General features: G+C 64.1%; 53 protein-coding genes and 2 tRNA genes (2 of these 55 cut by a window edge). 29 read left to right on the forward strand and 26 right to left on the reverse strand.

Going from position 1 to position 57363, the window contains the following annotated elements; translation table 11 throughout:
* The 6 genes from G566_RS0108785 to G566_RS14810 all read left to right on the forward strand — a co-directional run.
* Positions 1 to 531: the final stretch of a GMC family oxidoreductase gene (locus tag G566_RS0108785; RefSeq protein ID WP_022680302.1), read on the forward strand. It extends 1107 nt beyond the left edge of the window; 531 of the gene's 1638 nt are visible here — the last part of the coding sequence; its start codon lies off the left edge, out of view; its stop codon occupies positions 529 to 531.
* Positions 528 to 1670: an epoxide hydrolase family protein gene (locus G566_RS0108790; RefSeq protein WP_022680303.1), complete on the forward strand. Its 1143-nt coding sequence runs from the start codon at positions 528 to 530 to the stop codon at positions 1668 to 1670. Before G566_RS0108785 ends, G566_RS0108790 begins: the two co-directional genes overlap by 4 nt.
* A gap of 2 nt (positions 1671 to 1672) precedes the next feature.
* On the forward strand, positions 1673 to 2308 hold the full coding sequence (gene lipB, locus G566_RS0108795) for a lipoyl(octanoyl) transferase LipB (protein WP_169522817.1): 636 nt from the start codon (positions 1673 to 1675) through the stop codon (positions 2306 to 2308).
* Positions 2309 to 2439: 131 nt separating this feature from the next.
* Entirely contained in the window at positions 2440 to 2694 is a 255-nt protein-coding gene (locus G566_RS0108800; RefSeq protein ID WP_022680305.1) for a hypothetical protein, read from the forward strand.
* A gap of 82 nt (positions 2695 to 2776) precedes the next feature.
* Positions 2777 to 3076: an SCP2 sterol-binding domain-containing protein gene (locus G566_RS0108805; RefSeq protein WP_029131460.1), complete on the forward strand. Its 300-nt coding sequence runs from the start codon at positions 2777 to 2779 to the stop codon at positions 3074 to 3076.
* Positions 3077 to 3154: 78 nt separating this feature from the next.
* Positions 3155 to 3817 carry a hypothetical protein gene (locus G566_RS14810; RefSeq protein WP_022680307.1) on the forward strand — a complete coding sequence of 221 codons (663 nt, stop codon included), beginning with the start codon at positions 3155 to 3157 and terminating at the stop codon, positions 3815 to 3817.
* Between the two features lie 145 nt (positions 3818 to 3962).
* On the opposite strand, the gene G566_RS0108815 is transcribed toward G566_RS14810, so the two are convergent.
* The 10 genes from G566_RS0108815 to G566_RS0108860 form a co-directional block, all read right to left on the reverse strand.
* Positions 3963 to 5162: an OmpA family protein gene (locus tag G566_RS0108815; RefSeq protein ID WP_022680308.1), complete on the reverse strand. Its 1200-nt coding sequence runs from the start codon at positions 5160 to 5162 to the stop codon at positions 3963 to 3965.
* A 149-nt stretch (positions 5163 to 5311) separates the two neighbouring features.
* The gene (locus tag G566_RS0108820) at positions 5312 to 5527 is read right to left on the reverse strand and encodes a hypothetical protein (RefSeq protein ID WP_243442431.1); all 216 of its coding nucleotides are present in this window, start codon (positions 5525 to 5527) and stop codon (positions 5312 to 5314) included.
* Between the two features lie 53 nt (positions 5528 to 5580).
* A complete protein-coding gene (locus G566_RS15095; RefSeq protein WP_084706825.1) occupies positions 5581 to 5790 on the reverse strand; it encodes a phage major capsid protein in 210 nt (69 codons plus the stop codon).
* Positions 5787 to 6050 carry an HK97 family phage prohead protease gene (locus G566_RS13985; RefSeq protein WP_022680311.1) on the reverse strand — a complete coding sequence of 88 codons (264 nt, stop codon included), beginning with the start codon at positions 6048 to 6050 and terminating at the stop codon, positions 5787 to 5789. The genes G566_RS15095 and G566_RS13985 overlap by 4 nt, the downstream gene beginning before the upstream one ends.
* A 295-nt stretch (positions 6051 to 6345) precedes the next feature.
* Positions 6346 to 7755 (reverse strand): serine hydrolase domain-containing protein, encoded by a 1410-nt coding sequence (locus G566_RS0108835; RefSeq protein ID WP_022680312.1) that lies wholly within the window; start codon positions 7753 to 7755, stop codon positions 6346 to 6348.
* Complete coding sequence (locus tag G566_RS0108840) at positions 7752 to 8885, reverse strand: EstA family serine hydrolase (protein ID WP_022680313.1); 1134 nt, start codon at positions 8883 to 8885, stop codon at positions 7752 to 7754. Before G566_RS0108840 ends, G566_RS0108835 begins: the two co-directional genes overlap by 4 nt.
* Positions 8882 to 10048: a deoxyguanosinetriphosphate triphosphohydrolase gene (locus G566_RS0108845; RefSeq protein ID WP_022680314.1), complete on the reverse strand. Its 1167-nt coding sequence runs from the start codon at positions 10046 to 10048 to the stop codon at positions 8882 to 8884. Before G566_RS0108845 ends, G566_RS0108840 begins: the two co-directional genes overlap by 4 nt.
* A 10-nt stretch (positions 10049 to 10058) precedes the next feature.
* Positions 10059 to 11183 carry a CaiB/BaiF CoA transferase family protein gene (locus tag G566_RS0108850; RefSeq protein ID WP_022680315.1) on the reverse strand — a complete coding sequence of 375 codons (1125 nt, stop codon included), beginning with the start codon at positions 11181 to 11183 and terminating at the stop codon, positions 10059 to 10061.
* Between the two features lie 98 nt (positions 11184 to 11281).
* Entirely contained in the window at positions 11282 to 13261 is a 1980-nt protein-coding gene (locus G566_RS0108855) for an NAD(P)/FAD-dependent oxidoreductase (protein WP_022680316.1), read from the reverse strand.
* A 31-nt stretch (positions 13262 to 13292) separates the two neighbouring features.
* The gene (locus tag G566_RS0108860) at positions 13293 to 13835 is read right to left on the reverse strand and encodes a hypothetical protein (protein WP_022680317.1); all 543 of its coding nucleotides are present in this window, start codon (positions 13833 to 13835) and stop codon (positions 13293 to 13295) included.
* Between the two features lie 103 nt (positions 13836 to 13938).
* On the opposite strand from G566_RS0108860, the gene G566_RS0108865 reads away from it, so the two are divergent.
* From G566_RS0108865 to G566_RS0108875, 3 genes are all read left to right on the forward strand, one after another.
* Positions 13939 to 15801 (forward strand): NAD(P)-binding protein, encoded by a 1863-nt coding sequence (locus G566_RS0108865; RefSeq protein WP_022680318.1) that lies wholly within the window; start codon positions 13939 to 13941, stop codon positions 15799 to 15801.
* 114 nt (positions 15802 to 15915) lie between these two features.
* Positions 15916 to 16257, forward strand: a complete 342-nt coding sequence (locus G566_RS0108870; RefSeq protein WP_022680319.1) for an ArsC/Spx/MgsR family protein — start codon at positions 15916 to 15918, stop codon at positions 16255 to 16257.
* Positions 16254 to 16751, forward strand: coding sequence for a GNAT family N-acetyltransferase (locus tag G566_RS0108875; protein WP_022680320.1), 498 nt, complete (start codon positions 16254 to 16256; stop codon positions 16749 to 16751). The genes G566_RS0108870 and G566_RS0108875 overlap by 4 nt, the downstream gene beginning before the upstream one ends.
* Here the strand turns inward: G566_RS0108875 and G566_RS0108880 are convergent, their stop codons facing one another.
* The gene (locus G566_RS0108880; protein WP_169522820.1) at positions 16752 to 18047 is read right to left on the reverse strand and encodes a right-handed parallel beta-helix repeat-containing protein; all 1296 of its coding nucleotides are present in this window, start codon (positions 18045 to 18047) and stop codon (positions 16752 to 16754) included.
* Positions 18048 to 18145: 98 nt separating this feature from the next.
* Between G566_RS0108880 and G566_RS0108885 the strand changes: the two genes are divergently transcribed.
* Positions 18146 to 18748, forward strand: a complete 603-nt coding sequence (locus G566_RS0108885; RefSeq protein ID WP_029131462.1) for a TIGR02466 family protein — start codon at positions 18146 to 18148, stop codon at positions 18746 to 18748.
* Positions 18749 to 18969: 221 nt separating this feature from the next.
* On the opposite strand, the gene G566_RS0108890 is transcribed toward G566_RS0108885, so the two are convergent.
* A complete protein-coding gene (locus G566_RS0108890) occupies positions 18970 to 21603 on the reverse strand; it encodes a TonB-dependent receptor (protein ID WP_022680323.1) in 2634 nt (877 codons plus the stop codon).
* Between the two features lie 144 nt (positions 21604 to 21747).
* Between G566_RS0108890 and G566_RS0108895 the strand changes: the two genes are divergently transcribed.
* Entirely contained in the window at positions 21748 to 22425 is a 678-nt protein-coding gene (locus tag G566_RS0108895; RefSeq protein WP_022680324.1) for a GntR family transcriptional regulator, read from the forward strand.
* On the opposite strand, the gene G566_RS0108900 is transcribed toward G566_RS0108895, so the two are convergent.
* Entirely contained in the window at positions 22401 to 23036 is a 636-nt protein-coding gene (locus G566_RS0108900; protein ID WP_022680325.1) for an isochorismatase family protein, read from the reverse strand. The genes G566_RS0108895 and G566_RS0108900 overlap by 25 nt on opposite strands.
* A 58-nt stretch (positions 23037 to 23094) precedes the next feature.
* Between G566_RS0108900 and G566_RS0108905 the strand changes: the two genes are divergently transcribed.
* The 5 genes from G566_RS0108905 to G566_RS0108925 are packed head-to-tail and all read left to right on the forward strand — an operon-like array spanning position 23095 to position 29736.
* Positions 23095 to 24054: a hydroxymethylglutaryl-CoA lyase gene (locus tag G566_RS0108905; RefSeq protein WP_022680326.1), complete on the forward strand. Its 960-nt coding sequence runs from the start codon at positions 23095 to 23097 to the stop codon at positions 24052 to 24054.
* The gene (locus G566_RS0108910) at positions 24051 to 26090 is read left to right on the forward strand and encodes a hydantoinase/oxoprolinase family protein (RefSeq protein ID WP_022680327.1); all 2040 of its coding nucleotides are present in this window, start codon (positions 24051 to 24053) and stop codon (positions 26088 to 26090) included. Before G566_RS0108905 ends, G566_RS0108910 begins: the two co-directional genes overlap by 4 nt.
* Positions 26087 to 26626, forward strand: a complete 540-nt coding sequence (locus G566_RS13990) for an SRPBCC family protein (protein ID WP_156874473.1) — start codon at positions 26087 to 26089, stop codon at positions 26624 to 26626. The genes G566_RS0108910 and G566_RS13990 overlap by 4 nt, the downstream gene beginning before the upstream one ends.
* Before the next feature lie 11 nt (positions 26627 to 26637).
* On the forward strand, positions 26638 to 28530 hold the full coding sequence (locus G566_RS0108920; RefSeq protein ID WP_022680329.1) for a hydantoinase B/oxoprolinase family protein: 1893 nt from the start codon (positions 26638 to 26640) through the stop codon (positions 28528 to 28530).
* Between the two features lie 9 nt (positions 28531 to 28539).
* Entirely contained in the window at positions 28540 to 29736 is a 1197-nt protein-coding gene (locus tag G566_RS0108925; protein ID WP_022680330.1) for a CaiB/BaiF CoA transferase family protein, read from the forward strand.
* Here the strand turns inward: G566_RS0108925 and G566_RS0108930 are convergent.
* On the reverse strand, positions 29729 to 30316 hold the full coding sequence (locus tag G566_RS0108930; protein ID WP_029131464.1) for a TMEM165/GDT1 family protein: 588 nt from the start codon (positions 30314 to 30316) through the stop codon (positions 29729 to 29731). The genes G566_RS0108925 and G566_RS0108930 overlap by 8 nt on opposite strands.
* 77 nt (positions 30317 to 30393) lie before the next feature.
* Here G566_RS0108930 and G566_RS13995 point away from each other — a divergent pair, with 77 nt between their 5' ends.
* Positions 30394 to 31320: a retroviral-like aspartic protease family protein gene (locus G566_RS13995; RefSeq protein ID WP_022680332.1), complete on the forward strand. Its 927-nt coding sequence runs from the start codon at positions 30394 to 30396 to the stop codon at positions 31318 to 31320.
* 19 nt (positions 31321 to 31339) lie between these two features.
* Here the strand turns inward: G566_RS13995 and G566_RS0108940 are convergent, their stop codons facing one another.
* The 4 genes from G566_RS0108940 to G566_RS0108955 all read right to left on the reverse strand — a co-directional run bounded on the left by G566_RS0108940 (position 31340) and on the right by G566_RS0108955 (position 35449).
* Entirely contained in the window at positions 31340 to 31753 is a 414-nt protein-coding gene (locus G566_RS0108940; RefSeq protein WP_022680333.1) for a hypothetical protein, read from the reverse strand.
* 286 nt (positions 31754 to 32039) lie between these two features.
* On the reverse strand, positions 32040 to 33917 hold the full coding sequence (cobT, locus tag G566_RS0108945) for a cobaltochelatase subunit CobT (protein ID WP_022680334.1): 1878 nt from the start codon (positions 33915 to 33917) through the stop codon (positions 32040 to 32042).
* Positions 33918 to 33920: 3 nt separating this feature from the next.
* Positions 33921 to 34907, reverse strand: coding sequence for a cobaltochelatase subunit CobS (gene cobS, locus G566_RS0108950; protein WP_040605560.1), 987 nt, complete (start codon positions 34905 to 34907; stop codon positions 33921 to 33923).
* Between the two features lie 5 nt (positions 34908 to 34912).
* Entirely contained in the window at positions 34913 to 35449 is a 537-nt protein-coding gene (locus tag G566_RS0108955; protein WP_243442432.1) for a J domain-containing protein, read from the reverse strand.
* Positions 35450 to 35546: 97 nt separating this feature from the next.
* Here G566_RS0108955 and G566_RS0108960 point away from each other — a divergent pair, with 97 nt between their 5' ends.
* The 6 genes from G566_RS0108960 (at position 35547) to G566_RS0108990 (ending at position 42040) form a co-directional block, all read left to right on the forward strand.
* Positions 35547 to 35825, forward strand: a complete 279-nt coding sequence (locus G566_RS0108960) for a BolA family protein (RefSeq protein WP_022680337.1) — start codon at positions 35547 to 35549, stop codon at positions 35823 to 35825.
* Positions 35825 to 36898 carry a succinylglutamate desuccinylase/aspartoacylase family protein gene (locus G566_RS0108965; protein WP_022680338.1) on the forward strand — a complete coding sequence of 358 codons (1074 nt, stop codon included), beginning with the start codon at positions 35825 to 35827 and terminating at the stop codon, positions 36896 to 36898. Before G566_RS0108960 ends, G566_RS0108965 begins: the two co-directional genes overlap by 1 nt.
* Before the next feature lie 39 nt (positions 36899 to 36937).
* Positions 36938 to 37012 (forward strand) — tRNA-Thr (locus G566_RS0108970).
* Positions 37013 to 37824: 812 nt separating this feature from the next.
* Positions 37825 to 38379 carry a carbonic anhydrase gene (locus tag G566_RS0108980; protein ID WP_207789919.1) on the forward strand — a complete coding sequence of 185 codons (555 nt, stop codon included), beginning with the start codon at positions 37825 to 37827 and terminating at the stop codon, positions 38377 to 38379.
* A gap of 351 nt (positions 38380 to 38730) precedes the next feature.
* A complete protein-coding gene (locus G566_RS0108985) occupies positions 38731 to 40974 on the forward strand; it encodes a TonB-dependent receptor (protein WP_040605524.1) in 2244 nt (747 codons plus the stop codon).
* Positions 40975 to 40990: 16 nt separating this feature from the next.
* Entirely contained in the window at positions 40991 to 42040 is a 1050-nt protein-coding gene (locus G566_RS0108990; RefSeq protein WP_022680342.1) for a tyrosine-protein phosphatase, read from the forward strand.
* Between the two features lie 13 nt (positions 42041 to 42053).
* On the opposite strand, the gene G566_RS0108995 is transcribed toward G566_RS0108990, so the two are convergent.
* On the reverse strand, positions 42054 to 42371 hold the full coding sequence (locus G566_RS0108995; RefSeq protein ID WP_243442433.1) for a hypothetical protein: 318 nt from the start codon (positions 42369 to 42371) through the stop codon (positions 42054 to 42056).
* A gap of 175 nt (positions 42372 to 42546) precedes the next feature.
* Between G566_RS0108995 and G566_RS0109000 the strand changes: the two genes are divergently transcribed.
* From G566_RS0109000 to phnX, 5 genes are all read left to right on the forward strand, one after another.
* A complete protein-coding gene (locus G566_RS0109000) occupies positions 42547 to 43767 on the forward strand; it encodes an acyl-CoA dehydrogenase family protein (RefSeq protein ID WP_022680344.1) in 1221 nt (406 codons plus the stop codon).
* A gap of 98 nt (positions 43768 to 43865) precedes the next feature.
* Positions 43866 to 43952: transfer RNA gene (locus G566_RS0109005), tRNA-Leu, on the forward strand.
* 230 nt (positions 43953 to 44182) lie between these two features.
* Positions 44183 to 45388 carry a DUF5690 family protein gene (locus tag G566_RS14000; RefSeq protein WP_243442434.1) on the forward strand — a complete coding sequence of 402 codons (1206 nt, stop codon included), beginning with the start codon at positions 44183 to 44185 and terminating at the stop codon, positions 45386 to 45388.
* On the forward strand, positions 45385 to 46497 hold the full coding sequence (locus G566_RS0109015) for a TIGR03364 family FAD-dependent oxidoreductase (RefSeq protein WP_243442436.1): 1113 nt from the start codon (positions 45385 to 45387) through the stop codon (positions 46495 to 46497). Before G566_RS14000 ends, G566_RS0109015 begins: the two co-directional genes overlap by 4 nt.
* A complete protein-coding gene (gene phnX / locus G566_RS0109020) occupies positions 46494 to 47279 on the forward strand; it encodes a phosphonoacetaldehyde hydrolase (RefSeq protein WP_022680346.1) in 786 nt (261 codons plus the stop codon). The genes G566_RS0109015 and phnX overlap by 4 nt, the downstream gene beginning before the upstream one ends.
* Here the strand turns inward: phnX and G566_RS0109025 are convergent.
* Together G566_RS0109025 and G566_RS0109030 are read right to left on the reverse strand one after the other, a co-directional pair.
* Positions 47270 to 47830 (reverse strand): phosphonate degradation HD-domain oxygenase, encoded by a 561-nt coding sequence (locus tag G566_RS0109025; RefSeq protein WP_022680347.1) that lies wholly within the window; start codon positions 47828 to 47830, stop codon positions 47270 to 47272. The two genes, phnX and G566_RS0109025, sit on opposite strands and share 10 nt — an antisense overlap.
* Positions 47831 to 47847: 17 nt before the next feature.
* Positions 47848 to 48711 (reverse strand): tyrosine-protein phosphatase, encoded by an 864-nt coding sequence (locus tag G566_RS0109030; RefSeq protein WP_022680348.1) that lies wholly within the window; start codon positions 48709 to 48711, stop codon positions 47848 to 47850.
* A 207-nt stretch (positions 48712 to 48918) separates the two neighbouring features.
* Between G566_RS0109030 and G566_RS0109035 the strand changes: the two genes are divergently transcribed.
* Positions 48919 to 51360, forward strand: a complete 2442-nt coding sequence (locus G566_RS0109035) for a TonB-dependent receptor (protein WP_051136011.1) — start codon at positions 48919 to 48921, stop codon at positions 51358 to 51360.
* A 778-nt stretch (positions 51361 to 52138) separates the two neighbouring features.
* Here G566_RS0109035 and glcF read toward each other — a convergent pair.
* From glcF to G566_RS15675, 5 genes are all read right to left on the reverse strand, one after another.
* Positions 52139 to 53401, reverse strand: a complete 1263-nt coding sequence (glcF, locus tag G566_RS0109040; protein ID WP_022680350.1) for a glycolate oxidase subunit GlcF — start codon at positions 53399 to 53401, stop codon at positions 52139 to 52141.
* Entirely contained in the window at positions 53398 to 54534 is a 1137-nt protein-coding gene (locus G566_RS0109045) for an FAD-binding protein (protein ID WP_022680351.1), read from the reverse strand. The genes glcF and G566_RS0109045 overlap by 4 nt, the downstream gene beginning before the upstream one ends.
* The gene (locus G566_RS0109050) at positions 54534 to 56018 is read right to left on the reverse strand and encodes an FAD-linked oxidase C-terminal domain-containing protein (protein WP_022680352.1); all 1485 of its coding nucleotides are present in this window, start codon (positions 56016 to 56018) and stop codon (positions 54534 to 54536) included. The genes G566_RS0109045 and G566_RS0109050 overlap by 1 nt, the downstream gene beginning before the upstream one ends.
* A gap of 135 nt (positions 56019 to 56153) precedes the next feature.
* Positions 56154 to 56849 (reverse strand): copper resistance protein B, encoded by a 696-nt coding sequence (locus G566_RS14005; RefSeq protein ID WP_022680353.1) that lies wholly within the window; start codon positions 56847 to 56849, stop codon positions 56154 to 56156.
* Positions 56849 to 57363: the 3' end of a multicopper oxidase domain-containing protein gene (locus tag G566_RS15675; RefSeq protein WP_022680354.1), read on the reverse strand. It continues 1432 nt past the right edge of the window; only the last 515 of its 1947 coding nucleotides appear in the window; its start codon lies beyond the right edge, outside the window — the gene reads right to left on this strand; it ends in the stop codon at positions 56849 to 56851. Before G566_RS15675 ends, G566_RS14005 begins: the two co-directional genes overlap by 1 nt.

The raw sequence follows: 57363 nt of genomic DNA on the forward strand, positions 1-57363 counted from the left end.
CCGCACGGCCGCGGCACCATGGATGGGCGCCACGGCTATCAGTTGCACGTGTGCCAGTTGCGCCCGGAAAGCCGCGGCACGATCCGGCTGAAGTCCGCCGATCCGCTGGCCGCGCCGGCAATCGACCCCAATTATCTTTCAGCGCCGGAAGATGTCGAAACGCTGGTGCGCGGTGTGGAAATGGCCCGAGAAATCGGCCGCCAGCCCGGCTTTGCGCCCTACAACGATGGCGAAGCCTGGCCGGGTCCGGAGGTGACGGATCGCAGCCAGCTGCTGGAAAGAATGCGTGGCTGGGCCGAAACCATCTACCACCCGGTCGGCAGCTGCCGGATGGGCGTGGATGAACGCGCCGTGGTCGATGGCCAGTTGCGGGTGAACGGCGTCGAAGGGCTGCGCGTGATCGATGCCAGCGTGATGCCGTTCCTGGTCTCGGGCAACACCAACGCACCCACCATCATGATCGCCGAAAAGGCTGCCGACATCATCGCCGCGCGCACCAAGCTGGAGCGCAAGCTGGGGCTGGCGGCATGAGCAGCACGCCCTTCACCATCCCGGTGAACGAGGCCGAGGTCGCCTGGATTCGTGATCGTGTCGCGGCCTATCGCTGGTTTGAAGAACCGCCGAACGCCGGCTGGCGGCACGGCGCCAACCGAGATTACATGCAACGGCTGCAGGCGCACTGGCTGCACGGTTACGATTGGGCCGGCGCGGTGGCGCATCTCAATCGGTTGCCGCATGTGCGGGTGCAGGTGGGGGAAGACGGCGGGCAGCCCTTCCATCTCCACTGTGTGCACCTGCGCTCCAGCAGGCCCGATGCGCGGCCGCTGCTGATTGCGCATGGCTGGCCGGGATCGATCCTGGAATTCGATGCGATCATGGAGCGATTGGCTGAACCGGAAGATCCGGCCGCACCGGCCTTCCATGTCGTGGCGCCATCCCTGCCCGGCTATGCGTGGTCAGACCGGCCATCGGCACCGATCGGCCCGCGCGAGGTGGCCCTCCGTTACGATACGCTGATGGGCGCGCTGGGTTATGATCGCTATATCTATCAGGGTGGGGATTGGGGCTGCGTGATCGGCGGCTGGATGGGACTCGATTCAAGCCGGGTCGAAGCCATCCACCTCAATGGCTATGGACTGCGCAGTGCCGACATGACGCCGACGTCACCGGACGAGATGGCCTGGATGCAGAAGGCGGTCGCCATGCGCGAAACCGAAACCGCCTATCTGCAGTTGCAGGGCACCAAGCCGCAAAGCCTGGGCTTTGCCATGATGGATTCGCCGATGGGGGTGGCCGCCTGGTTCGCCGAAAAGTTCGTCGGCTGGTCGGATGTGGCGGGCGATTATACCGATCCGCCGTTCACCATGGATCAGATGCTTACCAACATCATGATCTATCTCAGCACGCGCAGTTTCCTCACCGCGACCTGGATCTACCGCGGTCTGTTCCTGGAGGGTGGTTTTGCCATGCCAGCAGATCGGCGCGTTGAAGTGCCGGTGGGCGTGGCTGCCTTCCCGCGCGACCTGCTCGCCTTCCCGCCGCGATCGATGGTGGAACGCGGCTATAATGTCGCACATTGGACGACCATGCCGCGCGGCGGCCATTTCGCCAGCCTTGAAGAGCCAGAACTTTTCCTGGCCGATTTCAGGGCCTTCGTCGCCAGCCTGTGAGCATGGCCGATCCGGTCTGGGAGGTAACGCCTGGCCTCACCGCCTATCCGGCCGCATTGACCAGGATGCAGGGAATCGCGGCCGGCATCAGGGCGGGCAGCGAATCGGAACGCATCTGGCTGGTCGAACACCCCCCACTCTATACCGCCGGCACCAGCGCCGATCCGATAGAACTCATTGATCCAGAACGATTTCCCGTCTTCAACGCCGGACGCGGCGGACGCTATACCTATCATGGACCGGGGCAGCGCGTAGCCTATGTGATGCTGGACCTGGCAGCGCGGGGCCGTGATGTCCGGCGTTTTGTGGCCGCTTTGGAAGGCTGGCTGATCGACACGCTGGCCGATTTTGGGACCAATGGGCGAATTATCCCGGGTAAAGTCGGCGTCTGGGTGGACACGGCGGCCGGGCCGGCAAAGATCGCTGCCATCGGAGTGCGGGTGCAACGGTGGGTCAGTTTTCATGGACTTTCGCTTAACGTTACGCCCAATCTCAATGATTTCAACGGGATCATCCCCTGCGGCCTGTCGGAACCAGTCACCAGCCTAGCGGCTTTGGGGCACGGGGCAACGCTTGCAGACGCAGATGAGGCCCTCGCTCGCCATCTGCCCGCCATGCTTGCACGTCTCGTCGCATGATGTCGGTGACATGCAATGACCCGCTTGCGCGATTTCACGCGTCTCGCTAATGTCTACCACAGTTGGGGGATTAAGGCCGAGCCGACCCAACTCGTCCTGGGTTCAGGCGTTACCGTCCAAGGAGATTAGAAATGACCATCGTTGAAAAGCTGAAGACTGCCTCGATCATCGCTGGCGCCGCTCTTCTCGTCGTCGCTTGCGGCGAAAAGAAGGCTGAAGAAGCCCCGGCCGCTGAAGCTCCGGCCACTGAAGCCGCTCCGGCTCCGGAAGCCGCTCCGGCTGCTGATGCCATGGCTCCGGCTGCTGACGCCGCTGCTCCGGCCGCTGACGCCGCCGCTCCGGCCGCTGAAGCCGCTCCGGCCGCTGAAGCTCCGGCTGCCAAGTAATTTCGACTTTTCGTCGAATTGCTTTAGGAAGGGCCGTCCCGTTTGGGGCGGCCCTTTTTTCTTGTTTGGGGAAGGAATGACCATGAGCCTTACACAAATTACGGAACAGATGACCGAGCGCCTGGGCGCCGGTGGCCAGTTCAAGAAGTCCGTGAAATTCGATTTCGGCGCCGATGGCCTGGTGCGCATTGATGATACCGTTTCGCCCGTCGTCGTCAGCAATGAAGACGGCCCGACTGCCTGCAGCATCAAGGTTTCGATGGCTGATTTCATGGATATTGCCACGGGCAAGCAGAACGCCCAGATGGCTTTCATGATGGGCAAGCTCAAGATCGAAGGCGACATGTCGGTCGCCCTTTCGCTGGGCAGCATCCTGGGCTGAACCGGGCGTGATGGTTCGCCGGGCGTGGGCATCGCCCGGCCCGGTGGCCTGAGGCTCCTTTTCTTGAATGGGTAATTGATGCGTTCAATTTTGTGGCTGGCGCTGAGTTGTTTTCTTGTGGCGAGCGCTGCCGACGCTGCGCCGCGCAAGAGCAAGCGTCCGGTTCGCAAGGGCCCGGTCAAAGCCGCTAGCCGAATGCCGGCCAAGCCGCCGGCGCCAAAGCTGCCAACAACAGCCGGCATCATGGTGCCCAAGTCGGTGGTTCTGATCCGGGCGATCCCGGCTGAAACACGCGCCCATGCGGTGTGGACATTGCGCGCGGCATTGAACGTCGCTGCCCTGCAGTGCCAGTATTCACCGTTCCTGCGCTCGGTGGACAATTATAATCAGATGCTGAAGAAGCACGGCGGCGAGCTGACATCAGCCCAGATGACGATGCTGAGCCATTATACGCGGACAATGAAGCGCGGCGGCGCAGCGGCCTTTGATCGCTACAACACCCGCAGCTACAACAGTTTTTCAACCCTGGATGCGCAGTATAATTTTTGCTGGGCTGCCGGTCAGGCGGGCCAGGCAGTGCGTGTCGGCGATGTCGGCGCAATGGGCCGGATTGCAGAGGCCATGGTACCGGAACTTCGCGCCGCACTGGCCTATGTGCCGCCGGCTGCCGGATTGAACGTGCCGCCATTGCCGCCGCTGCCCGATGTGCGGCCGGATCTGGCTAACCTCACCGAGAACTGACCGACACTCTTCTGGTTGGTGGCTTAACAACAAGGCGGCAGCCTGCGTGCTGGGGCTGGCTGTATCTGGTCCTGACTGACGGCAGACAAAGAAAAAGGGGGAGCGGCTGAGCCGCTCCCCCGATTTCGTTCAGCCTGTAAGCCGCTTACTGCGGCTGGCAGGGACCCGTCGGGGCCGGCGCCGGAGCACCGCTGAAGGTGATTTCCACGCGACGGTTCTGCGGTTCACGCACACCATCGGCGGTATCAACCAGCGGACGGCCTTCGCCGAACGCTTCGGTGCCCATCGCATCGGCGGGGACGCCCTTGCCGGCCAGATAGGCCTTCACGGCATCAGCACGACGCTGCGACAGCTTCACGTTGTAGTCGTCCTTGCCCGACTTGTCGGCGTGGCCGGCAAGCGCAACACTGGTCTGACCAGTGGCGGCAAACTGTTCCGCAGCACGATCAAGGATCGCAGCGGCTTCAGCCGTGATGGCCGACTTGTCCCAATCGAAGAAGACCAAGAACGGACCCGGGGTCACAGCAGCCGGCGGGCAAGGCGGCAGCGGGGCGGGGGCGGGGGCGGGCGGAGGCGGCGGAGGCGGCGGGGGCGGGGGCGGCGGAGGCGGCGCTTCAGCCTCGAAGAAGTTGTAGGTCAGAGTCAGCAGCACGCTGTGGCTGCGGAAAGCATTGTTCACCGGCAGACCGTTCACGGTGAACGTGTCCACCTTGTTCACGTTCATCCAGCGATACTTCAGGCCGACATCGACATGGTCGCTGATCGGCTTGTAGACGCCAGCCAGGATGTTCCAAGCGAACGACGTATCAGCATCGTCTTGGAACACCAGGCCCGGATTGCGTAGACGCGCAAACTGCTTGACGCGGGCGATACCGGCACCAGCGCCGATATAGCCACCGAAGTCCTTGTCCTTGCCGCCGAAATCGATGAGGCCGTTCAGCATGAAAGCCAAGGCGCTGGCGGTGCCGCCGGCGTTCGGATACTGCTGCGTCAGCGGAATGCCGACCGTATTGACGCCAGCCGCCGTTGTGTGCGGGATCGCCGGCGGCGGGTTCAACAGGTTCGATTCACGATTCTTGGAGCGCAGATAGTTCAGCGCGAATTCGGCGCGGAAACCGCCAAAATCATAACCAACATTCCCGCCGACATCGAAACCGGGGAAATAGGTGTGCGTGATCGAGTTTTCGACCGTGGTCGCACCATTGGCTGTGGAGATGTCCAGGCTCTGCTTTTGCAGCAGGTTAACACCCGCTTCCAGACCAATATACCAAGCCTTGTCCTTCGCAGTGGCCGCGCTCGAGAGCGCGGTGGCCGCGAGGGCGAGGCCGATCGCAAACTTGCGCATCGTCTTCCCCTTTGTGAAGAGCCAGTCCTATTCTGGCCTCTCGAAAGTCTTTATCGCAGGCACTTGCGGGGATGCAAGTCTGGATTGGTTAAGATTGTTGCCCCGATGCAACAGTTCAAAGGGGAAAATGGCGACAGCCCTCCCTGTTTTTAGGAAATTATGCCCTGCTGCTGCAATGCCGTCAGCAGTGTAGCCAATGTTGCGCGGGCTTCGCTGTCCACTATGCCACCACCGCTGGGCAGGGTAATCATGGCTGGATAGGCGGCCAATAGGGTGCGGCCATTGATCGAAAAACCCAGAGTGGGCCACTTGGCCTGCCAGTCGCCCTTGCGGACAAGCATCAGGTCTTCATCATCGACCAGCACGACCTGTCCATCGCGGGGACTTGCGGCCAACCAGCCCGAATCTTGCCAGTGCATCAGCGTTCCGGCCGGATGCGCGCCAGCGTGGCGCTGTTCATCACCCACACCGCACCCTGACGATAGGGGCTGACCAGCGCGTGCACCATGTCGATCAGGCGATCCTGCGGGTTGGTCTCAGCGAAATTGCCCGCCGCGCCCAACGTGATGAACTGCAGCGCGCCGAACGGACGCGTCAGATCCGCCGTGGCAGCGGTGGGCGCCGTCAGGAAAGCGCGCCGGCCTGCACCAGCGCCGCGGCCTCGGCCCCGCGCCCTTGCGGCAGGATGCGCGCCGAGATGCGGAGGCCGCGGGCATCTTCCCCCAGGCTATCGACGAACCCGATTGGTTCATGCGGTTTGTGCTGCCACAGCAGGGGGATCGGCGCTGTCGCCTCGGCAAAGGCGCCCGGCATCACCACGTCGCCACCCTTGTCGGGCACGGCAAACACGCTGGCATAGCCAGCAATCCGCAGACGGCCGGCCGCCATGGCGGGCCAGCAATTCTAGAAAGGCCATGCGATCCTTGCGGCTGCCCACCAATCGCCGCGCTTCGCGGGTGCCCAGCCGGTGGCGGCTGCGCTCTGCTGAGCGATCGCGCTGCTTGCGGGCCGGAGGGGCACAAGCAGCCACAGCAAACACGTCACCAGCCATCGCTGGCGAGACAAGCGCATCAAGCATGCAAGAGGCTCCTGGAAAGCGGCGACTTCAGCCCTGTTCAGGCCGATTCCGCAGGCATGCCATATTGATAACCAAAAGCGTTACACCTGTCAATCAATAAAGTGCCTATTTGGTTATTTTATCCAGCGTCGCCACCACTTCCGCAGCAAAGCGCGGCATCGCGAATGGCGCGGCCGGCAGATCGAAGCCGCGCCGAATCACGATGATATTCCTCCCCGGCACGATCACCGCATACTGCCCGCGATTGCCATTCATCGCATAGGTTCCCGCAGGCAATGCCGGCACCGCATCATGCGCGCCCAGCCCACCCCACCGCCAGAATCCGGCACCATAGCCTTCGGGCCGGCCCTGCGGCTGGGTCATTGTCGCGGCTTCCACAAATGCCGGCCAATCGGTAGGCAGCAGCTGCTGGCCCCCAATCTTGCCGCCGTTCTGGTACAGCAGCGCCAGCCGGGCCAGATCGCGCGCCGTCATCCACACCTGACTCGACAGCACGAAATCGCCCTGCCAGTCGGTTTCCGGCGTGGTTCGGGTCATCCCCAGCGGCCACAGCAGTTCGGTGAACGGGAAGGCCAGCGCCGCGTGCTTGCCGCCCTGTGCTGCGACGGTGCGCGAAAGGGCCAGCCCGGCCAACATGATGTCATTATTGCTGTAATTGAAATGCGTGCCCGGTGCATATTCCAGCGGCATCGTCACCGCCGTCTGCGCCACCAAGGCACCGCCCACATAAACTTCGTCCGTGCGGTTGCCCGGCCCGGCCGTCCACAACCCGCTATTCATGCGCAGCAGTTGGTTCCAGCTGATGGCGGCGCGCGGATCGCCTTCTGCTCGCCACTGCGGCACAGGCGCTGGCCGGTTCACGTCCACCAGCCCAAGCTGCACCGCCCGGCCGACAAGTGTGGCTGTCAGCGATTTGGCCACACTCCACGTGCGCTGCGGCGTGTGCATCGTCCAATCGGCGCGATAGCGTTCGGCGATGATCTTGCCGTCCTTCAGCACGATCACCGCCGTGGTGCGATCACTGGCAAAGGCCGTCGCCACCACTTCATCCAGCGCGACGCGGGCCTTGCGCTTCTTCAGCGGCTGCGCCGCGCCGGCATCGCCCAGCGGCCAGGCCATGGCATCGGTCGCCGCCAGATCTGGTGTTGTCAGGCCCGGCACCAGCTTGGGCAGCGCTGATGCGACCTCCGGCCCGGCGCCCGGCGGCAACTGCGCGCAGCCCAACAAAGGCCGCCACACGGCGATGCGAGGCGGCATATCATCAGCAAATTTAACCGATACGGTTCGCGTTGCTTCGTTGATCGCGGCGGGCAATGTGGTCACGCTGTCCTGATACTCGCGGTAGATACCGGTCAGATCATCGCGGGTGATGCTGGCGACATCCTGTCCTGCATTCCAGCGCCCGGAACACAGGAAGGCCGCCTTGTACCCCGCCGCCAGCGCCAGCCGGTGAGGGTCCTCTGCCGCAGCGGCAGGAGCAGCCAGCAATGCCGCCGCGATCAGTGCCCGCTTCATGCCATCAGGCTCCCCCACACGCTGGCCATCAGCATGCCGGCGCGCATGTCGCCCACGGTGGTGCCAGCCATCTTGTTCATCACGTAACTCATGCACAGCCGCGCATCCATGTCGCACACCACCAGGCTGCCGCCGTAACCGCCCCAGAATATGGTGTTGGGGTTGGGCATCGGGCGTGTCGGCCCAGCCAGGCCATAGCCCATGCCGTAACGCACCGGCATGTTCAGCACCTGGTCGTGCCCTTCGATCTGCAGTTCCAACGCCTTCTTCACGCCGGCCTCGCTCAGCAGCCGCTTGCCGCCGGCCACACCGCCATTGGCCATGAGCGTCTGCACCGCCGCGACCGAGCGGGCATTGCCATGGCCGCCCGCCGCCGGGATTTCCGCCGCGCGCCATGCGCGGGTGCGGGTATCGAGCGGGTTGATCGGCGGGTTGGTCGCCATATTCTTCGCCAGCGCCGATTGCGGCCCGTCGCTGATGCTGGCGCCCTGCGGCGGCGGCACCAGATCGGCGACACGGCCATCGTGCGCCGCATCCAGCCCGATATGGAAATCGGCCCCCAGCGGCCCGGCCAACTGCTCCGCAAACACCGTGCCCAGCGACTTGCCGGTGATGCGCCGCACAACTTCACCGACCAGATAGCCTTGCGTCACCGCGTGATAGCCCGGCGCGGTGCCCGGTTCCCAGAACGGCGCCTGCGCGGCCAGGCGGCTGGTGACCAGATCCCAGTCGTACAAATCAGCCGGCTGCATCGGATCGTGAAAGCCGGAAAGGCCGGCGGCATGGCTCATCAACTGCGCCACGGTCACGTCCTGCTTACCGGCCGCGGCAAACTCCGGCCAGTAATGCGCGACCTTCTCTTCAAACTTCAGCGCGCCCTGGTCCGCCAACCACAGCGCGGTGAGCGCCGTCATCGTCTTGGTGGTGGAATAGACGTTGACGATCGTGTCCTTCTCCCAGGGCCGCGTCTGTTCGGCATCGGCCCAGCCGCCCCACAGATCGATCACTGGCTCGCCATCAATCGTGGCGGCGAAACTGGCCCCGAGATCATCACCGCGCGCGAAGGCCGCGGCAAAGGCGCCGCGCACGGCTTCGAATTTCGGATGCACAAAACCCTGCACGTCACTCATGTCACCATCTCCTCGGGCAGGGGCGATGGCCCCACCAGTTCACGATATAGTTTCAGCGCATAACGATCCGTCATGCCAGCCACGAAATCACCAACATGCCGGGCACGCGCCGGTTCGTCGGCCGGGCAGGTGCTCGCCCAATCACCAGGCAGTCGCGCCGGATCGGCGTGGAGCGCGGCAAACAGCCCCTCAACCACTGCTTCCGATGGGTCACGCAGCCGCGCTACCGCCGGCGCACGATACATGCGCTCACGCAGGAAGGCCTTTAGCGCCCGAACCTCGGCAGAAAGCCCGTCCGAAAGGCCGGCAATCGTATGGCCAGCGCCGCGAACATCCTCGACGCTTCGCGGATCGATTGCCGCCAGCCTGGCGCGCGTGGTGGCGAGCAGGTCTTCCACCATCCGTCCGATCTGTTCGCGCACAAGCTCGGGCACCAGCCGCCGCCGCGCCGAAATGCCGGGCCAACGCCGCGTCACCGCCTCCCAGCAATCGGCGACGAATGGCACGGCGGTTACCACATCCTCGATCCCAAACAGGCCGGCGCGGATGCCATCATCCAGATCGTGATTGTCGTAGGCAATATCGTCGGCAATTGCCGCAATCTGCGCTTCCAGCCCGGCATGGCTGGTCAGGTCCAAAGGCCAAGCGGCATCGACGCCGGCCAGCGCCCAGCCCGGTTCATAAATCGGCCCATTGTGCTTGGCCAGGCCTTCCAGCGTTTCCCACGTCAGGTTCAGCCCGTCGAACCCGGGGTGCCGGCATTCCAGTTTCGTCACGATGCGCAGGGCGTGGCCGTTGTGATCAAAGCCACCCCACGGCGCCATCACCAGTTCCAGCGCATCCTCACCGCTATGCCCGAACGGCGGGTGGCCCAGATCATGCGCCAGTGCCAACGCCTCGGTCAGGTCCTCGTCCACATTGAGCGCGCGGGCCAGGCTGCGGGCGATCTGCGCCACTTCCAGGCTGTGGGTCAGGCGCACGCGGAAATGATCGCCGTCGGGGGCTACAAATACCTGCGTCTTGTAGCGCAGCCGCCGAAACGCGCCGGCGTGGATGATCCGGTCGCGATCGCGCGCAAACGGGCTGCGCGTTGCCGAAGCCGCCTCCGAGTGCAGCCGCCCGCGTGACGCCTGCCAGTGCGTGGCGAAGGGGGCGAGGGTCAAAGCCTCACCCTCACTTCACCGTCCCGGCCGCCTTCAGGGCCTCCACCTTGCCCGAGTCGTACCCCAGTTCGGCCAGGATCGCATCGGTATCGGCCATCTTTGTCATGCGCGGCGCATCGCTCACGGTGGCCGAATAGCGCGGGGCGGGCGCAGGCTGCATCACGCCATCGGCTTCCACGAAGGTGCCGCGCGCGGCGTTGTGCGGGTGATGCGGCGCTTCGCTCATGCTCAGCACGGGCGCGAAGCACACGTCGGTCATCTCCATGTCCGCACACCAGTCATCGCGGCTGCGCGTCTTGAACAGCGCGGTCAGCCGTTCCTTCAGGGCCGGCCACTGCGCCGAATTCATCTGCGCGGCGAAATCGGCATCGTCCTTCAGCCCGGTCTTTTCCAGCAGCAGCGCATAAAATTGCGGTTCCAGGCTGCCGATGCTGATCCATTTTCCGTCGGCGCATTCATACGTGTCATACATGTGGGCGCCGGTATCGAGCAGGTTCACCCCGCGCTCGTCCTTCCAGATGCCGTTAGCGCGAAAACCCCAGATCATCGCCATCAACGCGGCGGCACCATCGGTCATGGCGCAATCGATCACCTGGCCCTGGCCGGTGGTTTTCGCGTGCAGCAGCGCCGAAACCATGCCGAACGCCAGCATCATGCCGCCACCGCCGAAATCGCCCACCATGTTGATCGGCGGCGTTGGCTTCTCGCCCGCCCGGCCATAGGCGTGCAGGGCGCCGGCCAGCGCGATATAGTTGATGTCGTGGCCGGCGGCATTGGCATAGGGGCCGAATTGGCCCCAGCCGGTCATGCGGCCATATACCAGCTTGGAATTGACGGCGTGGCATTCTGCCGGGCCCAGGCCCAGCCGCTCGGTCACGCCGGGGCGGAAACCTTCGAAAAGCGCATCGGCGGATTTCACCAGATCCAACACCAGCGCCCTGCCTTCGTCACTCTTCAGATCCACCCCGATCACCCGTCGGCCGCGCAGCAGCGGATCACGCGCATCGATCCGCGCGCCCGGCCGATCCACCCGGATCACTTCCGCGCCATGATCGGCCAGCATCATACCGGCAAATGGCCCCGGCCCGATCCCGGCCAGTTCGATGATCCTGATTCCCTGCAGCGGCCCGGCCATATGCGTCACTCCCTTGTGTTTGGGCCACAAGTGGCACGCCGGGCGCGGCAGGCCAAGCTGTTGGGGGTGGCAGGGGCAGGCACTGCGGCCGGCGGCCTTCAATCGGTGCGGGGCACGAACGAGAAGGTCTGCCGCTCGACGATCTCGCTCACAGCGCGGTGGGCTTCCTCGAACGCGGCATCGGTGTGCGGGCTGGCGGCGGCATCGGCATTGGCGATGACAACCAGGCCATAGGGCTGGCGTCCGATGACGCAGGGGCGGGTGGGGCTTTGGGCATAGACCCACTCCACCGGATCGGTGAGGCTGTTGTAGGTATAGCTGTAGCCATGCGGCCAGCGGTTGACGGTAATGGCGGCGATGTCGCGCGCCGGATCAAAGCCGCCGGGGCCAAGCAAACGTGCCAATTGGCTACGAGTTTCGCGCTCGAAATCCTCGAAGCTGGTGGCGAGCAGGCGGGCGCGGCCAATTTTGTGCTGCTCGCGGCGCGGCAGGCCGGGTTCGGCGGGAAATTGCGTCAGATGCAGCGCGATCGGCTCGTCCGGGCTTTGCGCGTGGACCACGCCGCCCAGTCTGGCAGCTTCGGTGAGCGCCACCGTGTCGTGAAACATGGTTGGGCAATAGAAATTGGACACACCGAGCTTGTGGAAGGCGCGCCAGTTGCGCAGCACGACATTGGTATAGACCAGCGGCCCCTTGGTGCCATAGCGCAGCGCGTCTTTCTGGGCGGCGGGCAATTCCGGCATGATGTGCGGGATCACCTCGTTCCAGCAGGCGAGCAGCACCGCCTTCGCGCGCACCGATTGCAGCTTGCCATCCTTCACATAACGCACCGTCGCGTTGCTGGCGCTCGCCGCATCGCCGTCGTGGCTGACGTTGAGAACGAGGCTGGAGAGCCGGATGCGCACCGGGTTTGCCGGCGCATCGAGCGCAGCATAATTGATGCGGGCGGTTGCCATGTCTTCCTGCGTGCGCGCCGGCGTCGCCCCAGGCACCAGTGCCGCCACCAGCAGCCGGGCCAGCGTGGCATTGCCATCGGGGAAATGAATGGACTCCTTGCCTTCGCGTTGGCGGCCGTGGTGGCCGCCGTGCAGATCGGCAAACAGGCCATCGGGTACCTGGCCCAGGCCAAGGCCGGAGAAACCGGGATAGCCCTGCACCCAGCCGAACAGCGCCGGCGTGGCATCGGCGCCGACACAGAAGCTGGCGCGGCCCATGGTCATGAAGAACCACATCGCTTGGGCATCGAGGCCGACTGTTTGGGTATAATAATCCTGCAGCGATGTGCGGGCGAGGAAGGCCTTCTTTGCCGTCACATCCATGCTGGCCAGATAATCTGGCTGATCGGGTGCAAGCAGCCGCGCCATGTCGGCACGGGCCTTTGGCGAAAGAGGCGTGCGGGCGAGGAACTCTGCGCCGAACCGCGGCCCGCGCATGCCGCGCTGCGCCGGATCGGCCACCACCAGTTGATCCTTGCCCCAACGCTCCTTCTCGAAAAAATAGCCGCGCCGCAGGCCGAGCCCGGCATAGAGCCGGCTGTTGGCATCGTTGGTGACCTTGTAGCGCTCCAGATCGATGCCGAGATCATCAAGGATCGAACGCGCCCATTTGTTGTAGCGTTCGGGCGACTCGATATTCAGCGTGCCGCCGTTGATGACGATGAATTTGCCATCCACCACATATTCGTTGCGCTTGGCGTGGCCGCCAAAATCATCGTGATTATCAAGGATCAGGATGCGTGCCTGCGGCCCCACTGCCTTGCGATAGAAATGCGCTGCCGCCAGGCCGCTCAGCCCGCCGCCGACGATGACAAGATCATAGGTCTCACCCGTATCCTGCGCGTCGCCGGGTTTCTGGCCGTCGCGCAACGCATGCGCCATTTCGAACGAGCCCGGATGGCTGCCGCGCATCCCGGTGCGGGACGGGGGGTAAGTCTCGTCTTGCGGGATCAGGCCCCCGGCTCGCGCTGCGCCCAGTGCCGGCACCCCGGCCCCGAGCGCGCCGACCGCCACCGCGGCTCCGTTCACGAAATCGCGGCGGCTGATGCGGGCGTTCATGCCCAGTGCGTCATCATCCAGCATCGGCCAGCCCCCAAGTGCACTTTGCCCATTGTTATTTCCGTCGCACCCACTTCAGATCATATTCGGTGGTCCAGGTCGTGCCGCCATCTTCGGTGCCCACCGAAAGTTCGCGGATGGTGCCATCCGAGTTGGCAAACAGCGTCCAGTGGCGCAGCCGCACCTTGCCGTTCGGCAGCGGCCGTTCGGTGACATAACGCATCTCGCCGGGCTTGATCAGGCTGCCGCGGAAACTGGTGGTCGCCCCGGTATCCGTCGCCCAGTAATAGCCCCAGTTCTTCAGCAGAGGCGAATAGTTGAACAGGCCAACGCCATTGCCGCCCCGGGCCGCGTCGAGCACCATCCAGCGTTCCTCGATCACGCAATCGTTCAGGATCAGCTTCATGGAGACTTCGGCGGTCTTCTTGTCGCCGGCAAACACATCCCATTCGCCAACGGTGAAATCCTGCTGGCGAAACAGACTGTCGGCCCGGCAGGTTTCGGTGGGTTTGGCAGCGGGCGGCGCTGCCGGGGTCTGGGCGGCGACGGGCACGGCGGCAGCCAGCATGACGGCGATCAACGGGATGGTCTGGCGCATCGGCCCCTCCTTGCACTGCGATGGCGGGATGCTAGCCTGTGTGCAGGGCCTTGTCTCGCTCGTCGGATGACGGAGAGGCGGAGCCGGCAGGGGGAACTAGGTGATGAGCGATTGGTCTGATCGGACGTTGGGGATGAACCGGCCGATTGCGCGGCGGGATTTCATCAGCGGCGTGGCGGTTGGTGTCGCGGCGTCTGGCCTATCCTTGCCGGCATGGGCGGCCGAAGCGCCCGACTATCCCCCGTTGAAAACCGGCCTGCGCGGGCAATATCCCGGCAGTTTCGAAACCGCGCACATGGCCCGCGACGGCAGTTTTGGCGGCGCGGTTCCGGCGGATGACAGCGGCGAACATTATGATCTGGTGATCGTGGGCGGCGGCATTTCCGGACTGTCGGCGGCCCATTTCTACCGGCAGGCGCTAGGCGACGATCGCAAGATCCTGATCCTCGACAATCACGATGATTTCGGCGGCCACGCCAAGCGCAACGAGTTCCACTACGGCGGCCGCACTATCCTTGCCTATGGCGGCACGATGAGCATTGAATCGCCCTTCCCTTACAGCTTCACGTCGAAAAAGCTGCTGGCCGATCTGGGTGTCGATCTGGCCAGCTATGAGCGGTTCGAGACCAAGGCCTATGCCGGGCTGGGCAACGCCACTTTCTTTGACCGGCAGCATTTTCTGAACGACAAATTGGTCACCGGCACGGGCAAGAAACCGTGGCCACAATTCTTCGCCGAAGCCCCGCTCTCGCCCGCCGTCCGCGCTGACCTGACGCGCCTGCACACGCAAGTGAAGGATCATCTCCCCGGCCTTGATCCAGAGGCAAAGGCGGCGGCGCTCAAGGCCATGAGCTATCAGGATTATCTGCTGAAACATGCCGGCATGCTGCCCGAATGCCTGCCCTTCTTCACCGGCCAGGGCTATCGCAACAACAAGCGGGTGGACACGCTGCCGGCCTGGGAAGCCGCCTTGAGCAAGCGCGCGCCGGGCTTTGCCGGCATGACCCTGCCCGGCCAGATTCACGCCGAAGCCCAGCATTTTCACTGGCCCGATGGCAATGCATCGGTGGCGCGGCTGCTGGTGTCGGCGCTGGTGCCGGGCGTGTTTCCGGGCAAGCTCGATCAGGAAAGCGTCGTGCTGGCGCCGGCCAATTATGCCGCGCTCGACAATGCGAAGAATGCGGTGCGCATCCGGCTTTCGAGCATGGTGATCCGCGCCGAACATCTGGGGCCGGTGACGCGCAGCACCGAAAAGGCGGCGCGCGTGGTGTATGTGAAGGATGGCCAGCGCGTCGCGGTGACGGCGGCCAATGTGATCCTGGCCTGTTTCAACAACATCATCCCGTTCATCGTGCCCAGCCTGCCGCAGGCGCAGAAGGCGGCGCTGCTCTATCCGTCAAAGGTGCCGATGCAATATACCAACGTGCTGCTGCGCGACTGGAAGGCGTGGGCGAAGCTGGGCATCAAGGCCATCCATGCGCCCAACGGCTATCACACCACCACCGCGCTCGACACGCCAATGGCGATCGGCGGTTATCGCAGCGCGCAGACGCCGGATGAACCGGTCGTGCTGCACATGGTGCGCAATCCCAACAGCCCCGGAAGCCCACGCAAGGAACAGAACCGCATCGGCCGTGCCGACATGCTGGCCACCGACTACACCACCATTGAACGCGAAATTAGGAGCCAGCTGCAGCGCATGCTGGGCAGTGCCGGTTTCGAGGCGGCGCGCGACATTGCCGGCATCACCGTCAACCGCTGGCCGCATGGCTACAGCTATACCTATGACACGCTGGGCGATCCGGATGTGCACGACGAACAGCGCCCACACATATTGGGCCGGCAGAGCTTCGGCCGCATGGCCATCGCCAATGCCGATGCGTCGGCTTCGGCCTTCACCAACACCGCCATCGACATGGGCGAACGGGCCGTGCAGGAATGCCTGATCAGCCGCGGACTTATCTAGCAAAAATCGCTGGCTGAGGTCGCTGGACTTCGCCAGCCACCCCATGTCAGACTGCGGCAAAACAAGGCCGCCAATCCTTGGCAGGCCAGGGGGTTGGCGGCGGAAACACGGCAAATGGCCATTATCACCATCTGGCATAACCCCAAATGTGGCACCTCGCGGGGTGCGTTGGCCTTGCTGCACGAACAGGGCCATGATGTGCACGTGATCGAATATCTGAAAACCCCGCCCGATGCCGCAACGTTGGCTGGCGTGGCCGCGGCCGTGGGCGGCGCCAAGGCCCTGTTGCGCACGCGCGGCACCGATGCAGAGGAACGCGGCCTGCCGCAAGCGGACGACGCCACCATCCTGGCCGCCATGCTGGCCGATCCCATCCTGATCAACCGCCCGGTGGTAATCGGGCCCGGTGGCACCATGCTCGCCCGCCCGGCCGAACGCGCGCTGGAAGCGGCATGAGCATCCGTCCTGCCCGCATGGAAGATGCCCCGACCCTGGCCGCCATCTATGCGCCCGCCGTGCTGAACGGCACCGCCAGTTTCGAGATCGAACCGCCGTCTGCGGCCGAAATGGCGCAGCGGCTGATGAAGGTGAAATCGCATGGCTGGCCGTGGCTGGTGCATGTGACGATGGGCAAGGTGGATGGCTATGCCTATGTCACCCAGTTCCGGGATCGCCCGGCCTACCGCTATTGCGGCGAAACCAGCGTCTATGTGGCGCCCGATGCCCAGCGCACCGGCATCGGCCAGGCTCTACTGATGGCGGTGAGCAGCGCGGCGCGAACGGCCGGGTTCCGGCAGTTGATCGCGTTGATCGGCGATCCTGGCAACAATGCATCCATCAGCCTTCATGCATCCTGCGGCTTCGAACGCGCCGGCCTGCTGAAACAGATTGGCGAAAAGTTCGGCAAGCCTCTCGACATTGTGATGATGCAGCGCAGCCTGGTGGGCTAATCAGGCCATCACCCACTTTGGCCCGCCGCGATGCCGCTGGCGCAGCTGGTGTCCCACCGCCAAGAAGCCCAGCCCCAGCATGAGCCAAGTTGCCGGTTCGGGCACGTTGCTCACCGCGACCGGCGGATTGCCGAATCCGGCGGCAAACAGGCTGCTGATCTGACTGCCAACGCTGTCTGCCCAGGCCGGCGTGAAGCTGGACCGGGTGGGTGCTGCCAGCGCAAAGCAGGGCTGGCCGGAGAGGCCGCGCACATCAAACGACTGGTTGTTGGCCACGATGTTGCGCAAGCCTTCGGTCAGGCGCACCGTGGGCGCGCCCCAGCGCGCTTCCGGCAGGTTCGACAGCACGTTGTCGATGAAGATGCTGTCGTTGCAGCGGGTGCAGCTCACGCCATGGGTGAAGGTGACAGCCGCATAGTTGCCGGCAAAGATCAGCCGTTCACCGCTGCCGGTGCGCGGATCGAACGACACGAACGCCTGCATGTTGCCGATGGCGCTGTTGTTCAGAATGGCGATATCGGATTGCAGCGGCCGGCCATTCAGGCTCCACAACTGGATGCAATCGGGGTGCGAACCAACGCCCGGCGTGAAGGCCGAACAGCTGTTCGATGAAACGATCACGCGCTGGCTGTCCACTACGTTGATGCCATCGGCGAAGCTACCAGTAATGCTGTTGCGCGTCACCAGCACGCCGGTGGAACTGCGCACGTCCATGCCGGTGCCATGGCCGGTGAACTGCGAATCCCGCACCGTAACCTGGTGGGATTGCACCACCAGCAGGCCAGAACCACGATTGTCACGGTTGCCCAGATACAGGCCCTGCGCCAGGCTGATGTTGCTGCTGAACTGCACCTGCACCGTGTGCCAGGCGCGCAGATCAAGATCGGCGCGGCCATAGGTGCCGCCGGAAAACGCCAGATTGTGCACGTTGTTGAGCACCAGCCCGCTCTGAAACACGGCGTCGCGGGCATCCACCTGCACATTGCCGAAATCACGATTGCGCAGCACCAGCGGGATGGCGAATGTGCCGGTGATGCGCAGCGTGTCGCCCGGCCGCACGCTGGCCAGCACGGCCGTCTGGCTGCTGGTTGGGGTCAGGGTGATCACCTGTTGCGCACTGGCGGCACTGGCCAGAGCCATCACGGCCAGGCCGGCCATCATCGTGGGGCGCAATCGGAACGGCGTCATTCCTGTGTCTCCCGTGCTGTCCGCCGGGCGGCCCATGATCGGTCGCCCGGCTGGCAGCGTTTCCGCCGTGCTGGCGGCAACCCTGTCCAAGGCCGGTAACGGCTGCATCAGGGTGGAGCTTGCGTGCGGCAATCGCGCTGCATCTATTACGGATGTTATCGCCCTCGGGCTTGCCCGCCGGCCGCGAAGCCGCCATGGGGCGGGGCATGGCGACCACATTCCTGTTCCCCACCCCGCTCTGGCAGGGCCGGCTTGATGATACCGCGCTGCTGGCCGATCTGGCCCACAGTTGCCGGACGCTGGCCGAGGACGACAGCGCCGGCCGCCGCTGGAGCCGCGACAACCGCTATCGCGGCTACACCAGCTATGCCTCGCTCAACGATCTGCCGTCGCGCGATCCGGCCTTTGGCGATCTGGCGCGCTGGCTGGTGAAACAGGCCAGCGCCTTTGCCGCGGCCGCGCATCTCGATCTTGCAGGGCGTAAACCAAAGCTCGACAGCCTTTGGGTCAATATCCTCAAACCCGGCGGCGGCCACAGCGGGCACATCCACCCGCACAGCATCATTTCAGGCACACTCTATGTGGAGGTGCCCGCTGGCGCCGGCAGCATCCGCTTCGAAGACCCGCGCCTGCCGATGCTGATGCACAGCCCCCCGCGCAGCGCCGATGCGCCGGCCGAGAACCGCAATTTCGTCCACGTCGAACCAGCGCCGGGCGATCTGCTGCTGTGGGAAAGCTGGCTGCGCCACGAGGTGATGCCCAGCGCCGCCAAGGCGGATCGCATTTCGATCAGCTTCAACTTCGCCTGATCTTCGCTGGTTTACCCTGTCGCCCCTGACGTGATTCGGAGCCCCGTTATTCTGTCGCTGCCGCGTGGTGGATCGGGCGCAACCAGGCCGCTTCCCAACCGCCGTCCCCAAGAATCAAACGGCCCGTCGCTCCTGGGTGGGGGTGGAGCGACAGGCCGGGCGGGCCCTCCCCGCCAAGTGAGCCGACCCCGGGAAGAGGCGGCCCTTAGCTGAAATCAATATCAGAACTTGAAACTGACTTCACCGCCAATAATGCGGCGCTGGCCGGGTGAAATGAACGATCCACCAAACTCGATCGCCGGGATCACTTCGTTCAGCCACATCTTGTCGAGCAGATTGTTTGCAAACACCGATACTTGCCAGTTCTTGCATTCGATGCCGGCGCGCAGATTTACGACGCCGAACGCATCGCGACGGGTCACGTCATAACGCGCGTTGCCCACCACCGCCGGCAGTTGCAGCGCCGAAATCGGCAACAAACCGCTGAAAAGCGTTGGCTTTTCCTGATCCTGCACGCTGTGGAACCAGGTCGGCCCGGTCAGGCGGTAATCGGCACGGAAATTGGCTTTCAGGGCGTCGCTAACCGGCACACTCACCTGTGTGCCGACGTTCAGGGTGTAATCGGCTGTATAGGGGCTCTTGTTGCCCAGCGTATCCGGCCGGCTTCGATTGGCCTTGATCTCGCTGTCGGTGATGTTGCCGCTGGCAAACACCGTCCAGCCATCGACGATCTTGGCATTCAGGTTGAGTTCGGCGCCCCACAGATCGACCTTGTCGATGTTCGACACCACGCGCAGCAGGCCAAAGCCGCCCACGAAGAATTCGAAGAACTGCATGTCGCGGACCTTGGTATAATAGCCCGCCAGATCATAGCTGATGCGGCCATCCAGCAGGCTGCCCTTGATGCCGGCTTCAAACGCGGATGAGCGTTCCAGGCGATATTGATCCCTGATCGTCACGCCGGCGTTGATGGTGCCAACGGTCACGCCATTGTTGAAATTGTTGTTCACGATGGCGGCCGAACCCTGGTTGTTGAAACCGCCGGCCTTGAAGCCCACGCCCCAGTTGGCAAACAGGTTGGTATCGTCGTTCAGCTTGTAGCCGAGGGTGATCTTGGGCTGCAGCTGCTTGAACGTGTTGGCCGCCGGCGGGATCGGGCCGCCCACCTGGCCGGGGTTGATCTGCCCGCCGCTGATTGGATCAAGCACGAACGGCACCAGATTTTCGGCGCGGCGGCGTTCGATGTCATAACGCAAGGCCAGACCCACGGTGAACTGCTCCACCGGCTTCCAGTCAAGCGAGCCGAAGGCGGCATAGACATCGGTACGGAAGCGATCGTTGAACAATTGGCTGGTCGGGTTGGACGAGCCGGGCGCGTTGTAGAGCGTGGGCGACACGCCTTGGCCCAGATCGGCGCCCAGACTGATGCCGGTTTCACGATCGATGTTGAGGTAATAGAGGCCAACCGACCAGTTGATCGGACCATCCAGCGTGGAGGCATAGCGGATTTCCGCCGAGATGTCCTTCTGCTGGCGGGTCTGCAGCTGGGTGCCGTCACACGTGGTCGGGCTGTAGGCACCATAAGTGGATCCGGTGCCCGGATTGAAGATGAACGGTGTCGAGCTGGTGCCGATGAACGTCGGCGGATTCAGCGGATAGCCCGCCAGCTGCAAGGTGGTGGCGGCGCACTTGGCGGCCACGGCCTGGCTGGTCGCGCTGGCGCCCGGGAAAGTGTAGCGCGCGAAATCGGCGGATGTGCCATCGGCCGTCAACGCCTGATCGACATCGGAATACAGCATCCAGCCGGTGATCTTGCCCGTGCCGAAATCATGCTCCACTCGGGCCGAGGTTTCAAAGGTGGTCTGCTCGTTGGTCGGGCGGATGTTGCTGTAATAACGGAATGGGTGGCTGTTCACATTTTCATAGAAGGCCGGGTTCACCGCCGCGAAGTTGGGCAGGTGGAAACTGGCGTTGAAGTTGATCGAGGCGCCGGACAACTTGGCATAGCGGCTCTTCACGTCGAGCGTGGTGGCCTCGCCCAGCTTGGCGACGATGCGACCATCGATGCCGTAATTTTCCTGATCGTCGACAACCTTGGCATTGCCCAAGAATTCGTTGCGCCAGAAACCATCGGTGGTCTGATAATTGGCCGACAGCACGAAGCCGACGGCATCAGACAGCGGGCCGGCGACATAGCCAAAGGCCTGACCGGTGGCGAGTTCGCCATAATTGGCGCGGAACGCGCCTTCCAGCACGTCGCCCGGCTTGATCGTGGTCATGACGATGGCGCCAGCCGCCGCGTTGCGGCCATAGATGGCGCCCTGCGGGCCCTTCAGCACTTCCACCTGGCGCAGCGTGCCCTGCACCTGATTGAGCTGCGCCGTGTTGGTTTTCAAAATGCCGTCAACCACCAGCGCCACGCTCGATTCAGCGTCGCGGGCGCCGTTGAGGCCGCGGATGTTGATCTGGGTGTCGCCGGCTTCCGCCGAACCCGAAACGATGGTCACGCCGGGCGTGAGCTGCAGGATTTCCTGGCTGCGGAAGGTGCCGGTGGCGGCCAGCGTTTCGGCAGTGACCACCGACACGCTGGCCGGCACGTCGATCAGCCGTTCGCTGTTGCGGCGGGCCGTCACCAAAATCTCGCCGGCCCCGTCGTCTGCGGCAACAGCCTGCTGGGCCATGGCCGGCGTGGCGGCCAGAATCAGGCCAGAAACGCCAAGCAAAAGCCGGGCCAGACGCGACGGCAACAGTCCGCCAGCGGCCGGCAGCGCGCCGCCAGTCACCAGATCCGTGCCGGCACTCGCCGGCAGCGCCCGCATGCAATTGGCCTGCGTCTGGCTGTAGATCTGCGTCATGTTACCTCGCTCCCGCCCGTTGTGACTTCAGTTTCGTGACAAATGCGTTGCTGATAATGTATACAAAACTGGCCATATGCAAGCGAGCTTTCGTCCGTTTCGCTGCAAACACGGGGGGCGCGACCATTTTGCAACAGGGTGAAGATGCCGGATAACACCACCAGTGCCAGCAATGCCGCGGCCAGCGCCGCCGATCGCGCCTATGCCGAAATCAGGGGCCTGATCCTGGCCGGCGATGCCAGCCCCGGCACGCCGCTGCGCGAAGAGGCGCTGGCCGATATCGTCGGCGTGTCGCGCACCCCGGTTCGCGATGCACTGCGCCGGCTGGAGGTGGAGCTCTACGCGGTGCGCACCCCCGGCGGTCGCTTGGTGGTTGCCGATTGGGACAGTGACGATGTTGCTGAAATCTTTGCCTTGCGCGCCATGCTGGAAGGCCATGCCGCCGCCCGCGCCGCTCGCCGCGCCACCCCGGCGCAACTGGCGGAACTGCGCCATTGCAACGCTGCCATCGAAGCCGCCGTGGCGATAGAGCAGCCGGATGTCGCGCGCTTTCTGGCCGAAAACCGCCGCTTTCACGATATCATCCTGAGCGCGTCCGCCTCGGCGCGGCTGTCCACGATGCTGGCTGGCCTTGTGGAACAACCGATCGTGCGGCGCACCGCCACCCGCTATGACCGCGCCGATCTGGCCCGATCAGCACACGAACATAGCCAGTTGATCCAGGCCTTTGCGGCCCATGATGAAGATTGGGCACGGGCAGTGATGACCGCCCATATCCGCCGTGCCCTGCACGCCTTTCAGGATGCAACGCCTTCGAAATAAGTGTTTATTTCCACGATGCTGCGCAGTTCAGCCGTCTTGGCGGCGAGATCGAACAGATTGGCTTCGTGCACCGATTGCAGCCGGTCACCCACGCCTTCGCGCACGATCACCGGCACGAAACCATGGCAGATCGCATCCACTGCACTGGCGCGCACGCAGCCCGATGTGGACAGGCCGCAGATCACCAGCGTGTCGATGCCTGCGCTGTTCAGCAGCGCCGCCAGATCGGTGCCGAAAAATGCGGACGGAAACTGCTTGGTGATCACCGCCTCGCCCGGCCGCGGTTCAAGCGGCGGTTCGAAGTCGCCCAGAGGACTGCCTGTTTCAAACACTTTCAGCGCCCCGATCTTGCGGAAGAACACGCCGCCATCGGCGCCGCCCGGCTGATACTCAACGCGCGTGTGGAATACCGGCAAGCCATGGCCCCGCGCCGCCGCCAGCACCTGCGCAGCCGCGTCGCGGGCGGCCTCCACGCCGGCATACAGCGGCGATTCCGGCGCGAAATAGGCGCGCGCGAAATCGATCATCAGCAACGCCGGCCGCGGCCCCAACAACAGCCCCTGGCCAAAGCCGGCCGCCGCATAATCCGCATCCGGATTGGCCTGATCCACGATTTCCTCCGTTCACGCCGGCTATACAGGGGCGCCGCGACTTTGTATACAAAACCGCATGTCCACCACCAGCCCGAACATCACCGATCCGGTGACAATCGTTGAGGTATCGCCCCGCGATGGCCTGCAGAACGAGTCCGTGCTGGTTTACAGTGACCACAAGCTGGCATTGATTGGCCATTTGGTGACCATGGGCGCCAAACGCGTCGAAGTGGTGTCCTTCGTCAATCCGCGCCGCGTGCCGCAGATGGGAGACGCCGAACAAGTGGCACTCGGCCTGCCAGAAGCGCCCGGCGTGCGCTTTATCGGCCTGTGTCTGAACGAACGCGGCGTCGCCCGTGCCATCGCCACGCAGGACAATCCGCGCCCGCTGGATGAAGCCGGCTGCGTGCTGGTAGCCAGCGACACGTTCGGCGTCGTCAACCAGGGCCAGAAAATTTCCGATGGCATCCTCGCCAACAACGCTATGCTGAAAATGGCAAGAGATGCAGGGCTTTACGCCCAGGTTACGATCAGCGCAGCCTTTGGTTGCCCTTACGAAGGCCCCGTGCCCGCAGACCGCGTGGTGGAACTGGCCAAGCGAATGGCCGACGCCGGTGCGCAGGAAATCGCGCTGGCCGATACGATCGGTGTGGCTGTGCCGCCCCAGGTTGGCGACCTTACAGCCCGCGTGATCGAAGCCATCGCCCCCATCCCGATCCGCCTGCACCTGCACGACACCCGCGGGTTGGCCCCCGCCAACGCCTGGGCCGGATATCAGGCCGGTTGCCGCACCTTTGATTCGGCGCTTGGCGGCCTGGGCGGCTGCCCGTTTGCGCCTGGTGCAGCGGGCAATGTCGGCACCGAGGAGCTTCTTTACCTGTTCGGCCGTTCAGGCATCGCCACCGGCTATGATCTTGAAACCACGCTGGAAGCCAATCGCTGGCTCGCCACCATCATGGGCCGGGCGCTACCCAGCCGGGCGGGCAAGGCCGGGGACTTTGTTGCGCGTCCTATTCCAATCGGAGCAAATTCGTGAGCTACAGACTCGGCGTTGATGTGGGTGGCACGTTCACCGATCTGATCGTGATTGATGAAGAGACCGGCCGTGCCGTGCGCGACAAGGTGCCCTCTACCCCGCACGACCCGTCCGAAGCTGTCATCACTGGCGCCCGCCAACTCTGTGAGAAGGCAGGGATTTCGGCGGCCGATCTGTCGCTGTTCCTGCACGGCACCACGGTCGCCACCAACGCGGTGCTGGAACACAAGATCGCCAGGGTCGGCCTGATCGTCACCGAAGGCTATCGCCATATCCTGCAGATTGCCCGCTCCCTTGTGCCCGGCGGACTTGCGGCCTGGATAATCTGGCCCAAACCCACTCCGATGGCGCCGCTGGAAGCCACGATCGAAGCGCCCGAACGCGTCGGTGCCGATGGTTCGATCGTGCGTCCGCTCGACGAAGCCGCGCTGCGCAAGAACCTCAAGCGGCTGGCCGAAGAGAAGGTGGAAGCCATCACCATCTGCCTAATCAACAGTTACATGAACGACGCCCACGAACGCCGCGTCGCCGCGATCTGTGCCGAGGAACTGCCCGGCATCCCGGTCTCGCTGTCGGCGGACATCCTGCCCGAAATGCAGGAGTATGAGCGGGCGCTGACCACGGTGGCCAACAGCGCCGTTCGGCCCACCGTGTCGCGCTATGTCGGCAATCTCGAAGCCGCGCTCAAGGATTGGGGCACAACCGCCAAGCTCAACCTGCTGCGCTCCGACGGCGGCTTGATGAGCGCCGAAAAGAGCCGCACGGCACCGGTTAACCTGCTGATGTCTGGCCCTGCCGGCGGTGTCGCCGGCGCAGTGTGGATCGCCAAGAACGCCGGCTTTCCCAACGTCTTGACGCTGGACATGGGCGGCACCTCCACCGATGTCGCGCTGATCGAGGAGTATCAGGCACGGCTGCGCCGCGAGACCAGCGTGGGCCACCTGACCGTTCGGGCCTCCAGCCTTGACGTGAAGACGGTCGGTGCCGGCGGTGGCTCTATTGCAACCGTGCCGGAACTGACCAAGGCGCTGCGCGTAGGCCCCCAATCGGCCGGAGCCGTGCCCGGTCCGGCTGCCTATGGCCGCGGCGGCGAACTGCCGACCGTGACAGACGCAAACGTGGTGCTGGGCTATCTGCCCGAAAACCTGCTCGGAGGAAGCTTCAAGCTGGACCGCGAAGCTTCCAAGCGCGCAGTGCAGACGGTGGCCGATGCGCTGGGACTGCCGCTGCTGGAAGCGGCAGCCGGCATCATCGCTATCGTCAACGAGACGATGTTTGGCGCGCTGCGATTAGTGTCCGTTCAGCAGGGTTATGACCCGCGCGATTTCGCGCTGATGGCCTTTGGCGGCGCTGGCCCGCTGCATGGCAATGCCATGGGCATGTTGATGGGATCGTGGCCGGTGATTATCCCTCCCTCGCCCGGTGTGCTGTGCGCCTATGGCGATGCCACCACCCGGTTGCGGGTCGATGCCCAGCGCAGCTTCAACAAACTGGTGACGCAAACCAGTGATGCCGAAGTCGGCGCGGTGATCGGTGAGCTCATCGCCCAGACCAGCGACGAACTGGCCACCGAAGGCGTGGCCGCCAACGAGATCGAGATCCGCGTCGAAGTCGACGTGCGCTATGCCGGCCAGGCCTTTGAAGTGCCGCTGTTTTCGCCGCCCGGCTCTAGCATCGCTAGCCTCGCCGAACGCTTCGATGCCGAGCACAAGCGGCTGTTCACTTTCAATCTTTCGGTGCCGCAGGAGCTGGTCAACATCCGGGTCGTCGCACTGGGCAAGGCTGCCAATGTCTTGGCCGAACGCATTGCCAAGGGTGACGGCAACCCGGCCGCCGCACGGGTGCGCGACCACGGGGTGTGGATGGACGGCCAGGCCCGCGCCGCCGCCATCTATGACCGGTCAAAGCTTCGCGCTGGTGACGTGGTGGCAGGCCCGGCGGTGATCACCGAAATGGATTCCACCACGCTCGTCCACAATGGCCACATTGCCAGCGTGGATGTTTTTGGCAATCTGCTGATCACACCGGAGAAATGATGAGCTCCCTTCATCATCCCGCCATCGCCAGCGGCCTGCTGCTTGCAACGATGGCCAGCCCAGCACAAGCCGCCGTCATCAAGTCGGCGCCTGATGGCTTTGTGTCGGAAAGTTCAGCCGTCATTGGCGTAAAGCCAGCGCGGATGTGGCGGGCGCTGACCAATTGGTCGAACTGGTGGGACAAGGCCCACAGCTACAGCGGCAAGGCCGAAGCCATCCATCTCGATCCGCGCGGCGGCGGCCTGCTGCTGGAACGCTGGGATAAGAACAGCGTGAAGCATGCCGTCGTGCTGAGCGCGGTGGCGCCATCGTCGCTGCGCATGTCGGGTGGCTTTGGCCCGCTGCAGGCGCTGCCGGTGAACGCCATCCTGGAATTCAGCCTGCGCGGCGAAGGCTCCGACACACGATTGACGATGACCTATCGCGTTGCCGGCACCGCAGCGAACAATCTGGATACGCTCGCCGTGCCAGAGGACAACGTGATGAGCGAAGGATTCAGCCGGCTGCTGAATTACGCCGCGACCGGCAAGCCCTGAAGGACCGCACCATGCCCGCCCGTATCATTGAGACCAATCCGCGCCCCTTTAAGGCCAAGACCATCGATCCGGTCACGCTTGATATAATCGAGAACGCACTGCGCAATGCCCGTATCGAGATGGACGCCACCCTGGTGCGCACCGCGATGTCGCCGGGTATTCGCGAACAGGGCGATGCCTTCCCGATGATCGCCAACCCGGCGGGCAAGATGATCGTTGGCCAGTTCGGCAGCTTTATTGATGGCTTCCTGCGCGGCTGGGATGGCAGCATCGAGGAAGGCGACATGATCTTCCTGTCTGACCCCTACAGCTGTGAAGGCGCGATCAGCCACAGCAACGATTGGCTGGTTCTGCTGCCGGTGTATCGCAGTGGGCGCCTGATCGCGTGGACGGCAATGTTCGGCCACCAAAGCGACATTGGCGGCAAGGTCGCCGGTTCCATGCCGATCGACGCCCGCGCCATATTCGAGGAAGGCGTGCGCATCCCGCCGGTGAAAATCTGGCGCAAGGGCGAGTATAATGAGGATCTGATCAAGCTGGTCATGCACCAGACCCGCAAGCCTGATTGGTGCGCGGCCGATTTGAATGCGCTGATCGCCTCCTGCCGAGTCGCCGCGCGGCGCATCGACGAAATGTGCGCGCGTTTCGGCGAGGACGACGTGGTGGCGGCGATGGACCAGCTTTTGGCCCGCAATCACCGCGCCATGAAGGCGCTGATCGCCACCTCCGTCTCCACCGACAAGGTGAGCTTTGAGGATTATGTTTGCGACGATGGCGTGGGCTATGGCCCCTACAAGATAAAGTGCACCATGCAGCGCGTGGGCGACAAGGTGGTGCTGGATTTCGATGGCACCGATCCGCAGAGTGACGCGGCGATCAATTTCTATCTCAATGAGAACATGTTCAAGATGTTCTTCGGCATCTATATGATCATGGTTTTCGATCCGCAGATCATGTTCAACGATGGCTTCTACGACCTGATCGAGGTGAAGATCCCCGAAGGCTCGCTGTTGAAGCCGCGTTACCCGGCGGCGCTGTCGGGCCGCACCCACGCTCTGGGCCGCATCTTCGATTTGCTGGGCGCGTTGCTCGGCCAGCGCACGCCGGAATTCCTATGCGCGGCTGGATTCTCCTCGTCGCCGCACCTGATGTATTCCGGGCGTGACCAGCGGCCGGGCAAGAACGGCGAGTGGTTCCAGCTGTTCCAGATCGGTTTCGGCGGCATTCCCGGCAAGCCGTTCGGCGATGGCCCGGATGGCCATTCGCTGTGGCCGGGTTTCACCAACGTGCCCAACGAGTTCCTCGAACGCTATTTCCCGCTGCGCATCGAGCGTTATGAAGCCTTGGCGGATACCGGCGGCGCCGGCCTGAACCGTGGCGGCAACGGCATCCTGATGAGCTACCGTTTCCTGAGCGCCGGCAGTGTTTCGATCCACGATGATCGCTGGTTCACTTACCCCTGGGGCGTGAACGGCGGCGCGCCGGGGAGCCGCGCCCGCAAGATCCTGGAAAAGGCCGATGGCACCCAGACGATTGTTGCCAACAAGCTCGACAGCCTCGATGTCGATGCTGGCGATCAACTCCACTTCATCACTTGGGGTGGCGGCGGCTGGGGCAACCCGCTGGAGCGTGATCCGGCGCTGGTTGGCCTCGAAATCCGCCAGGGGCTGGTGAGCGAAGCCGGCGCGAGGGCCTATGGTGTGGTGGCCGACGCAGAAGGCCGGGTGGACGCAGCAGCCACTTCAGCCCTGCGTGCTGAACTGGCCGCCGCTCAGCCTGCTGAACCGGCGATCTTCAATCGTGGCGGCACGGTAGGCGAGCTGCGCGCGGCATGCGAGGCCGAAACCGGCCTGCCTGCGCCCAGGCAGCCGGTGTGGCACCACTTGGCCATCGCGGCCGAATAAGGACCAGCGATGATCGTTGAGAATAACGGCCCCCTCGCGGGCGTCAAAGTCGTGGAAATGGGCCAGCTTATTGCCGGGCCGTTCTGCGGGCAATTGCTGGGCGACATGGGCGCCGACGTTATCAAGCTGGAACCACCTGGTCAGGGCGATCCGATGCGGGTATGGGGCCGCGGTGACTACCCGCTGTGGTGGGAAGTTGTAGCCCGCAACAAGCGCGCCGTTTCGTGCAATTTGCGCGAGAGGGAAGGCCAAGCGCTGGCCCGCCGCCTGATCGGCAAGGCCGACATACTTATCGAGAATTTCCGCCCAGGCACGCTGGAGAAATGGGGCTTATCACCCGAAACCCTGATGGCCGACAACCCTGGCCTGATCATCGTGCGCGTGTCGGGCTATGGCCAATCCGGCCCCTATTCGGCCCGCGCCGGCTTTGGCGGGATCGGCGAGGCGATGGGCGGCTGGCGGGCCATTGTCGGTGATCCGGATCGGCCACCCAGCCGCATGGGCGTCTCGATCGGGGATTCGCTGGCCGCTACTTACGGCGCTATGGGCGCGCTGGCCGCGCTGAACCACCGCCACGCCACTGGCAAGGGCCAGATCGTCGATTCCGCCCTTTATGAGGCCGTGCTGCAGGTAATGGAAAGCCTCGTGCCGGAGTATGTTGCCTCGGGCTATGTGCGCGAACGCTCTGGCTCCGTGCTACCGGGCATTGCGCCATCCAACGTCTATCCGTGCAAGGACGGCGAATATCTGATCGGCGCCAATCAAGACACGGTGTTCGGTCGGCTTTGCGACGCGATGGGCCGGCCCGAGCTGGCCAAGGATCCGCGCTATGTGAACCATGTCGCGCGCGGAAAGCACCAGGAAGAACTGGACGCCCTGATCGGCGACTGGACAAAAACACTGACCATCGCCGAGCTGGAAGACAAGATGGTGGCAGCCGGCGTACCGGCCGGTCGCCTCTATCGCCCGCAGGACATGCTGGACGATCCGCATTTCCAGGCCCGCGAAGCCATTATCGGCGTGCCGCACCCGCGCTGGGGCGAGGTGAAGATGCAGAATGTCTTTCCCAAGCTGTCGGCCACGCCAGGCAGCGTCCGCCGCCGCGCGCCCGAAACGATCGGGCAAGACAATGCGGACGTGTACGGCGAGATGCTGGGCCTTGACGAAGCGGCGCTGGCCGAACTGCAGGCCCGCGGCATCATCTGACGAACTGCGGCCACAGCGCCGCCAGCATCACCACACCGAGCAGCGCCAGCACGGCCGCCGCGGCCATGCGCACGGCCTTCAGCGGCACACGCGCCAACAGCTTGTCACCCAGCAGCACGGCCGGCACGTTGGCAATCATCATGCCCAGCGTGGTGCCGATGGTGACAGCCAGCACATCGTGGAACCGCGCGCCCAAGGCAATGGTGGCGATCTGGGTCTTGTCGCCGATCTCCACGATGAAAAAGGCGACGGTCGTGGCCAAGAACGCCTGCGCACCGCTGGCAACGGCCGGCATGTCGTCCATCTTGTCGGGCACCAGCGTCCATGCGGCCATGGCGATGAAGCCCAGCGCCACCGCCAGCTGAAACCACGGCCCGGCCAGCCAATCAGCCAGCGTCGCCCCCGCCCAGGCAGCGAGCGCATGATTGGCAAGGGTGGCCACCAATATGCCGGCAATCACGCTGCCAGGCTTGCGAAAACGCGCCGCCAGCAAGAGAGCGAGCAGCATGGTCTTGTCGCCAATCTCGGCGAGAGCGACCAGCCCAGTAGCGGTGGCGATGATGGCAAGGCTGCTGCTCATCGCCTCGGCATAGGCATTCGGCGTCGCTTTGCAATCGGTCCCTTGCACCGCCACCGTATCAGGCAGACAATGCACTCATGTCCGTGTTGACCCTTTTGCTGGCCGCTGCTGCCGCCAGCGTGACACCGCCGGCCGCCTCCGTCCCTGGCCAACCGCTGATTGCGCCGGCCATCATCGACAACAATCTCGAAATCCTAGGCGACGCGCTGGAAGCCGAACAGCTGAAAAAGCGCATATTTGTTGACGTGAAGGTGAACGGCATCGGGCCGCACCGCTTCCTCGTCGATTCCGGCGCCGATCGTTCGGTGGTCAGCGATGGACTGGCGGCCCGATTAAACCTGCCGGCTGGCGAGTCGGTGCGCCTGCAAGGCATGGCCGGCGCCGTCAGTGTCGGCACGGTCGAGGTGGCCATGCTCACCATCGGCAAGTCGGAAATCGGCCCGATCAATGCGCCGGCGCTGTCGGCACGCCATCTGGGCGCCGATGGCTTGATCGGCATCGACGCGCTGGCCGATCAACGGCTGTTGCTGGATTTCGACAAGCGCACCATCACGGTGCAAGACTCGCGCACGCCCTTTGCCGCCAATGACCAGGAAATTGTGGTCACCGCGCGTCGCCGCAAGGGCCAGTTGATCATCACCCAGGCATCGATCGGCAATCGCGCGGTATTCGCAGTGATCGATACCGGCAGTGAAGTTACCCTGGGCAACAGGGCCCTGCGGGAGCGGCTTTATGGCACCCGCCGGCCCGAAAAGATGTTCGATATCGAGCTGCTGTCCGTCACCGGGCAGGTGTTGAAAGCCGAAGCCATAGTGCTCAACAACGTGCGGATCGGCGGGCTTATCCTCAACAATGTCGTGGTGGCCTTTGCCGATGCGCCGCCCTTCGCGCTGTTCGGCCTGAGCACCCAGCCAGCGATCTTCCTGGGATCGGATCTTCTGTCCAGCTTCCGCCGCGTTGCACTGGATTTCGGCAACCGCAAGGTGCGCTTCACGATGAGGTGAAGCGCACGTTGTGCCGATATCAATCCTGAAACGTGTTGACGGCCAGTCGCTGGAACTGGCTCTGGCAGCCCGCTTCCACAAGCGTCATGCCCAGCGCCTCCACGTCCGTGGGCGCCGCCACTTGTTTCAGATTCAGCGTCACCGGCGTCTTGCCGCCACTGATCTTCAGCGCACCCACCTTGCCAGACACTTCGGCCGGCAGATCGGCCAGCGCGCACGGGCTGCGTTCGATATCGCCATCAACGATCAACCGGCTGGGCTGGGTAAACTGCGGCCGGCGCGATGGATCGATTTCCTCTCGGGTCGGCGCCCCCGTGACGCTCACCTGCGCCTGCGCACCTGAGGCTGCAACGATGATTGCCATCCCGGTTGCCAACAGGCCACGACGGAAAACCGGCGTGAGCGCCGCCGCTGGCAAGCCCATATCCATCATTAACGCTTCCCCCGCGACAACAGCACAGGTGCGACCCGTTCATGTTGTGGAATTAATTAACCCGATTCAACCCAAAATAATATATAATTTTATGGTTCATTTACGCATGTGACTCGACACTGTTGCAGGCCAGCAGCGGCTGCGGCGCAACCCGGTTGGCATCGAGCCCCATAGGCGGGATTTCACGTCGTCCTGACGGAAGAAATCCACTCCGTACCGCCGGCCGCTGCCTCGAAGGCGGCATCGGGCCCCACAGCTGCAAGAATTGCAGAACTGAAGTTCAAGCTCAGCGGCGGCGCGGACTACAGCCACCGCGACCGGCATTGCGGCCACCGCCGCCTTCCTCGAACAGTGCGGCGAGACTGTCGATGATGGTGCCGCCCAGTTGTTCGGCATCCATGATGGTGACGGCGCGGCGATAATAACGCGTCACGTCATGGCCGATGCCGATGGCGATCAGTTCGACCGGGCTCTTGGTCTCGATGTGGCGGATCACGGCGCGCAGGTGGCGCTCCAGATAATTGCCGCTGTTCACCGAAAGGGTGGAATCATCGACCGGCGCGCCATCGGAAATCACCATCAGGATGCGGCGGTCTTCGTTGCGGGCCACCAACCGGTCGTGCGCCCACAACAGCGCCTCGCCGTCGATATTCTCTTTCAGCAAGCCTTCGCGCATCATCAGGCCCAGATTCTTGCGCGCGCGCCGCCACGGCGCATCGGCCTGCTTGTAGACGATATGGCGCAAGTCGTTCAGGCGCCCCGGCTTGGCCGGACGGCCCGCCTGCAGCCACGCTTCGCGGCTCTGCCCGCCCTTCCAGGCACGGGTGGTGAAGCCGAGGATTTCGGTCTTCACGGCGCAGCGCTCCAGCGTGCGCGCCAGGATGTCAGCGCAGATGGCGGCGATGGAGATCGGCCGGCCGCGCATGGAGCCACTGTTGTCGATCAGCAGCGTCACCACCGTGTCGCGGAACTGGGTGTCGCGCTCGATCTTGTAGCTGAGGGCATGGGCCGGATTGGTGACGATGCGCACCAGCCGGGCAGCGTCCAAAATGCCTTCTTCCTGATCGAAATCCCAGCTGCGGTTCTGCTGGGCCATCAGGCGGCGCTGCAGGCGGTTCGCCAGCTTGGTCACCGCCGATTGCAGCGGGATCAGTTGCTGATCGAGATAGGCGCGCAGACGGGTCAGTTCCTCGTCGTCGCACAGCTCGGCAGCCCCCACCACTTCGTCATGCTTGGTGGAATAGGCCTTGTACTCGAAATCCGGCGGCAGATCGGAAAGCGGCATGTTGGGCCGCCACGGCATCATGCCGTCCTGACCCTCTTCGCCCATTTCTGCGTCCGACACCTGATCGGTGTCCATCTCGACTTCGCGTTGCTCGGCGCCCTCGGGCGCGTCCGACGAATCCTCGGAACGGGTTTCGGTGGACTGGTCCTGGCCGCCGCCGTCGTCCTGTTCCTGATCTTCGCTGTCTTCGCCGGGCTGTTCTTCCTGGTCCTGCCCGTCGCTTTCCTCGGTCTCGTCGCTGGCCTCGTCGGGATCGGCGCCCAGGCCCAGATCGGCGAGCACATGGCGGATCAGCTGCGCAAACGCCGCCTGATCATCCATGTTGGCAGCGAGCGCATCCAGATGCGTGCCGGCCTGCGCCTCGATATGGCCGCGCACCATGTCCACCGCCTGTTGTGCGGCGCGCGGCACGTCGGCACCGGTCAGCCGTTCGCGCACCATAAGGCTGATGGCGCTGGCCAGCGGCACTTCCTCAGCAGTGCGGGCGCGCACGATCGGATCGGTGCGCACGCGCATTTCGGTCATGCGGTCGAGGTTGCGCGCCACCCCGGCCATTTCGGCCGCGCCCAGGGCTTCAAAGCGCGCCTGTTCCAGCGCATTCCAGATGTCGCGCGCCAGCCCCGATTCCGGCTGCTCCGCCCCATGCAGTTTGGGATCGTGGAAGCGGCGTTTCAGCGCGAAACTGTCGGCCCAGCCGCGCACTTCAGCCACCTGTTCAGCCGGCAGGGCGCGGGCCGGCTGCGGCACCCGGGCCTGATCACCGAAACAGCCCGGCTTGTCGGCCGTATAGGCCAGCTCCATCCCCGGCGCATGGCCCAGCGCCCGCATGGTCGCGGCCACCGCCTGGCGGAAATCCTCGATGGGGCTGGTTTCAGCCATTCCCTACTTCTTCGCCTTCACCGCGATGCTTTCCGGCAGATCCTCGCCGAACACGCGCTGATAATATTCTGCCACGATGCTGCGCTCGGCCTCGTCGCACTTGTTCAGGAACGACAGACGGAAGGCAAAGCCGACATTGTTGAAGATCACCGCGTTCTGCGCCCAGGTGATCACCGTGCGCGGACTCATCACCGTGGAAATGTCACCGCCCATGAAGCCGGCGCGGGTCATGTCGGCCACGCGCACCATGTTGGAAACCGTCTTGCGGCCGGCTTCGGTGTCGAATTCCTTCACCTTGGCCGTCACGATGGCACTTTCGGTGTGGTGCGGCAGGTAATTCAGCGTGGTGACGATGCTCCAGCGGTCCATCTGGCCCTGGTTGATCTGCTGGGTGCCATGATAGAGCCCAGTGGTGTCACCCAAACCCACGGTGTTGGCGGTGGCAAACAGCCGGAACCATGGGTTGGGACGGATCACCCGGTTCTGATCGAGCAGGGTCAGCTTGCCTTCCACTTCCAGTACGCGCTGGATCACGAACATCACGTCCGGGCGGCCGGCGTCATATTCGTCGAACACCAGCGCCGTGGGGGTCTGCAGCGCCCACGGCAGCAGGCCTTCGCGGAATTCGGTCACCTGCGCGCCGTTCCTCAGCACGATGGCATCCTTGCCGATCAGATCGATGCGGCTGATGTGGCTGTCGAGGTTGATGCGCACGCACGGCCAGTTGAGGCGGGCGGCCACCTGCTCGATATGGGTGGATTTGCCGGTGCCGTGATAGCCCTGCACCATCACGCGGCGGTTGAAGGCAAAGCCGGCAAGAATGGCCAGCGTGGTGTCTGGGTCGAACACATAGGCCGGATCCAGATCCGGCACGCGATCATCCTTCACCGAAAAGGCTGGCACAGCCATATCGATATCGACGCCGAACACCTCACGGGCGTCCACCGTGGTGTCCGGCGCATTCATCGCCACCGGCGGGGTTTCGTGCATATCGCTCACGTGTTGTTCGACTCCGTATTGTATCCGGCTGCTGCCTTCAGGTGCGTAAAGGCGTTGACCACCGCCTGCAACTTCCCTTCGTGGCTTCTGTCCCCCCCATTGCTGTCAGGGTGGTAGCGGCGCACGAGCCCGCGATAGGTGCGGCGGATGTCGGCCGCGGTGGCGTTGCGGTCAAGCCCCAGCGTGCCCAGCGCCTGGGCATCGCCCTTGTCGGCCCAGCGTCCGGGTGGTGAGCGTGACGGCCGCAGCGGTTCATCGAACAGCCCATGCGTATCGCCAAAAGTGAAGGCCATGCGGCCACCGCGCACCACATCCTTCTCCCACCCGGCCAGCGGCGATTGGGCAGCATGGATTTCATCGGGCGAGAGGCCATCAAAATAATTGTAACCGGCGTTGAACGCCCGGACATGATCAAGGCACAGATACTGCCAGCCGCCAACATCGCCCGGCACCCGATTGGACCGCGGCGCCCGGAATTCGCCATTACCGGCACAACCCGGCCAGCCACAGGCCTGCGGCTCGGGGGTTTCCACCCGCCCGTGCCACCGGCTGTGGCGTGGTTGGCTCTGGCTTGAAATATCTGTCGTCCTTCTGTCTGCCCGGTCTATAACGGCCTCGACAGGAGACGATATGGGCAAGGTTGCCGCAGAAATCCAATCCCGGCTGATGGCCGCACTGGCGCCGACCGCCCTTGAGGTGATCGACGACAGCCACCAGCACCATGGCCATGCCGGTCATCGCGGCGACGATGCCGAATCGCATTTCACCGTGAAGATCAGCGCAGCCAGCTTTGCCGGGCAAAACCGCATCGCCCGCCAACGCGCCGTCTATGCTGCGCTGGGCGATCTGGTCGCGCCTGATCGCATCCACGCGCTGCGCATCGTCGCATCGGCCCCCGGCGACGTCTGATGCGCGCCGCGATTGCCGCCCTTGCCCTGCTGGTCGCCGCACCAACGCTGGCCGCCACCGAAGCAGCCGGCAGCTTGGACGGCGTCACCATCATCGATCGGCTGGACGTGAACGACATCGCCGCCGGCAGCGTGCAGCGCTTCTGGTTCCGCGCCGGGATGAGCCCCGTCGGCCAGCCGTGGCTGGTGCCGGTGGTCGTGGTCAAAGGCGCCCAACCCGGCCCGCGCCTGCTGCTTACGGCCGGCATCCACGGCGATGAACTGAACGGCATCGCCGTTCTGCACCGGTTGGCCGCCACGGTGGACCCAGCCAAGCTGGCCGGCACGCTCACGCTGGTGCCCGGCCTCAATCCGCCCGGCCTGCTGCAATCGACCCGGCAATGGACGCCGGACTGGTCCCGCAGTGCCCCCAATCTGAACCGTGAGCTGCCCGGCAAGGAAGGCGGCTCTGCCATCGCCGATTTCGCTGGCCGGCTGTGGAGCCGCCTGATCCGCCCCAATGCCGACAGCGCGGTGGACCTGCACACCCAATCCCGCGGCACGGCCTACATGATGTATGCCTTTGCCTCCACGCCGCGCACCCGCCGCATGGCCGAACTGGTGGCGCCCGACATCATCAAGATGGACAAGGGTGACAAGGGCACGGTGGAAAACACGCTGACCGATGATGGCGTACCGGCAATCACGCTGGAACTGGGCCGGCCCGAAATGTTCGACGACACCATGATTGCGCGCGCCGAGTCCGGCCTCACCAACCTGATGCGCGAGATGAAGATGCTGCCCGGCAAGGTGACGCCGCCGCCAGGCGGCCTGACCGTGGCAAATGACATCGTTGCCGTGCGCGCCCGCCTGCCCGGCTGGGCCCGCCTGCTGCTGCCGATCGGCAGCGCGGTGAAGAAGGATCAACCGATCGCCGAAGTGCGCGATGCCTTTGGCCGCAGCCTGGAAACGGTAGTGGCACCGGCCGATGGCCGCATCAACATGATCACCACCGACCCCCGCGTCGCCGCCGGCGACACCATTGCCCGCATCGTCTGGTGGTCCCCCGATCCTGCGTGCCAGAACGGTTGCTGACTTGAGTTGGAAGCGCGCAGCGGCTATCCGAAACGGCGCGCCGGATTAGCTCAGCGGTAGAGCAGCGGTTTTGTAAACCGAAGGTCGGGGGTTCAATCCCCTCATCCGGCACCACAGTTTTTATCTTAAATGTTGATTTAATTGTATAAAACATTAATGTAAAAATTTTTATCCCCTTAAATATCCCCTTTAAACTCTGATATGTAGGTTGTTATACCAACTCTCACTGGTATTCACCCATGGGCCCATTGGCGCAGTCCGATGGACATGATGCGCCAAGGCTGATCCATTCGGCTTCCGCCGTCATAAATCACCGCAGGCGCCAGAAGCCGGCGAACCTGCCCAGCATCGCGCCGCGACTGCGCCAGACGCCGCAAATCCGTCGCTGTGAAGCCCGCTCGCAAACCCACCGCCGCAGCCATGACAACCTCCCTCGAAAGGGAATGTTGGATCACATCATCGCACGCTTGGGAATCGCCCGCGTGAGACAGACTTCACGATCATTGGTATTACTACCCCAACTGTGCCGCTGCCCGAGCCGCTGGCGCTGCTCCCATAAGGGTCGAAGGCTGGCGACGGCACCCACAGCCTTGTCAGAAATCACAAATCCGGGCAGATTTCGCCTTGAGCCAGCGTTCATCTGGGGACTGTCGGTTCAGAGGCTTGTCACCCAGTCCTTCACCCTATTGCCCTGTCCATACGCCTGCTTTATATTGAAATCTCGAATTTTTGTATCACGTGCAACATTACAATGATCTGGGGAGATTACTATGTGTGCATGCAACGGCTGTAATTCATCTGGTTTGTCGCGACGCGGTATTTTAGCGGCAGGCGTAGGCGCTCTGGCGCTGGCGGCAGAAGCTCCGGGAGCACGCGCCCAATCGGCGCGGTCCGCCGAGACCCCGGATGCCGCTTTTGCCCGCCTGATGGAGGGCAATGCGCGCTACGTCTCCGGAGAGATGAATCAGCGCGACTTCTCCGCGGGGCGCGCCGCGCGCGCTCAAGGTCAGGCGCCGTTTGCCGCCATCTTGGGATGTGCGGATTCACGCGTGGCTCCCGAACTCGCGTTCGACCAGGGTCCTGGCGAATTGTTCATTGTCCGCGTCGCCGGTAATTTCGTGACGCCCGAAGGGTTGGGTAGCCTCGAGTTTGGCGCCGCGGTGCTGGGCACCAAGGTGATCATGGTGCTTGGCCATACGAGCTGTGGCGCGGTCAATGCGACGGTTGAGGCCGTTCAAAAAGGCAACAACCTGCCTGGCCACATCGCGGGCCTAGTGACGGCCATGAAGCCCGGCATCGAGCCTGTCGTGAAAGCCGGTGGAACGGATCTAGAGCAGCGCTCCGTCGTAGCGAACGTGCGGGCCAATGTGAGCCGGCTGCAGACCGAGAAGCCGATCCTAGGAGACATGGTGGCCGCCGGTAAGCTCAAAGTGGTCGGCGCCTACTACGATTTGCCCACCGGCAAGGTTATCCTCGTTTAGGCATTTGGCTTCGCTGCTCCTGCGGGTGGCGCTGTTGCCCGTCGTTGTTCTGTGCCTCGGTGCGACTTGCGCCGGGCCCAGACGACCGCTCAAACGACCGCCAATCTAAAACTGCGACCGCGGCGCGGCGCTCGCAGCTCGTTCACTGGCACTGTCACATTTGTCAAATCGCATCCAAACGCGACCCCCTTTTCGCCCTCCAAAGGGGGTCGTTTTTGGACGCGATTCTACAAACCGGCACGACTCCGTCATGCCGGAGCCGCTGAATCTTCATAGTGGCGCCTTCGAACCGTCATGGCGACGAAATGCGGATTGCCTAGCCAGACGTCCGATCAATCGGGGGTCTTTATCATGATGCTGCGCGCCATTCTGGCTGGAACGACTGCCTGTCTTGCCTTTGCTTCGCCAGCCCTTGCCCAAACGCTGGCAGCCGCCAATGCGGATGCCGGGCTCACTGAAATCGTCGTCACCGCCGAACGCCGCGAAACCAAGTTGCAGAAAACCCCGATCTCCATTTCGGTCGCCACCGCTGCTGATCTCGAAAACCGCCGGGTGCAGAGCCTGTCTGATCTCGCTGACGGCAGCATCCCGTCTTTGCGCATCGCCCCCTTCTTCTCGCGCACCTCGGCCCTCACCGTCGGGATTCGCGGCATCGTGCCGTTCGATGCCAACCAGCCCAGCCGCGATGCCACGGTGGGTATCTATGTCGATGGTGTCTTCCTGGGCCGCAGTCAGGGACTGGGCGCAGCGCTGCTCGATATCGAACGGATCGAAGTGCTCAAGGGCCCGCAGGGCACGTTGTTCGGCCGCAACGCGGTGGGTGGGGCCGTCAATATCGTCACCCGCAAACCAACCGGCGAGTTCGGCGGTCGCCTACTGGGCGGCATCCGCAATTTCAACGGCTACAGCGCTGAACTCCATCTCGATCTGCCAGAATGGAATGGCCTTTCGTTCAAGCTGGACGGCATTGCTACCCGTCGCGATGGCACGGTGGACAACCCGCTGGAAGGTCAGGAGGATTTCAACCGATTCGAACGGCGTGGCCTGCGCGCCTCGGTGCTGTGGCGGCCGTCGAGCGATTTCAGCGCGCTCTATGCCTTTGATATTTCCTATGACGCGACCACGCCAAATTATCTTCAACTGCTGTCGCGCAGCCCGAACGCTCTGCCCAATTCGCCACTGGTGCGCGTGCAGGCCCGCAGGGCGCAGACGGCGCTGGTCGGCGTGCCGCAGGAAGACAGTGTGGGCAAGACCAACGGGCACCTGCTGACGCTCGACTGGAAGATCAGCGATAGCGTCGAGTTCCGTTCAATCAGCGCCTATCGCGAAGTCGATCAGACCCAGTTCGACAATGGCTTCGGCATCATCGCCTCGGTTTTCCGCCCCAACGCCAATGTCGTGCGTTACAGCCTCGCCAATCTGGTCCAGCACCAGTTCAGCCAGGAACTGCAGCTGCTCGGCACGTCGGAGCGCCTCACCTGGGTCACCGGTCTCTTTTATTATCGCGAAAAGGGCAGCGACGACGCCTGGGCGCCCAACACCATGCGCTGGAATGCCGACGGCAGCGCGCTGACCGTCCTTCCATCGCTGGTGGCCGGACAAGTCACCCCGTTCCCGGATCGCGCCAGCACGGCGCGCGCCACCAGCTATGCGGCGTTTGCGCAGGCCACCTACACGCCGCCGATCTTCGATGACCGCCTGAAGCTCACCGCCGGCGGCCGCTACACCCACGACAAGCGGTCGGGCGTGCTGTTCAAGGTGAACGGCGCCGATACCAATTTCACCTTCGATCGCAGCTACAACCGCTTCGATCCGATGGTGACGTTGGCCTTCGATGCCACCGACGATGTGCATGTCTATGGCAAGTGGGGCACCGCCTATCGCGCCGGCGGCGCCAACTCGCGCTCGGTCAATTATCGCTCCTTCGATCCGGAAAGCGTCGAAACCTTCGAAGTCGGCTTCAAGTCGGAATTTCTCGACAACAAGGCGCGGCTGAATGCTGCCTATTACACCACACGCTACACCGACATTCAGATCGATTTTTCCGCCCAGCTCGTCGCCGGTACCACCCGCACCACCATCGAAACGGTGAATGCGCCTGGCAATGGCCGCATCCAGGGCCTGGAAATCGATTTCACCGTGGCGCCGATCAAGGGCTTCACCCTCGCCGCCAGCTATGCCCACACCAAGGGCAATCTGCCGCTGGCGCAGAACCCCTTCAACAACAACAATTTCCAGCGACCATTCATCGTCTTCACGCCAGATAATGCCTACAGCTTCGCCGCCGATTTCAACGAGGATGTCGGCTTCGGCGTGGTGCGGGCCCACCTTGATGCCAATATCGCCGATCCGGTACGCGGCCTGCCGGGTGAAGCCACCTTCTCGGACCGCAGTGTGCTGGTCAACGGCCGGCTGGCGCTGACCGATATCGAAATCGGCAACGGCACCCGCGCTGAAATCGCGCTGTGGTCGCGCAACCTGCTCAATCGCCAGCAGGTCTATCTGCGCAGCGTCGCCGCCCAGGCCGCCACCGGCCCCTATGGCATTTTCAACGAACCGCGCACCTTTGGTGCCGATATCCAGGTGCGGTTCTGATCCGAAAGCCGATCCGATGACCAAGCAACTTGCCCTGATCGCACTGGGCCTTGTAGCCGCCGCGCCAGCCCATGCGCTGACCGAAGCCAGCGTCGAACGGATCGACGCCGAAACCCTGGTGGTGCGCTGGACAGCCAAGCGCCCGGTGGACGTGCTGGTGAGCGAAGCGCCAGACGCGGCTGCCCGTGCTGCCACGCTGGCTTCGGCGGCAGACGGCGATGGCGAACATCGCCTCGGCGTGCCAGCCGGCCAGCGCCGCTATGTGCTGCTAAGGGAACGCGGCACGGGCAAGACGTTGCGCGTCGCCGAACGGCTGCTGCCGCTGGAGGCCGGCTCCAATTTCCGCGACATCGGCGGCTATCAGGGCGCCGGCGGCAAACATGTGCGCTGGGGCCTGATCTATCGTTCGGGCGGGCAGCCCCTGCTCACTGCCGCCGATCAGGCCCAGATCGCCCGGCTGCGCCTTGCCAATCTCGTCGATCTGCGTTCGGCCGAAGAACGCCGCCTGGCCCCGACCCGCATCGAACAGGTGCGTTACAATGCGGTGGGCTATTCGATGGCGGCCCTGATGCCGGCCGGTGGTGTGGCGGCGGTGCGCAATGGAAGTGCCATCTATCGCGGTTTCCCCACCCTGCTCGCCCCGCATCTGCGGCTGGTGTTCGATCGCGTGCTGAATGAGCGCGGGGCACTGGCCTACAACTGCTCCGCCGGGCAGGATCGCACCGGCTTTGTCACCGCCATGATCCTGTCAGCCCTGGGCGTGCCGCGCGCCACCATCATGGCCGATTATCAGCTTTCCACCCAATTGCGCCGGCCGCAGTTCGAAATGCCCAGGCTGGATCCGGCGGTGGTTGCTAATGATCCGGTGGCGCGCATGTTTGCCGGCTATCAGACACCGCAGGCCGCCGCGCCCACGCCCCTGGTGGAAGCCGATGGCACGCCCTTCCTCGCCGGCGCCTTTGCCGAGATTGAAGCAAGATACGGCACCGTAGAGGCCTATCTCGAACGCGAAGCCGGCCTGACCCCGGCCCGGCGAAAGGCGCTGCAGGCGGCCTATCTCGAATAAGGCAGGGCCATTGTCATCCCTGTCGGCGTCCCGAGGTGCGATTGCGACTGGCAACCACGGCCGCCAGCCACGTTGCCAGTACCGGGCCAAGCCAATCGGCCACCTGTTCCGGCTGCACCCATAGCCGGGCATCCAGCGCACCCCACCACGGCAGATTGGCACGCAATCCATCGCCGAACTGTTCGATCCAGCGATATTCCGCCTGTGCCACCTCTCGCCCCAGGAAATAGCCGCTGGCCAGCGCCGCTCCGATCCACCAATTGCGGGTGGTGAGGCCGATCACGGCCTGGATGGCCACCGCGGCCAACGCATGTTCGACAAGATTCATCATCGGCTCATCGGCTTCCTGTGCTGGGGCCACAGCTTGCCCGATGCCACGCGCAAGCAAAAGCGGCCCGCCCTACGCAATCGTCCGCTCTTTCCTTTTTGCCAGTGGCCAAGCAGGGTCAGGCGTGACAGCCTGTGCGCTGCAACATGCAATAATCCACACACGGGGAAGGTGCGCCATGCATTTCGAATATAGCGACAAAACCAAAGGCCTGATCGAAAGGCTGCGCGGCTTCATGGACGAGCATATCTACCCCAACGAAGAGCGCTATCATCGTGAAGTGCAGGAAGGCGATCGCTGGAAGGTGCTGCCGGTGATCGAGGAACTGAAGCCCAAGGCCCGCGCCGCCGGGCTGTGGAACCTGTTCCTCAACATCTGCGATCACGACACCGGCGAGTGGAAGGGCCCCGGCCTCACCAACCTCGAATATGCGCCGCTGGCCGAGGAAATGGGCCGCGCTGGCTGGTCATCCGAAGTGTTCAACTGCTCCGCGCCCGATACCGGCAACATGGAAGTGCTGCGCACCTATGGCAGCGAAGAGCAGAAGCAGACCTGGCTGAAGCCGCTGATGGCCGGCGAAATCCGCTCCGCCTTCCTGATGACCGAACCGGCTGTCGCTTCTTCCGACGCGACCAACATTGAAACCTCCATCCGCCGCGACGGTGATCATTATGTCGTCAACGGCCGCAAATGGTGGTCGTCGGGCGTGGGTGATCCGCGCTGCAAGATCGCCATTGTGATGGGGAAGACCGATCCCAGCGCGCCGCGGCACAGCCAGCAGAGCCAGATCCTGGTGCCGCTGGATGCACCCGGCATCACCAAGCTGCGCCCGCTCAACGTGTTCGGCTTTGATGACGCGCCGCACGGCCACTTCGAAGTGATTCTGGACAATGTTCGCGTGCCGGTTGCCAACATGATCCTGGGCGAAGGCCGCGGCTTTGAAATCGCGCAGGGCCGCCTTGGCCCGGGCCGCATCCACCACTGCATGCGCTCCATCGGCGCCGCCGAACGCGCGCTGGAAAAGATGGTGAAGCGCCTGAAGAGCCGCGTCGCTTTCGGCAAGCCGATTTCGGAACACAGCCTGTGGCACGAGCGCATCGCCGATTCGCGCATCGCCATCGAACAGGCCCGCCTGCTCACGCTCAAGGCCGCCTACATGATGGACACAGTCGGCAACAAGGCCGCGGCCAACGAGATCGCGATGATCAAGGTGGTGGCGCCGAACATGAGCTGCCTGATCCACGACCACGCCATCCAGGCCCATGGCGGCGGCGGCGTGTGCCAGGATTATGGCCTCGCCAGTGGTTATGCCGGCCAGCGCACACTGCGCCTGGCCGACGGCCCGGACGAAGTGCACCGCGCAGCCATCGCCAAGAACGAACTGCGGAAATACAACTAAGGCTGCAAGGCGGCGGGGAAGGGCTTGCACCACAAGCCCTCCCCTGCTACCCGCGCCATCTGCCGAAGGGGCGCTCAGGCGCTTCATTTCCCTGGTGTGCGGCCATGGCGGAATTGGTAGACGCGCAACGTTGAGGTCGTTGTGGCCGAAAGGCCGTGGAAGTTCGAGTCTTCTTGGCCGCACCATTTGGGAACAATACCGGGCCGGCTTTGCCGGATAGGTTGGTAAGCGCACAATCGAGCGGTTATCTCCAAATTGTAATCGCTCTGCCGCACTTCATGTTTAATGGACCGCGATGTTCATGGGTGTGCAGGGGCAAGAATCGCGCGGGCGGGGGCCGCCATGGTTTGGTATGGCCGGAGATTTGCCGCGGTTGCTGCTGGGCGGTTTGGCAGCCTTTGCGGCCTACTTTGCCATGTACGCATTCCGCAAACCGCTGGCCGTGGCAGGCTGGACCGATGTCGGCTTTCACCCCTTCGGCCTTGATTACAAAACGGCGCTCGTGATCGTGCAGGTGGTGGGATATGCCGCCTCCAAGCTCATTGGCATCAGGGTGATGGCTGAATTTGGCCGCATAGGCCGAGCCAGCGTCATCTTCGGCCTGATCAGCATTTCATGGGCCTGCCTGATTGCCTTTGCGCTGCTGCCGCCGGTGCTTGGTCTGGCCTGTATCTTAATGAACGGCTTTGCACTTGGGATGATCTGGGGGCTGGTGTTCAGCTATCTGGAAGGGCGGCGCACCACCGAACTTCTGGGTGCCATGTTGTGCGGGGCGTTCATCCTGGCCTCTGGTGTCGTCAAGTCGGCCGGTGCGCTGTTGTTGCAGGAAGGCGTACCGGAACATTGGATGCCAGCTGCAACCGGCCTGCCGTTTTTCCCGGTGCTGATTCTGTCTTTATGGCTGTTGGAGCGGATGCCGGCGCCATCGGCCGCCGACGAGGCTGAGCGAACACCGCGCCGCCCTATGGACAAGACCGAGCGGGCGGCCTTTCTGCAGGCGCATGGGCTACCGATGGCGCTGTTGACGGCCAGTTATATCGTGCTCACCGCCATGCGCGATTTCCGGGACAATTTCGCGGCCGAACTCTGGACGGCGTTAGGCATGGGCGGGTCGGCAGCGGTGTTTTCCGCCAGCGAGTTGCCGGTGGCGGTGATCGCGCTCGGTGCACTTGCCGGGCTGATCCTGGTGCGCGACAACGTGAAGGCAATGTTGGCGATGCACGGGGTGATCATGCTGGGCGGCGCGCTTTTGGGGCTGGGCACATTGGCTTTCCAGGCCGGCCTACTTGGCCCGATGCCGTGGATGATTCTGGCCGGTGCAGGGCTTTATCTGGCCTATCTACCGTTCAACGCCATGCTGTTTGATCGCATGATTGCCGTGCTGGGCCGAACGGCCAATGCCGGTTTCCTGATCTACATTGCCGACACTGCTGGGTATGCGGGCAGCATCGCCCTTCTGCTGTGGCGCAGCCTGTTTGCCCCTGCCGCGGACTGGGTGCCCTTGTTCATCGCATTTGCCCATGTCGCAGCCGTGCTCATTATCGTGCTTACCGGTATTTCGGCCCTGTATTTCTGGCGCCGGGCCGGCCAAAAACGGGAGATTCCTGATTGTCTGACGTGATCGTGGTGGGCGCCGGTATTGTCGGTTTGGCCCATGCGTTGGCTGCGGTACGCGCTGGCGCGCGGGTGATGGTGGTCGACCGGGACGCGCGCGCGAATGGCGCCTCCATCCGCAATTTCGGCTTCATCACCGTCACCGGGCAGGAACAAGGCCGGGTGTGGCGCCTGGCAAGGCGCAGCGCCGCCATCTGGCGGAACGTGGCACCCGCCGCTGGCATCCGCATCGATCAGGAAGGTCTGCTTGTTGTGGGGCAGCGCCCTGAATCATCGGCGGTCCTCGATGCCTTCATGGCCACTGAAATGGGAGAAGGGTGCCGACGCCTGAACCCATCTTCGGTCGCCGATCTCTGCCCGCAGGCCCATGCGCCTGCTGGCGCCATCCTCAGCACGCATGATCTGCGCGTCGAATCGCGCGAAGCGCTGCCCCGACTGGCCGCCTGGCTGGCCGAGGTGCATGGCGTGCGCTTCCGTTTCGGCAGCGCCGTAGTGGGTATGGAAACCGGCCGTGTCGCGTTGGCCAATGGTGAAGCGCTGGCGGCCGATGCCATTTTCGCCTGCCCTGGCGATGACTGGGCCTCGCTGTTCCCGTCGATTTATGCCGAGGAATCAATCACTCGCTGCAAGCTGCAGATGCTGCGCCTTGCGGCGCCCGGCTGGCGGCTTCCGGCCCCGGTCATGAGCGATCTCAGCCTGGTCCGCTACCTCGGCTATGCCGCGCTGCCCGAAGCTGCAGCGTTGAAGGCCCAGCTGGAACAGGAACAAGCCGAAGCCCTTGGTTGGGGCATCCATCTGATTGTGGTGCAGAGCGCCGATGGGAGCCTGGTGGTGGGTGACAGCCATGAATATGGCCCGACACCTGACCCCTTCGGTCGTGCCGACATCGATGCCGCCATGCTTCGCCAGTATGAGGCGGTTCTGGGCGCGCCTCCTGCGGTGGCCGAACGCTGGACCGGCACCTATGCCTCGGCCGCCGGCCACAGCATCGTGCGCTCACCGATGCCCGGCGTGCACTTGGTGGTGGTGACCAGTGGCACCGGTGCTTCCACCGGGTTCGCGCTGGCCGAAGAAACGGTGAACGGCGTGTTCGGCAATAGGGAGCCAATCTGTTGAGCGCAAATCTGCAGGCTGTGGTGTTCGACTGGGCGGGCACGATGATCGATTTCGGCAGCCGCGCGCCAGTGGTGGCGCTGCTCAAGCTGTTTGATGGCTTTGATGTGCCGATCAGCGAGGCCGAGGCCCGGGCCGACATGGGGATGGCAAAGCGCGACCATATCGCCGCCATTCTCGCCCAGCCGCGTGTGGCTGCCGCCTGGGCCGCGCGCTATGGCAAGACCCCTGACGTGACAGACGGTGACCGGCTGTTTGCCCGCATTACCCCTCTGATGCAGCCCGCCGCACGCGAAACCGCCGTGCTGATCCCCGGCGCTGCCGACGTGGTGCGCCAGTTGCGCGGACAAGGCGTGAAGATCGGTTCGTGCACCGGCTACACGCGGGAAATGATGGCCGATATCCTGCCCGCCGCCGCCGCGCAGGGTTATACCCCTGATTGCCTCGTATGCGCCGGTGACACGGCCTTCGGTCGGCCTTCGCCATTGATGCTGTGGAAGAACATGGTGGAACTGGGGGTATGGCCAGCCGCCGCTGTGGTTAAGGTGGACGACGCTGCGGTGGGCATAGCCGAGGGGCGCAGCGCCGGCACTTGGACGGTGGGTGTGGCCGCCAGTGGCAACAGCGTTGGCCTGTCGGCCGAGGCGCTGGCGGTGCTTCCAGTGGAGGAGCGGGCCGATCGTATCGCATCTGCCCGGGCCGAACTGCTGGCGGCCGGCGCCCATGTGGTGATCGATACCGTGGCCGATCTGCCGGCAGTGTTGACCGGCTTTGCTTACGGCTGAGCAGAAACGCGCAGCAGGCTGGCCAGCAGAGGGCGCCAACTGTCGAGCGGGGGCACCGCACAGTGGGGATCCTTGGCAGCATCATCCCAACGACGCAGCGTCACGGCATCGGCTGCGTGCGGCTGCGCGCAGAAACGGGCCTGCTCTTCGATGTCCATCGGCCCGCCCTGCAGCACAAGGCTGAGGATGGAGGCGGCGCTGAGACCGGCTTGGTATGCTGGATCGACGGCGCACAGATAGCGCTTGGCCGCGACATGCAGGCGAACGGGTTCGGTGACCGCCGGCCCGAACCAGTGGGCCAGCAGGTCTGCACCCCGCTGTTCGTGGCGGGCATCAACGGTGTCATGCTCAGCCGCCGCTCCCGCGTCATCCAGTAACTGGCCGATGTCGTGCAGCAGCGCGGCAGCGACGAGTGCAGGGGCAGCACCCGCCGCCTGTGCAAGGGCTGCGCACTGCACGGCATGGGCATATTGCGTCACGTGCTCACCGTAATGCTGCATGCCGGCGGACCGGAATGGCGCCAGCAACTGGTCGAGAGCAGCGTCGGTCATGGCTGTTGCCACCCGGCTCAGCGTTCTGTGTAAAGCCTCACCAGTTCCCGCCGCTCGGTCAGGTTCAAGCCCAGCTCGCCGGCCAGATAGCCATCCACACCGCCTTTGTGGGCGTCCATCACGGCGAACACCGCTTCGATATAGGCGCGATCGACGCCCATGATGGCCTGCAGCGCTTCGGGCGGCATCCGGCGGAACATGGCCGATTGTGGATCATTGCCACCGGTCAGTTTGCCGGGATCGAAATAGCGGTTGGAGAGCAGGTAATCGCCGATCACGTCTTGACGCCCGACGCCCAGCGCGGTCAGCAGCAGGGCGGCGGCCACGCCGGTCCGATCCTTGCCGGCAGAGCAGTTGAAGGCGAGCGGCGCGCGGCCGGCCAGCAGTTCGCCAAACATCCGGCGGTACTGGCCGTTGAACTGCTTCAGGATCTGCGGATAGGTGGAGGTCATTGCCGCGCGCGCCTGCTCGCCGGAGGGCAGTGTGGGGCCGAACAGGCGGACGATGGCGCTCATGTCATTCTGATAATCATCGGCGAGCACCACCGGCGCCTTGCCGGCCGGCCAGTTGACCGGTGCCGACGTCCGTTCCCGCACGTCGCGGAAGTCGCAGACGGTGCGGATGCCACGGCCGGCAAGTGTGGCAAAGTCCGCCGGTGTCAGGCTTGCCATCGCGCCAGAACGGAACAACAGGCCCCACCGGACGCTGCGCCCGTCGGCGGCCCTGTAACCACCCAGATCGCGGAAATTATTGCCGCCCTGCAGCGGCAGCAGCCGATCATGCGGCGCCGCCACAGCTTGCGGCGGCGCCACGGCCTTTGCCACGACGGGCGCCAGCGGCAGCAGCATGGCAATCAGGATCAGCGGCAGTCGCATGTGCATTGTGGTTCTCTCGGCTCATCAACGCGCCGGCGTTAGCCCGCCCTTGTGTCAGAGCAATGACAAGCGGAGCGAGCAACCAAATCGCAAGATTTTTGCCGCGAAAGCTTAACTGGAAAGCCAATTTTTATTTACACACCACCGGTACGCCCACGGTTGGCATACCGCGATCGGCTGCAAGGCCGGCGCATTCAAAACAGGGGCAGCATCATGAAAATCCGTCGGGCCAATCTGGCCACCACATCGCTTGTCGCATTGCTCGTCGCTCAACCTGCGCTGGCAGCTGATGCGGCCGCTGCCGCAAATGCCGAGGCAGAGGGTCTGGCCGAAATCGTGGTCACCGCGCAAAAGCGCAGCGAAAATCTGCAGAAGACCCCGATCGCCATTGCCGTGCTGGACAGCGCCGTGCTGGCTGACCGCCACGTGGTGTCGCTGCTCGATCTTGGCGATGGCGCCATCCCGTCGCTGAAGATTGCACCCTTCTTCTCGCGCCCCGGCGTGCTCGTGATCAACATCCGCGGCGTCGGCGTGATGGCGGACAGCAACCAGCCGGCCCGCGATCAGGGCGTCGGCGTTTATGTTGATGGCGTCTATCTCGGCCGCGCTCAGGGCTTGGGCGCTGCGCTTTATGATGTCGAGAATATCGAAGTGCTGAAGGGCCCGCAGGGCACCCTGTTCGGCCGCAACACCATGGGCGGCGCGGTGAGCATCGTTACCAAGAAGCCCAGTGGCAAGTTCAAGTCCAACACCACTTTGGGCGTTGGCAACTACAACAGCTACAACGCGGTCACCCACATCGATCTGCCGGAAGTCGCCAACATCAGCTTCAAGATCGACGGCATCCTTTCGCGTCGCGACGGCATGGTGGACAACCCTTTGCAAGGCCAGAACGATTTCAACAGCTTCGACAAGCGCGGCATCCGTCTCGAAGCGTTGTGGCGTCCGACTGACAATTTCAGCGTCGATGTCGCAGTCGACAACAGCTATGATGCCACCAGCACCATGTATCTGCAGCAGGTTACCCGCCCGCTGGGCCTTCCGGCCACGGCCACTGCGCCGGCGATCGCGCCCAACTTCGTGGCAGGGATCAACCCGGTGTCGGCAACCCGGCTCAGCGCCGCCAAGGTGGGCGTGCCGCAGCCGCTGAGCATCGGCAAGACCGAAGGCTATCGCCTTGGTATGGAATGGGACGCGACTTCCACGCTGAAGTTCAAGTCGATCACGGCCTATCGCGTGATGAGCCAGACCCAATGGGACAATGGCTCGGCGGATTCGACGCTGTCGATCGCGCCGACTGCGGCCAATCCCAATGGCAACTTCCTGATTGCCACCGCCGGCGGGCCTTATCAGTTTGCCCGGATCAGCGTGGCGCCATTCCGCCAGAACCAACTCAGCCAGGAACTGGAAGCAGTCGGCGAAATCGGCCGCTTGAAGTTCGCTGCCGGCGCCTTGTTCTATCAGGAAAAGGTGCAGGACAACGCCCAGGCGTTCAACACCAATGTCGTCACGGATGCCGCCGGCACCACCTTCGCCCAGCGCCAGATCGATTTCAACACGCAGGTCGTCCAGCGCGCCAGCTATGTGCGGGTCACCAGCGTTGGTGTGTTCGGCCAGGGTATCTACACGCCGCCGATTGCTGACGACAAGATCCACCTCACCTTGGGTGGTCGTTGGACGCGTGACCAAAAGCAGGGCAATCTTTTCACCATCAACGGGGCCCTCCCGATTGTGCCGGTGAATGGCGTCAACGTCTCTGCCAAGATCCCGCTTGATCAGGCCTGGAGCCGCTTCGATCCGCTGGTCACCCTGGCTGCCGAAGTGACAGACGATATCCTGGTCTATGGCAAGTGGAGCACCGGTTATCGTTCGGGCGGCGCCAGCTCGCGCTCGCTGACCTACCGCTCGTTCAATCCAGAATCCGTGTCGATCTTCGAAATTGGCGGCAAGGCCCAGTTTTTCGACAACCGGGTGCGCTTCAACTTCGCGGCGTTCACGGGGACGTACAAGGACATCCAGCTCGATTTCAGCGGCCTGTATGAAGACGTGATCAACGGTGTCCGCGTCACCACCACCCGCACCACCACCGACATCATCAATGCGCCGGGCACCGGCCGGGTGAAGGGTTTCGAGCTTGAGTTTCTGGTCAACCCGGCCAAGGGCCTGACCCTGTCGGCCAGCTATGCCAAGAACATTGTCACCATCCCGCCGACGCTCAACCCGTTCCCGCAGACGGGCGGCGTGCTGATACCCGTGCCGGTGCCGATCTATCAGGTCTACACGCCGGAAAACACCGCCAGCGTCTCGATCGACTATGATCTGCCGATCAAGGACTTCAACCTGCACGCCCACATTGATGGCAATTATGATTCGGGCTTCTATGCCAACTACACCGACGTGACCTATGATCCGGTCACCCGCGCGGTGCGCTTTGCCCAGCCGAAGGGCGATTCAGGCTTCATCGTCAACAGCCGCCTGGCTCTTGCAGATATCCCGCTGGGCGGCGGCGATGGCAAGCTGACGCTGGCAGTGTGGGCCCGCAACCTGCTCAACTCCCAGTTCCTGTTCTGGAAGTCCGGCAGCCCGCAAGGCGGCATCAGCGGCTTCTTCAACGACTTCCGCACCTATGGTGTGGAAGCCAATGTGCGCTTCTGATCATCGTCCCGGCCGTTTCGCGATGGGTGCATGACCATCGCACAGTGAAGGGGCTGCTTTCCTCTGTTTGAGGACGGAAGCGCAGCCGGGGTTGGAAATGCGTATCTCAGCTGGGCGAGCACGAGAACCAACGTGCTCGCCCAGCCTCGTTTAACTGGCAGAAGCATCAATTTGTCCGGCGCGCTTCCGCGATTGAACGGGCTCTACCTTCGACTGGCTAAAAATCAGCCAATCCGCCGTCCATTATCGCCGTCTTGTCGAATTGGGGGTCGATGGCCGTCTAGAGCCTTTCCAAACAGCCGCGCAGGCTGTGGATCCCGCAAGCGCCGTCAGGATTCAGACAAAATCCACTTTTATCGCAGCCGCGGTTGGAAGCGCCCCCTTTCAAGCGCGTGACGCGTGCGGAATCGGCATTTGGCCAGCGCTCTAGCCGCCACCGGGCAGGATGCGATCACGCCTGAACAGCAGCACTGCGCTCACGCTACTTGTTCTGCCGCCACACCGATCACCCGTGTTTGGTCCGGGCCTGGCGCGGGCATGAAAAACCCGTGCCGGCTGTGTGCCGACACAGGCTCCTCATCTGGCTCTGCAACCCGCGGCTTGCGGCCCGAAAATCGCCCGCCGTGGTTGCAACCGAGCTCAAATCTTGAAGCGCAGGCCCATGCGATAGCTGCGGCCCAGCAGGTCATAGACCGGTGAGACGCCGAACGACGTGCTGGCCGGCGAACAGGCTTGGCTCGTCAGTTGAGGCTGGCGCCCTTTCAGACAATGCAGATTATCAGCGATTCTCCATCGGGAGGCCCAGTGGCGTCGGCCCGCCGCTGGCCCAGTCCAGCAGTTCCACCATGTGGACGATATGCAGTTCGGGCCGGGCGATCTGGCCGATGCAGCCGATGTTGCTGGTGGCCACGATATGGGCGCCCGTGGCGGCCAGCGCGGCCTGCTTGCGGGCCTTCAGTGTGGCCGACATTTCGGGCTGCAGGATCGCATAACTGCCGGCCGATCCGCAGCAGATATGGGCTTCGGCCGGATCTCGTACGTCAAAGCCGGCGGCCACCAGCAACCGGCGCGGTGCCGCCTTCACCTGCTGGCCGTGCTGCAGCGAACATGCACTGTGCCAAGCAACAGGCAAGCCCGGCGCGATTTGCGACGGCAGCGATGGCAGCAGCGCCAGATACTCGGAAATGTCGCGCGCTTGGGCTGCAACGGCGGCGGCGCGGGCGGCCATGGCAGGATCATCGGCAAACAGCGCTGCGTAATCCTTGATCACCGTGCCGCAGCCCGATGCAGTGATGATGATGGCATCAACAGCGCCAGCTGCTTCCCAGGCTTCGATGTTGGCGCGGGCATGGGCGGCGGCAGCGGCTTCCCGTCCCAGGTGATGATCGATCGCACCGCAGCAGGCCGACTGCCGGGTGATCACCACCTCCACCCCGTGGCGGGCAAGCAGGCGCAGCGCGGCATCGTCGATGGCCGGGCGCAACACCGGCTGCACACAGCCCAGGTGCAGGATCACCCGGCCGGCGCGGGCACCCACAGGCGGCAGCGGCGCCCGGCGTTCAGCCAGGCCCGGTGCCGGCACGGCATCCGGCACCATCGCCAGCATGGCCGCCAGACGGGCGGGCAACAGGGGCGCCAGGCCGCGCACCAGCCGGCCAGCGCGCAGCAACGCCCGGAACAGGCCGCGCCGGGTGAGCACCGCCGGCAGCAAGGCGCGCAGCAGCCGATCGGGCCGCGGCCGGCGATGGGTGGTTTCGATATGGGCGCGGGCGGCATCAACCAGATGCATGTAATCCACGCCCGAAGGGCAGGTGGTGGTGCATGACAGGCACGACAGGCAGCGATCAATATGATGCACGGCGCGCGGCGATGGAGCCACTTCCGGGTTGGCCAGCATGTCCTTCATCAGCCAGATGCGGCCGCGCGGACTGTCCAGCTCATCACCGGTGACGAGATAGGTCGGGCAGGTGGCGGTGCAGAACCCGCAATGCACGCATTTGCGGATGCGATCCTGCGCAGCGGCGACATCGATACTGCTCATGCCGCGCCCCCTGGTGCCGCCGCCGGAGAGAGGATGCCGGCCGGATCGAACTGCGCCTTCACCCGCGCTGACAGGGCCGCCAGACCCGGCTCCAGTGGCGCACGTGCCGGGATGGGCGAGGCCGGCCCGCGCAGCCGTTCGGCGTGGCCGTCGCGCCCGGCGGCTTGCGCCACAAGCGCATGCAGATCGAGATCAGCGGCACCAGCCGACAGCAGCACCCAGGCCAGGGCGCCGGCCCAATCCAGCCGCAGGCGCGCATCAGGCGGCAACAACGCGGCCAGCGCCGGCGCGCGGCTGGCGGGCAGCGGGCAACGCCAGATGATTTCGTCGGCTTGCACATGGCCATAAAGGCTGGCGATCGCCGTCCAAAGCCCGCGGCTGGCGTCGCCCTCGATCAGCCTGCTGGCGGGCAGCCGGGCGCGGGCGGCGTCCACCAGCGCCGGCAGGACGGCCGGGCTGGATTCGATGCGCAACTGCACCTCGCCCTCACTCCACGCCGCGCCCGTGATACCGCCATCAACCATCAGCGCATCGGCCATGATACGCACCGCTTTGGCCGCCGTGTCGGCGGGCAGCTGCAGCGTCGCCTGCGCAGGCGCCAGCGGCAGCACTTTCAGAGTGATTTGTGTCAACACCGCCAGCGTGCCACGTGAGCCGGTGAGCAGGCGCGGCAGATCAAAGCCCGTCACGTTCTTGAGCACCTTGCCGCCCGCCGTGAAGATCTCGCCGCGCCCGGTCACGCCAGACAGGCCCAGCACATGATCGCGGCACGCCCCGGCAAAGGGCCGGCGCGGGCCGGAAAGCCCGCTCGCCACGGCGCCGCCGATGGTGCCGTGGCCCAGGCCCCAGATTGCATCGGGCGAAGGCGGCTCGAACGCCAGACACTGGCCGGATTGGGCCAACAGCTTTTCGACATGATCGAGCGGCGTCGATGCCGGCAGGGTGAGCAGCAATTCGCCCGGATCATGATCGATGCTGCCCCCAAGGCCGGTCAGATCCAGGTCCGCGTCTGCGGCGCCGGGGCCGATGCCGGGCCGGCTGCCGGTGCCGGACACGGCCAACGACCGCCCATGCACCGCTGCATCGCGAATCATCTCGGCCAGTTCCTCGATCGTGGCAGGACGATAAGCCATCAGAATCTAGGGAGTTCGGGGAACGGCAGCTGCCCACCGTGGACGTGCATGGCGTTCATTTCGGCACAGCGCGACAAGGTGGGGAACAATTTGCCGGGATTGAGCAGGCTGTGCTCGTCAAAGGCGCATTTCAGCCGGCTCTGCACCTCAAGATCGGTGGCGCTGAACTGGTGTTCCATCAGATCGCGTTTCTCGACACCCACGCCATGTTCGCCGGTCAGCACGCCACCGGCATCAACGCAGGCCATCAATATTTCGGCGCCGGCCGCCTCTGCGGCCTCGGTCTGGCCCGGCACGGAGGCATCATACATCACCAGCGGATGCAGATTGCCGTCGCCAGCGTGGAAGACATTGGCGACCCCCAGGCCATGGCGGGCAACGATGGCGCTGATCTCGCCCAGCACCGCACCAAGCTGCCGGCGCGGGATGGTGCCATCAACGCAATAATAATCCGACGCGATGCGGCCCACGGCGGGGAAGGCTGCCTTGCGCCCGGCCCAGAACAGCAGGCGCTGCGCCTCGTCGGTGGAGGCGCGCAGGTGGGTACAGTTGTGAGCATTTGCGATGGTGGTGATGCGGGCTAGCTGATCGTCCACCTCCGCCGCGCTGCCATCGGCTTCGGCAATCATCAGCGCTTCCACATCAGTGGGATAGCCGGCCTGCACGAAATCTTCGGCGGCGCGGACGGCCAGCGCGTCCATCATCTCGAGGCCCGCCGGGATGATGCCGGCCGCAATGATGGCCGCCACGCAATCGCTGGCATCGGCAACGGAAGGGAAACCCAGCAGCAGCGCGCGGCTCGTGGCCGGCTTGGGCAGGATACGCACCGTGGCTTCGGTGACGACGCCCAAAAGCCCTTCGGAACCGCACACCAGCCCGAGCAGATCATAGCCGGCCTGTTCCTGCCCCGGGCCGCCCAGCCGCAGCACCGTGCCGTCCATCAGCACCAGTTCCACCCCCAGCAGATTGGGGCTGGTGGTGCCATACTTCAGGCAATGCACCCCGCCGGCATTTTCCGCGACATTGCCGCCGATCGAGCAGGCAATCTGGCTGGACGGATCGGGCGCGTAGTAAAAGCCCTTGTGGGCAATGGCCTGGGAGACGGCGAGATTGGTGACACCAGGCTGCACCACGGCGCAGCGATTGTCGTAATCCACGCTCAGGATGCGGTTGAAGCGCGCCATGCCCAGCACGATGCCATCGGCCAGCGGCAGCGCCCCGCCCGAAAGCGACGTGCCCGATCCGCGCGCCACCACCTTCACGCCATTGGCATGGCACCAAGCCAGGACCTTGCTTACCTGTTCGGTCGTGCGCGGCAACACCACGGCTAGCGGGCTCTGCCGGTACATCACCAGCCCATCGCTGCCATAAGGTGAGACGCCTGCCGAATCGGCGATTACCCCATCCGGCACAATGGCGGCGAGGGCAGCGGCGATCTGGGCCTGTCGGGCCATGACAGCTGCGTCGGGTTCGGGCATCTTCATGCGTTCATCCTGCGCCGAAGCCCGCCTGCTTTGCTAGGGCCAAATACGCGACCCTGTACCGCTCTCCGGCGGCGATTGCAGCCTGTGCACCAAGTCGGGTGATCACGAAATGTGAAGCCTCGGCGATTATTGGCGTCACAACCAGAAGCGCACACCCGTGCGCAGCGACCAGCCGCCCGGATTTTCGCCCGCGGCCTGCGCCAGCCGCGCTGACTCGCCCAGCCGCCGCTCAAACATCACCGCAACATAGGGCGCCACGCGGCGGGTGATTTCGTAGCGGGTCAGCACGCCCGCCTCGATGATGGCCGGGCCCGGCGCGATCAGCCGTTCCGGCACGCGCGTCAGATAGATGTCGGTCTCGAACAACGGCTGCACCACCAGCCGGTTGGTCATCCTGAGATCGAACGACTGGCGCAGCCGCAGCAGCACGTCGCCCTTGAAACCGAAGAAGGCATGCGCTTCGGTTTCGAAGAACAAGGGCGACAGGCCCTGGACGCCCACCACGGCATAGCTGCGGGCGTCGGGCTGGATATCGTGGCGCAAGCCAACCTGCGCATCGAAGAACATCGCGATGTTGCGGCTGTAGAGCGCCTGGAACTCGCTCTGCTCCAGCCGCGGCCCCTTGGTCTCGCCCTCGGTGCGCCACCAGAATTTGTTCACATCGCCGCCAATCCAGCCCTGCACTTCCCAGTTGGCAACCCATTTGCCGTCAAAGCGGGTGATGTCCGCCTCTTCGACCAGCGTGTAGTTGTTGATGGCATCGCCGTGGCCGTGGCCATCCTTCGCCAAGGCGGGCGCCGCCAGCAACGCGGCGAGCAGGACGGCGCGCATCAATGGACATGACCCGCCGCCGGCACGGCCTTGCCATCCGGGCCCAGCACATTGGCCACCACCAGCTTGCCCATCATGCCCGAATTCATGTGATAGAGCAGGTGGCAGTGCAGCGGCCATTCGCCGGCTTCGTTCGCCGTCAGGATGATCGACTGGGTGCGCCCCGGTGCCACCACGATCACGTTCTTTTCCGGCATCAGCCCCGGCGCCTGGCCGTTTTCGACTTCAAAGAACATGCCGTGCAGGTGCATCGGGTGCGCCATCATCGTTTCGTTGATGAAGGTCACCCGCACGCGCTCGCCAAACCTCACGTCGATGGGCGGGCCTTCGCCGAACTTGTGGCCGTTCAGCGTCCAGATATAGCGCTCCATATTGCCCTGCAGCCGCACGATGATCTCCCGCGTCGGCGGCGCGGTCTCCTTGGGATTGAGCGCCACCAGGTCGCGCATGGAGAGCACGCGGGCCCCATAAGGCGCACCGGTGGCCCAGCCAAAGACGCGGCCCGAACCATCAG

Source organism: Sandarakinorhabdus limnophila DSM 17366 (assembly GCF_000420765.1).
In the GTDB taxonomy this organism is placed as follows: Bacteria; Pseudomonadota; Alphaproteobacteria; order Sphingomonadales; family Sphingomonadaceae; genus Sandarakinorhabdus; species Sandarakinorhabdus limnophila.

Coding starts and splice junctions, on each gene's coding strand:
- G566_RS0108790 (WP_022680303.1), top strand. CDS start 528: ATGAGCAGCACGCCCTTCACCATCCCGGTGAACGAGGCCGAGGTCGCC.
- lipB (WP_169522817.1), top strand. CDS start 1,673: ATGGCCGATCCGGTCTGGGAGGTAACGCCTGGCCTCACCGCCTATCCG.
- G566_RS0108800 (WP_022680305.1), top strand. CDS start 2,440: ATGACCATCGTTGAAAAGCTGAAGACTGCCTCGATCATCGCTGGCGCC.
- G566_RS0108805 (WP_029131460.1), top strand. CDS start 2,777: ATGAGCCTTACACAAATTACGGAACAGATGACCGAGCGCCTGGGCGCC.
- G566_RS14810 (WP_022680307.1), top strand. CDS start 3,155: ATGCGTTCAATTTTGTGGCTGGCGCTGAGTTGTTTTCTTGTGGCGAGC.
- G566_RS0108815 (WP_022680308.1), bottom strand. CDS start 5,162: ATGCGCAAGTTTGCGATCGGCCTCGCCCTCGCGGCCACCGCGCTCTCG.
- G566_RS13985 (WP_022680311.1), bottom strand. CDS start 6,050: ATGGCGGCCGGCCGTCTGCGGATTGCTGGCTATGCCAGCGTGTTTGCC.
- G566_RS0108835 (WP_022680312.1), bottom strand. CDS start 7,755: ATGAAGCGGGCACTGATCGCGGCGGCATTGCTGGCTGCTCCTGCCGCT.
- G566_RS0108840 (WP_022680313.1), bottom strand. CDS start 8,885: ATGAGTGACGTGCAGGGTTTTGTGCATCCGAAATTCGAAGCCGTGCGC.
- G566_RS0108850 (WP_022680315.1), bottom strand. CDS start 11,183: ATGGCCGGGCCGCTGCAGGGAATCAGGATCATCGAACTGGCCGGGATC.
- G566_RS0108855 (WP_022680316.1), bottom strand. CDS start 13,261: ATGCTGGATGATGACGCACTGGGCATGAACGCCCGCATCAGCCGCCGC.
- G566_RS0108860 (WP_022680317.1), bottom strand. CDS start 13,835: ATGCGCCAGACCATCCCGTTGATCGCCGTCATGCTGGCTGCCGCCGTG.
- G566_RS0108865 (WP_022680318.1), top strand. CDS start 13,939: ATGAGCGATTGGTCTGATCGGACGTTGGGGATGAACCGGCCGATTGCG.
- G566_RS0108870 (WP_022680319.1), top strand. CDS start 15,916: ATGGCCATTATCACCATCTGGCATAACCCCAAATGTGGCACCTCGCGG.
- G566_RS0108875 (WP_022680320.1), top strand. CDS start 16,254: ATGAGCATCCGTCCTGCCCGCATGGAAGATGCCCCGACCCTGGCCGCC.
- G566_RS0108880 (WP_169522820.1), bottom strand. CDS start 18,047: ATGCAGCCGTTACCGGCCTTGGACAGGGTTGCCGCCAGCACGGCGGAA.
- G566_RS0108885 (WP_029131462.1), top strand. CDS start 18,146: ATGGCGACCACATTCCTGTTCCCCACCCCGCTCTGGCAGGGCCGGCTT.
- G566_RS0108890 (WP_022680323.1), bottom strand. CDS start 21,603: ATGACGCAGATCTACAGCCAGACGCAGGCCAATTGCATGCGGGCGCTG.
- G566_RS0108895 (WP_022680324.1), top strand. CDS start 21,748: ATGCCGGATAACACCACCAGTGCCAGCAATGCCGCGGCCAGCGCCGCC.
- G566_RS0108905 (WP_022680326.1), top strand. CDS start 23,095: ATGTCCACCACCAGCCCGAACATCACCGATCCGGTGACAATCGTTGAG.
- G566_RS13990 (WP_156874473.1), top strand. CDS start 26,087: ATGATGAGCTCCCTTCATCATCCCGCCATCGCCAGCGGCCTGCTGCTT.
- G566_RS0108920 (WP_022680329.1), top strand. CDS start 26,638: ATGCCCGCCCGTATCATTGAGACCAATCCGCGCCCCTTTAAGGCCAAG.
- G566_RS0108925 (WP_022680330.1), top strand. CDS start 28,540: ATGATCGTTGAGAATAACGGCCCCCTCGCGGGCGTCAAAGTCGTGGAA.
- G566_RS0108930 (WP_029131464.1), bottom strand. CDS start 30,316: ATGAGCAGCAGCCTTGCCATCATCGCCACCGCTACTGGGCTGGTCGCT.
- G566_RS13995 (WP_022680332.1), top strand. CDS start 30,394: ATGTCCGTGTTGACCCTTTTGCTGGCCGCTGCTGCCGCCAGCGTGACA.
- G566_RS0108940 (WP_022680333.1), bottom strand. CDS start 31,753: ATGATGGATATGGGCTTGCCAGCGGCGGCGCTCACGCCGGTTTTCCGT.
- cobT (WP_022680334.1), bottom strand. CDS start 33,917: ATGGCTGAAACCAGCCCCATCGAGGATTTCCGCCAGGCGGTGGCCGCG.
- cobS (WP_040605560.1), bottom strand. CDS start 34,907: ATGCACGAAACCCCGCCGGTGGCGATGAATGCGCCGGACACCACGGTG.
- G566_RS0108960 (WP_022680337.1), top strand. CDS start 35,547: ATGGGCAAGGTTGCCGCAGAAATCCAATCCCGGCTGATGGCCGCACTG.
- G566_RS0108965 (WP_022680338.1), top strand. CDS start 35,825: ATGCGCGCCGCGATTGCCGCCCTTGCCCTGCTGGTCGCCGCACCAACG.
- G566_RS0108980 (WP_207789919.1), top strand. CDS start 37,825: ATGGAGGGCAATGCGCGCTACGTCTCCGGAGAGATGAATCAGCGCGAC.
- G566_RS0108985 (WP_040605524.1), top strand. CDS start 38,731: ATGATGCTGCGCGCCATTCTGGCTGGAACGACTGCCTGTCTTGCCTTT.
- G566_RS0108990 (WP_022680342.1), top strand. CDS start 40,991: ATGACCAAGCAACTTGCCCTGATCGCACTGGGCCTTGTAGCCGCCGCG.
- G566_RS0108995 (WP_243442433.1), bottom strand. CDS start 42,371: ATGATGAATCTTGTCGAACATGCGTTGGCCGCGGTGGCCATCCAGGCC.
- G566_RS0109000 (WP_022680344.1), top strand. CDS start 42,547: ATGCATTTCGAATATAGCGACAAAACCAAAGGCCTGATCGAAAGGCTG.
- G566_RS14000 (WP_243442434.1), top strand. CDS start 44,183: ATGTACGCATTCCGCAAACCGCTGGCCGTGGCAGGCTGGACCGATGTC.
- G566_RS0109025 (WP_022680347.1), bottom strand. CDS start 47,830: ATGACCGACGCTGCTCTCGACCAGTTGCTGGCGCCATTCCGGTCCGCC.
- G566_RS0109030 (WP_022680348.1), bottom strand. CDS start 48,711: ATGCACATGCGACTGCCGCTGATCCTGATTGCCATGCTGCTGCCGCTG.
- G566_RS0109035 (WP_051136011.1), top strand. CDS start 48,919: ATGAAAATCCGTCGGGCCAATCTGGCCACCACATCGCTTGTCGCATTG.
- glcF (WP_022680350.1), bottom strand. CDS start 53,401: ATGAGCAGTATCGATGTCGCCGCTGCGCAGGATCGCATCCGCAAATGC.
- G566_RS0109045 (WP_022680351.1), bottom strand. CDS start 54,534: ATGGCTTATCGTCCTGCCACGATCGAGGAACTGGCCGAGATGATTCGC.
- G566_RS0109050 (WP_022680352.1), bottom strand. CDS start 56,018: ATGAAGATGCCCGAACCCGACGCAGCTGTCATGGCCCGACAGGCCCAG.
- G566_RS14005 (WP_022680353.1), bottom strand. CDS start 56,849: ATGCGCGCCGTCCTGCTCGCCGCGTTGCTGGCGGCGCCCGCCTTGGCG.